Annotated in this window: 38 protein-coding genes and 2 pseudogenes (1 of these 40 running past the window's edge); 10 read left to right on the forward strand and 30 right to left on the reverse strand. The window is 44.2% G+C overall.

Features of this window, described 5'->3' with window-relative positions; all coding sequences use genetic code 11:
- Window positions 1–114: 114 nt before the first annotated feature.
- The 6 genes from CXF58_RS08365 to CXF58_RS08390 form a co-directional block, all read right to left on the reverse strand.
- Window positions 115–1,545: an adenylate/guanylate cyclase domain-containing protein gene (locus CXF58_RS08365; protein WP_068404492.1), complete on the reverse strand. Its 1,431-nt coding sequence runs from the start codon at window positions 1,543–1,545 to the stop codon at window positions 115–117.
- A gap of 451 nt (window positions 1,546–1,996) precedes the next feature.
- On the reverse strand, window positions 1,997–4,240 hold the full coding sequence (locus CXF58_RS08370; RefSeq protein ID WP_228706577.1) for a neutral/alkaline non-lysosomal ceramidase N-terminal domain-containing protein: 2,244 nt from the start codon (window positions 4,238–4,240) through the stop codon (window positions 1,997–1,999).
- Between the two features lie 363 nt (window positions 4,241–4,603).
- Complete coding sequence (locus CXF58_RS08375; RefSeq protein ID WP_068404494.1) at window positions 4,604–5,035, reverse strand: HIT domain-containing protein; 432 nt, start codon at window positions 5,033–5,035, stop codon at window positions 4,604–4,606.
- A gap of 253 nt (window positions 5,036–5,288) precedes the next feature.
- Window positions 5,289–9,008 carry a transcription-repair coupling factor gene (gene mfd, locus CXF58_RS08380; RefSeq protein ID WP_102077195.1) on the reverse strand — a complete coding sequence of 1,240 codons (3,720 nt, stop codon included), beginning with the start codon at window positions 9,006–9,008 and terminating at the stop codon, window positions 5,289–5,291.
- Window positions 9,009–9,246: 238 nt separating this feature from the next.
- Complete coding sequence (gene rraA / locus CXF58_RS08385) at window positions 9,247–9,789, reverse strand: ribonuclease E activity regulator RraA (RefSeq protein WP_082894266.1); 543 nt, start codon at window positions 9,787–9,789, stop codon at window positions 9,247–9,249.
- A gap of 75 nt (window positions 9,790–9,864) precedes the next feature.
- Window positions 9,865–10,566, reverse strand: a complete 702-nt coding sequence (locus CXF58_RS08390; protein WP_068404498.1) for an NAD-dependent epimerase/dehydratase family protein — start codon at window positions 10,564–10,566, stop codon at window positions 9,865–9,867.
- A 524-nt stretch (window positions 10,567–11,090) separates the two neighbouring features.
- Between CXF58_RS08390 and rpsT the strand changes: the two genes are divergently transcribed.
- A complete protein-coding gene (gene rpsT / locus CXF58_RS08395; RefSeq protein WP_010200097.1) occupies window positions 11,091–11,357 on the forward strand; it encodes a 30S ribosomal protein S20 in 267 nt (88 codons plus the stop codon).
- 160 nt (window positions 11,358–11,517) lie between these two features.
- Here rpsT and CXF58_RS08400 read toward each other — a convergent pair whose 3' ends face one another.
- The 20 genes and pseudogenes from CXF58_RS08400 to CXF58_RS08490 form a co-directional block, all read right to left on the reverse strand.
- Window positions 11,518–12,360: a histidine phosphatase family protein gene (locus tag CXF58_RS08400; protein ID WP_068404500.1), complete on the reverse strand. Its 843-nt coding sequence runs from the start codon at window positions 12,358–12,360 to the stop codon at window positions 11,518–11,520.
- 106 nt (window positions 12,361–12,466) lie between these two features.
- Complete coding sequence (locus CXF58_RS08405; protein ID WP_102077196.1) at window positions 12,467–13,264, reverse strand: metallophosphoesterase; 798 nt, start codon at window positions 13,262–13,264, stop codon at window positions 12,467–12,469.
- 164 nt (window positions 13,265–13,428) lie between these two features.
- Complete coding sequence (pyrF, locus tag CXF58_RS08410; protein WP_068404504.1) at window positions 13,429–14,127, reverse strand: orotidine-5'-phosphate decarboxylase; 699 nt, start codon at window positions 14,125–14,127, stop codon at window positions 13,429–13,431.
- Window positions 14,128–14,213: 86 nt separating this feature from the next.
- Window positions 14,214–14,624 carry a lipopolysaccharide assembly protein LapA domain-containing protein gene (locus CXF58_RS08415; RefSeq protein ID WP_068404506.1) on the reverse strand — a complete coding sequence of 137 codons (411 nt, stop codon included), beginning with the start codon at window positions 14,622–14,624 and terminating at the stop codon, window positions 14,214–14,216.
- Window positions 14,625–14,697: 73 nt separating this feature from the next.
- Window positions 14,698–15,003 (reverse strand): integration host factor subunit beta, encoded by a 306-nt coding sequence (locus CXF58_RS08420; RefSeq protein ID WP_068404507.1) that lies wholly within the window; start codon window positions 15,001–15,003, stop codon window positions 14,698–14,700.
- A gap of 253 nt (window positions 15,004–15,256) precedes the next feature.
- Window positions 15,257–16,945, reverse strand: a complete 1,689-nt coding sequence (rpsA, locus tag CXF58_RS08425; protein WP_068404509.1) for a 30S ribosomal protein S1 — start codon at window positions 16,943–16,945, stop codon at window positions 15,257–15,259.
- Window positions 16,946–17,180: 235 nt separating this feature from the next.
- Window positions 17,181–17,936: a (d)CMP kinase gene (gene cmk, locus CXF58_RS08430; protein ID WP_068404510.1), complete on the reverse strand. Its 756-nt coding sequence runs from the start codon at window positions 17,934–17,936 to the stop codon at window positions 17,181–17,183.
- Window positions 17,937–18,115: 179 nt separating this feature from the next.
- Window positions 18,116–18,667 (reverse strand): tRNA adenosine(34) deaminase TadA, encoded by a 552-nt coding sequence (gene tadA / locus CXF58_RS08435; RefSeq protein WP_082894267.1) that lies wholly within the window; start codon window positions 18,665–18,667, stop codon window positions 18,116–18,118.
- Window positions 18,668–19,405 carry a uracil-DNA glycosylase gene (locus CXF58_RS08440; protein WP_068404512.1) on the reverse strand — a complete coding sequence of 246 codons (738 nt, stop codon included), beginning with the start codon at window positions 19,403–19,405 and terminating at the stop codon, window positions 18,668–18,670.
- Window positions 19,406–19,540: 135 nt separating this feature from the next.
- Window positions 19,541–21,592, reverse strand: a pseudogene (locus tag CXF58_RS08445) (AAA family ATPase); the annotation flags it as partial.
- Between the two features lie 396 nt (window positions 21,593–21,988).
- A pseudogene (locus CXF58_RS14240) lies at window positions 21,989–22,114 on the reverse strand (Clp protease N-terminal domain-containing protein); the annotation flags it as partial.
- A 676-nt stretch (window positions 22,115–22,790) separates the two neighbouring features.
- A complete protein-coding gene (locus tag CXF58_RS08450; RefSeq protein ID WP_068404516.1) occupies window positions 22,791–23,198 on the reverse strand; it encodes an ATP-dependent Clp protease adaptor ClpS in 408 nt (135 codons plus the stop codon).
- 157 nt (window positions 23,199–23,355) lie between these two features.
- Entirely contained in the window at window positions 23,356–24,255 is a 900-nt protein-coding gene (locus CXF58_RS08455; RefSeq protein ID WP_068404518.1) for a hypothetical protein, read from the reverse strand.
- Window positions 24,256–24,358: 103 nt separating this feature from the next.
- The gene (gene argC / locus CXF58_RS08460) at window positions 24,359–25,426 is read right to left on the reverse strand and encodes an N-acetyl-gamma-glutamyl-phosphate reductase (protein ID WP_102077197.1); all 1,068 of its coding nucleotides are present in this window, start codon (window positions 25,424–25,426) and stop codon (window positions 24,359–24,361) included.
- Window positions 25,427–25,576: 150 nt separating this feature from the next.
- Window positions 25,577–26,713 carry a uroporphyrinogen decarboxylase gene (gene hemE, locus CXF58_RS08465; protein WP_068404521.1) on the reverse strand — a complete coding sequence of 379 codons (1,137 nt, stop codon included), beginning with the start codon at window positions 26,711–26,713 and terminating at the stop codon, window positions 25,577–25,579.
- A 209-nt stretch (window positions 26,714–26,922) separates the two neighbouring features.
- A complete protein-coding gene (gene proB, locus CXF58_RS08470) occupies window positions 26,923–28,095 on the reverse strand; it encodes a glutamate 5-kinase (protein ID WP_102077198.1) in 1,173 nt (390 codons plus the stop codon).
- 109 nt (window positions 28,096–28,204) lie between these two features.
- A complete protein-coding gene (gene cgtA, locus CXF58_RS08475) occupies window positions 28,205–29,407 on the reverse strand; it encodes an Obg family GTPase CgtA (RefSeq protein WP_068404524.1) in 1,203 nt (400 codons plus the stop codon).
- 321 nt (window positions 29,408–29,728) lie between these two features.
- A complete protein-coding gene (locus tag CXF58_RS08480) occupies window positions 29,729–31,174 on the reverse strand; it encodes a glyceraldehyde-3-phosphate dehydrogenase (RefSeq protein WP_068404526.1) in 1,446 nt (481 codons plus the stop codon).
- A gap of 378 nt (window positions 31,175–31,552) precedes the next feature.
- Window positions 31,553–32,836 (reverse strand): lipocalin family protein, encoded by a 1,284-nt coding sequence (locus tag CXF58_RS08485; RefSeq protein WP_082894268.1) that lies wholly within the window; start codon window positions 32,834–32,836, stop codon window positions 31,553–31,555.
- A gap of 561 nt (window positions 32,837–33,397) precedes the next feature.
- Window positions 33,398–34,522 carry an NUDIX domain-containing protein gene (locus CXF58_RS08490; RefSeq protein ID WP_102077199.1) on the reverse strand — a complete coding sequence of 375 codons (1,125 nt, stop codon included), beginning with the start codon at window positions 34,520–34,522 and terminating at the stop codon, window positions 33,398–33,400.
- Window positions 34,523–34,728: 206 nt separating this feature from the next.
- Here CXF58_RS08490 and hemP point away from each other — a divergent pair, with 206 nt between their 5' ends.
- Complete coding sequence (hemP, locus tag CXF58_RS08495) at window positions 34,729–34,887, forward strand: hemin uptake protein HemP (protein ID WP_227672156.1); 159 nt, start codon at window positions 34,729–34,731, stop codon at window positions 34,885–34,887.
- A 122-nt stretch (window positions 34,888–35,009) separates the two neighbouring features.
- Here the strand turns inward: hemP and CXF58_RS08500 are convergent, their stop codons facing one another.
- Together CXF58_RS08500 and CXF58_RS08505 are read right to left on the reverse strand one after the other, a co-directional pair.
- On the reverse strand, window positions 35,010–40,025 hold the full coding sequence (locus CXF58_RS08500) for a translocation/assembly module TamB domain-containing protein (protein ID WP_102077200.1): 5,016 nt from the start codon (window positions 40,023–40,025) through the stop codon (window positions 35,010–35,012).
- Window positions 40,026–40,145: 120 nt separating this feature from the next.
- A complete protein-coding gene (locus CXF58_RS08505; RefSeq protein ID WP_102077201.1) occupies window positions 40,146–43,712 on the reverse strand; it encodes an autotransporter assembly complex protein TamA in 3,567 nt (1,188 codons plus the stop codon).
- 324 nt (window positions 43,713–44,036) lie between these two features.
- Here CXF58_RS08505 and CXF58_RS08510 point away from each other — a divergent pair, with 324 nt between their 5' ends.
- The 7 genes from CXF58_RS08510 to CXF58_RS08540 all read left to right on the forward strand — a co-directional run bounded on the left by CXF58_RS08510 (window position 44,037) and on the right by CXF58_RS08540 (window position 53,883).
- Window positions 44,037–45,377 carry an MFS transporter gene (locus CXF58_RS08510; RefSeq protein ID WP_102077202.1) on the forward strand — a complete coding sequence of 447 codons (1,341 nt, stop codon included), beginning with the start codon at window positions 44,037–44,039 and terminating at the stop codon, window positions 45,375–45,377.
- A 171-nt stretch (window positions 45,378–45,548) separates the two neighbouring features.
- Window positions 45,549–46,193: a 2-polyprenyl-3-methyl-6-methoxy-1,4-benzoquinone monooxygenase gene (coq7, locus tag CXF58_RS08515; RefSeq protein WP_068404536.1), complete on the forward strand. Its 645-nt coding sequence runs from the start codon at window positions 45,549–45,551 to the stop codon at window positions 46,191–46,193.
- Between the two features lie 246 nt (window positions 46,194–46,439).
- Window positions 46,440–47,657 carry a tetratricopeptide repeat protein gene (locus CXF58_RS08520; RefSeq protein WP_102077203.1) on the forward strand — a complete coding sequence of 406 codons (1,218 nt, stop codon included), beginning with the start codon at window positions 46,440–46,442 and terminating at the stop codon, window positions 47,655–47,657.
- A 337-nt stretch (window positions 47,658–47,994) separates the two neighbouring features.
- Window positions 47,995–50,571, forward strand: a complete 2,577-nt coding sequence (locus CXF58_RS08525; RefSeq protein ID WP_102077204.1) for an esterase/lipase family protein — start codon at window positions 47,995–47,997, stop codon at window positions 50,569–50,571.
- A gap of 513 nt (window positions 50,572–51,084) precedes the next feature.
- The gene (locus CXF58_RS08530; RefSeq protein WP_102077205.1) at window positions 51,085–52,590 is read left to right on the forward strand and encodes a cytochrome ubiquinol oxidase subunit I; all 1,506 of its coding nucleotides are present in this window, start codon (window positions 51,085–51,087) and stop codon (window positions 52,588–52,590) included.
- Entirely contained in the window at window positions 52,590–53,606 is a 1,017-nt protein-coding gene (gene cydB, locus CXF58_RS08535; protein WP_102077206.1) for a cytochrome d ubiquinol oxidase subunit II, read from the forward strand. Before CXF58_RS08530 ends, cydB begins: the two co-directional genes overlap by 1 nt.
- Before the next feature lie 160 nt (window positions 53,607–53,766).
- Window positions 53,767–53,883, forward strand: a complete 117-nt coding sequence (locus tag CXF58_RS08540) for a DUF2474 domain-containing protein (RefSeq protein ID WP_102077207.1) — start codon at window positions 53,767–53,769, stop codon at window positions 53,881–53,883.
- A 98-nt stretch (window positions 53,884–53,981) separates the two neighbouring features.
- Here CXF58_RS08540 and murU read toward each other — a convergent pair whose 3' ends face one another.
- Window positions 53,982–54,710 (reverse strand): N-acetylmuramate alpha-1-phosphate uridylyltransferase MurU, encoded by a 729-nt coding sequence (gene murU, locus CXF58_RS08545; protein ID WP_102077208.1) that lies wholly within the window; start codon window positions 54,708–54,710, stop codon window positions 53,982–53,984.
- 108 nt (window positions 54,711–54,818) lie between these two features.
- Window positions 54,819–55,904 (reverse strand): aminoglycoside phosphotransferase family protein, encoded by a 1,086-nt coding sequence (locus CXF58_RS08550; RefSeq protein ID WP_225211535.1) that lies wholly within the window; start codon window positions 55,902–55,904, stop codon window positions 54,819–54,821.
- A gap of 363 nt (window positions 55,905–56,267) precedes the next feature.
- Between CXF58_RS08550 and CXF58_RS08555 the strand changes: the two genes are divergently transcribed.
- Window positions 56,268–57,671 carry the 5' end (the start) of an LPS-assembly protein LptD gene (locus CXF58_RS08555; RefSeq protein WP_102077209.1) on the forward strand. 1,662 nt of this gene lie beyond the right edge of the window, so only the first 1,404 of its 3,066 coding nucleotides appear in the window; the start codon lies at window positions 56,268–56,270; its stop codon lies beyond the right edge, outside the window.

Below are 57,671 nucleotides of genomic sequence, written 5' to 3' on the forward strand. Positions count from 1 at the left end.
ATATTAATTAGCGTTGCACTTGGTGTGTTAATCTAAGAAACTAAAAAATCCAGTTATGATAAATAACTGGATTTTTCTTTTTATAAATACTTTCAAGTCGCAATCAATCTGTACCTAATTATGACTGATATTTTCCTGCTTACTTGCTGTGACTATCTCAAGCAGCGCCGCCTGCTCTTCTTGTTCGATACGGGCAAGCGCTAGATTCAAGCGATTTCTGATATCTTGATAGTCATTATTTTGCATGTCTTTAAAGTTCAAATGCAAATTAAAACCAGGTAGCGTATGATCCACCCATTTTGACAACTGACCTTTATTTTCATCAGGGTCGAGTACTTGCCACGCGCTTACCTTATTATCAAAACCTTTGAGCTGAAAAGCACCGACATATTCACAGTCATAATCATGCGAAATATAATCATGGGTACTTTCGCTAATAAATATCTGGCCTTTACCCGCGACTGCCTCAAGCCGTGAAGCAAGGTTGGCCTCTTTCCCAATCAGCGTATAGCTCAAACGGTTGTTACTGCCAAAATTGCCGACGTGACAGTAGCCGGTGGTAATGCCGATACGGATATATAGTCCCTCGAAACCGAGCAGCCGCCATTTTTGCCGTAAAGTGCGCATTTCACGGCGCATATCTATCGCCATTGCCACACAATCGAGCGCATCTTGGCGCGGCCCTCGACTGTTCGGCTCGCCAAAAAAGCACACCATCCCATCGCCGATAAACTTATCCAACACCGCGCCGTGCTTATTGGCGATTAACGTCATACAGTGCATATAGGTATTTAGAATGTCCGCCAAATTGTCAGCGCTCAAACTATCGGACAATTCTGTAAAGCCAACAATATCTGAAAACATCATCGTCAGTTTGGCGCGTTTATTTTCGACACTAACGGGACTGTCAGATTTAACGATTGGTTCCCAAACTTGCGGCGGTACAAAGCGCGTCAGTTTATTAATGACAGAAACCATGGTATTTAAACGTCCAGCCGCTTGCCGCGCTCGCGCTTCATAATCTACATAATCACGATAAACATGGCGAAAATGGCACAGTATCACAATCATACTGGCCAATAACACCGCAGGGGTAACAAAGCTGTCGTGACAGTCCATCTCAGTACTATTTAAAGTCACACTGACGTAATAAAAGACAATGACCGTCACTACTGATGCAGCGAGAAGTTTAAGATGGTTTTCAGGGCTACTAAGAATAATCCGCAGACCGATGAGCGCTGCTAGACTGAGCGAAATCACTGCACAAAACTGTATCGAACCTATGACCGCTGAAGATAAAATAATAACAATGTTAGACGTCCAAAAACTGGCTGGCCGGCGATAGTTATAGATTAAAATCAGCAAACTCGGCAGACAAACCACGACAGCGAGCGCCATCGACGTCGGACTAAAGTTGTAATGTATTGCGAGCAATACGACCGTTAGTATTAAAACAAAAATTTCTGGATAATCAAATCGATAGGCATTGCTATTACTACCACCCTGTACAGGAATCTTTGGGCTTGTGGTTTCAAAAAATGCCATGGTCAAGGTTCGCTTAAAGGAAAACTGTCGAAGGTTTGAATAAAAATTAAAGCGGATCTTCTATTAACATATGTTTTTGTGCAGTCTTTAGATTAATAAGTACTTAGGTTAATAAGCATTCAGGTTGCTAAGCCCTTAAGTTAACAAGTAAATGCGTTAATAAGTAAATCGCTTTATCAACATTTGATAATATAAGTAGATAGGAAATCTATCTATTATACGGCTTTAATGCTGACTTACCTAGGACACTGGTAAGTAAAAGCATACCACTTGTCGCTTATTAGCCATAAAAAGCAGTGTGAAGCTCATGGTCAACGAAAACAATCCTAGTTAAAAACGACTTGAGTTAATAACCATGACAAAGACAAAAAAGCCAGATAATATCTATCTGACTTTTGCGAAGTGAAAAATAAATATAAGTCCATACTCAACGACTATTTGAATAAGGCAATTATTGCACGCTAAAACTATTAGAAACGCCTGAATAAGGCTTAATCTTATGCGTCCAACCGTTCTTCCAGTCGCCTTGATGGGTCAAGCGATAAGTGCCTGCTGGGGTGTCCTTAGCTATTCGCCAATCAATGATGGCTTTACTATACGCCGCTCCTTCGAGCTGCCACGTATAAGTGGTATCAAAATCACTGTCACTTAAATAATCGACCCATTTACCATTGTCAAGACGCTGCACTTTTAAGAAGCTGTCTTCGGTACGTAGATTGTTTTTAGGATGAGCGCCGCGGAATACTGCCGTAGCAATGTCACCCTTTTGATAGCTGGCTTTGGGCTGAGTGAGGGTTTGTCCCCAAGTTTGCTTTAAAGGCTTATCGTCGAAGACCACGCCTGGACGCTCGTTAAAGGATTTGCCTGAGCGATCAGGCGGTGTGGTTCTGTCATAGACTTCTATACCATCACGTAGCGCTGCCGCTAGTTGAGTATATTCTTGGATATAAGCAGCGGTTTGATATGGACCATACTCAGTAGACGCGCCTTCGTAATGCTGAGTAGCAAATTCTTCGCGCGTGGTCAAATAGCCGCTATAGTTATTCGCCAAACCATTAATAATAACGGTATCAACCCCCGAGTCTTGTAGTTGAGCAAGCACGGCAGCGCGCATCCGGCGTCCGACCATGGTCGTCGGCTCGGCAGGGATAGCAACGAGAGCAATATTACCGATACGCATCAGTTGCACCGGCTGCTGAGTATTAATCCAGCCCCAACTTCCCGTTGGCAATAAGACTTGTTTTTCCGCCTGACAATCATCTTGGCTAACGGTCGACACTATACCAAACGCGCCGCGCGTTAAACTGCCCAAAAATGATTGATCGACTTTATTGATATCGTCATTGATACGGAAATTTTCTCGGGTCATGCCCTCATACATACCAGGTATGTTCGAGGGGCCATTCTCCCCGCCAGCGGCAAACGAGTAACCACGAGCTGGCATACATAAGACTTTATTACCCGCGCCATTGGTGAATTTACCATCGACCTGATAGCCCTTTAAATCAATCCAGCGCGCGCGTACATCCACGGGTCCAGTAACCGGCACGCCTTGATGCCAAAGCTCAACCGCTTTATCCAGCTGCATCTGCCCATCACGTCTGACGTTTTCCCACTCGTTACTACTACCTTGAAAGCCGGGTTTTGAGTTGGCATTACCACCTATGGCTAACACATCACCCTCGTCAGCATTGGCAAAAGCTGCGACAAACGGCTTGTCTGATTCTCCGCCAAAAATCTTTTCCGCACCGCGCTGAGCAAAGCCCTTATTATCAGCACTTAGATGCATAAATTTATTACTAAAACTGGTTGGATGCAGCGCAAACCAATTAATCAGACCGACTGGTGTGCCATCGGCAGCATCAAGACGTAGCTGGGTCATGGTTTCATTGACATTACTATCAAAATCTTTGGCGTCGTTATTATTGTTATAGGCAAACTCTGAGCGATTGACTGTCGCGCCCTTTAGCTCGCCTTGCGCCAAAGATAGTGTCCCTGGCGTCAAGGTAGCGTGAGCGCGTTTAATTGAGGTGACAATACCATTGACGATAGCATTGAAGTTTTGGCTGCTATAGCCTGCTAGCGTGTCATCGGTACTGGCAATTTGATACAGCTGCTGATGTGAGTAACCGGCGTTACCCACATGGGTATGCGTGGCGGTGAGCATGACATTGTCATCGTTATATAAGTCACCATAATCCGCTTTTAGACGTTTAATGACCTCAAGTTTTACTGCGGTAAACATCGCGCCCATATCTGCTGATACATAGACGACACGTTTGCCCGCATTTTTATCCGCTTCGCCGATAATAAAAGCATGAGAGTACAAACGGTCGTTGATACCTTGTACCACCTGCCCCGCCGCATAACCAAACATGCCAGTTTCGGCAGCAGCACCAGTGATATCCGCCTTACCGCTACCTACTAAATACTGGCTTGTCGGCATCGCTCGCATAGACATGGCAGAAGCACTGTGATTAAACGTGACAGAGCTGTCCGCTGCGTCAGTAGCGTTTTCACGAATCGTTGGCCCCGAATCGGACAAGGCTGCAGCAGATTGCACGGATGCCGACTGTACTGACACAGCTTCCGTTGAATCCGTCTCACATGCCGTTAGGCTCAATACAGTGGTACAAATAGAGATGAGTAACATAGAAGGTCGTAATAACGCTGGAGAAGCAGAAGAAGTAGCCATTTGTTATCCTTAACATAGAGTAAAATCTTCAACTTAAAAATCTCAGTCTAAGATTAAATATCTCGCAACCTATGTGCGCGCTCAATCAATGATAACTATTGATAACTACCAATACACATCAATCCACTAAAATGGCTGCGAGTAGATAAGTTGGCTATATCCATTTAACCAACCCCCTCTCTAATATAACGATTAACAAACAAATGTGTAATATCTAATGGTAACAAAACCTTCCATTACCCTTAAAAACCACTTCACTATGATTTTACTTTAAGCATGCCTACTTAAATAAAATGACTCGAATAAAACGACTTAAATAAAAAGTACTAAAGTCACATTTATCAACCATTATCTAAAGCTTAACTACATTTGCCAATCGAACGGCATTTGATGATGACCACGCAGCGCCATCATCAGCGTTTGCTGCATTTGCGCCAACACTTCTTTGGTATAAGGGACAGCAGGAATACCCCATACTGGATTTGGCCATTGCATGTCGTTTTGATAGCGGACGATATGATGAAAATGTAGCTGTGGTACTTGATTACCGAGGGCGGCGACATTCATTTTATCTGCTTGGAAAGTCTTGGCAAGTTGGCTTGATAACCAGCTCGACTCACGCAAAAACTGCGTTTGGTCTGCCTCAGATAGCTCGTACAATTCTTTGATACCTGATACCCGCGGTACCAATATTAACCATGGAAACTGACAATCATTGATTAAACGACAGGTTGATAATGGGAAATCACCCACTAAAAAACTGTCGGCTGCAAGTTTATGATGAAGTTGGAACATAATGACGGTTCTCTTGTTATGACGCTCAAATAAAAGGAATTAAAATACCGAAAAGCAGAACTGAATTTACTAAACTAAAATACGCTTAAAACATTATGCTTAAAGAAACAGCAGGCTAAATATAAGATGCCGCTATTTTATCAGTTATCCAAGCGATAAAATAGCGCCGTGACCGATTGTCTTAGCGTATGGTATTTGCTGTACTTAAACGATTTCGTAAATGTGCTTGGTTTGCCGATACAAATAAACAAAGCTAAACAGCATCCGTCACCATATGTTCGCTAAAATAGCGCAATAGCTCTTGAATTGCGCTGACGCGCTGCTGCGGGGTTGCCAGCTTATCGGCATCCTGATAACGAATGCCAGAGGCACCATTCATACGATAGCGCTGCCCATTGCTCTGAATCAACTTAATAATCGCTAAGGCATCGACCGGCGTATCAGGTGCAAACTCTAATGTCATGCTATTACTATTGGCATCAATCTTATTAATCTTTAGCGGCTCAGCTTGTATACGCAGTCCGTGAATGGCGAATAACTGCTTGGTTTGATCGGGTAATATGCCAAAACGGTCAATCATTTCGGTACGGATATCGGTCAGGGCTTCTTTATCATCGGCATTACTGATGCGTTTATAAAACAACAAACGCTGATGCACATCGTGTAAATAATCCTCTGGTATCAACGCCGAACTATGCAAGTTAATCTCGCTGGTCAGCGACAATGGCGTACTCAAATCCGGCTCTTTACCAGCTTTAATCGCTTTTGTCGCCCGCTCAAGCATATCCATATATAAGCTAAAGCCAATCGCTTGCATATTACCACTTTGCTGCTTACCAAGTATCTCGCCAGCACCGCGAATCTCTAAATCCTCACTTGCCAGCATAAAGCCTGCGCCCAGTGTATTAGCGCGCTCAATCGCATGTAAGCGGCGCTTAGCATCGCCTTTAAGACCTTTGATAGAAGGCACTAGCAGATAACAATAAGCCTGGTGATGACTACGGCCAACACGACCTCGCAGCTGATGCAATTGCGCCAAGCCAAACTTATCGGCGCGCTCAATGATAATCGTATTGGCATTGGGCACATCGATACCGGTTTCGATAATGGTCGAACAGACTAGCACGTTGAACTTTTTATGATAAAACTGCTGCATCACTTGCTCAAGTTGGCGCTCTTGCATTTGCCCATGCGCAACCCCTACTCGTGCTTCAGGCACCAGTTCACGGACGGTCTCTGCCATACGCTCAATACTGGCGACATCATTGTGCAATAGATAAACCTGTCCGCCGCGTAGTAGCTCACGCAAGATGGCTTCTTTTAATAAAGCATCGGTCTTTTGCATAACAAAGGTTTTAATCGCCAGACGACGTGCAGGCGGGGTGGCAATAATCGACATATCACGCATCCCTGAGAGCGCCATATTAAGCGTTCTAGGGATTGGCGTCGCGGTCATCGACATACTATCGACGTCGGTCTGAATCGCCTTGATACGCTCTTTATGGCGTACGCCAAAACGATGCTCTTCATCGACAATCATTAAACCCAAATTAGAGAACTTCACATCAGGTTGCAGAAGTTTATGCGTACCGATAACAATATCGACCTTACCCGCTGCGAGGTCTGTTAACACCGTATCTTGATGTTTTTTACCACCAAAGCGCGACAAGGTTTCAATACGTACCGGCCAATCAGCGAAACGGTCACGGAAATTGTCTTCATGCTGACCTGCGAGCAAGGTTGTCGGCACCAATACTGCCACTTGATAGCCTGCGCTGACCGCAATGAATGCCGCACGCATAGCGACTTCTGTTTTACCAAAACCAACATCACCGCAAATAAGACGATCCATCGGCTGGTTCTGTCGCATGTCTTCCATCACCGCATGAATGGCATTGGCTTGATCAGGCGTTTCTTCAAAGGCAAATTGACTGGCAAATAGCTCATATTGCGATGGGTCGATTTTAAAATGAATACCGACTTTCGCTTCGCGCCGTGCTTGCATATTAAGCAGCTCGGCCGCCACGTCATGGATTTGCTCAAGCGCCTTTTGCTTGGCTTTATCCCATTTACCGCTACCAATTTTATGTAATGGCGCAAGTGCAGGGTCACCGCCACTATAACGGTTAATCATTTGTAAATTGGCAACCGGTACATAGATACTGGCGTCATCAGCGTACTTTAGGTGGATAAACTCTTGCTCGCCGTCACCAACATCGAGCGTAATCAGGCCATTGTAACGCCCAATACCATGCTCGATATGCACCACTGGACTGCCTTCGGTGATTTCGGTGACGCTTTTAACCAAGAACTCTTCTGATACCCCACTTTGCCGGCGACGACGCGTTTGCAGCACTTGCCGGCCAAATAATTGCGTCTCACTAATCACGACCAAGCGCTCAGGCACGTAAACGCCGCGTTCAATAGGCGCAATGGTCAATCCGACTTGCGGTAACTTATTATTATTATTCTTCGATTTGTCCGCTGCTAAAAACGCCTCAAAGCTATCGTAAGCTTTGACATCTATTTTGCCTTTAAACAGTTCAATCAAAATCTCACGCCGACCCGCCGTTTCTGCCACAATTAATACAGGTGTTGCTGTTTGCGCTTGCAACTCTAAAAACGCTAACAGTTCGCTAAGGGGTTCGGCTTTTTGATGATTGACTGGTAGTTGTGGCGGCTCTTGCGCACTTAGTGTCACTAGCCCTTGTTTTTTTGGCGTCGGCGATAGTTGCTCAGACGCTAAGGTTGCGTCATCGTTATCAATGCTGTCGATCGCAGCAACATCAGTCATGGTCGCAAGCTCATTGCGCGCACTCAGTATCACCCGCGGATAATGATTAAGATGTTCGTTTAGACTATTTGATAATAAATACAACCATTCAGGCGCGACGATAGGCTTGTCAATATCGTGACGGCGCTCTTCATAACGGCGCTGAATTTGTGACCAATAATCTGCTTGTTTTTCATTTATTAGCTCATCAGTGATAAATAACGCATCGCTTGGCAAGTAAGAAAACAAACTGCTCTCTGCCTGCCAATCTTTTAAATCAAAAAAGAGCGGTTGATAGTATTCAAGCCCACTACTGGCAATACCTGCCATGACATCTTTATGCAGCTCAGATTTGCGGCTACTGGCATTGGGAAACATAGCAGCAAAATTGGTGCGGAACGTCTCCCGCCCTTCATCAAGCGGAAACTCTTTGGCTGGTAGTATTTGAAATTGCTTAATGGGCTTTGAGATATCTGGCAGTTTATGCAGCAGCGATAGCGATTCTTTGCCCATGCTGCTATCGTTGCCGCTTATCATGGTTTTGAGGTCATCAACGGTCAATGTGCGCTGGGTCTGCGGATTAAAAAAGCGAATGGTCTCAATTTCATCATCGAATAAATCTAGGCGTAGCGGAAATGGCTGACCCATGGCAAAGATATCAATGATACTACCACGTACGGCAAATTCACCCGGCTCAAAGACGTTCTCAACCGCGCGGTAACCCGCCTTTGCCAATAGTTCACGCTGAGTATTGATATCGAATCGATCACCGACGCTCAAATCAAAATGCTGCCCTATCAACCAGCTTGGCGGTGCGACCCGATGCATCAATGCCTGTACCGAAATTAACAGTACGCCTTTGGTAGGCATATCGGTTAATAGGTTGATACGCTCGCTGACGATATCTTGATGCGGTGACAGCTCATCATAGGTCAGCGTTTCCCAATCAGGGAACACATAAGCATCGACGCCGCAGAATGCCAACTCCGTCTCTATCTGGTTAAGCTGATTTTGGTCACGCGTCACCACAACCTTTAGACGATCGGCCACATTCCATAGCGGCGTTTGTACCAGACTTGCGAGCCACAAGCTACTGACTGCTCCATGCACAGGCGCCAGCCAGCGCCGCTCGGCATTCTGGATAGGAAATAACTGCTGGTTAATAGGGTCAAAGGCGTCGGTCAAAGCAGTGATAGACATAAAGAATAGGGTCAACGTTAAGAGTCAGAAAGCTATTATACGAATATTTGCTCAATTACCAAAATTTATGCCGTAACGGTTTGTCACTTAGCCTTGTTATGAAAAAACCAAAAACTAAACAATTGATCAAACGCATATTCATCTATAACGACAAGCTACTTAAATACAAAAACCTCAACGATTAAGCTGAGGTCTCGGAGTTATAACCATTAAGCTACTGTTAAAGTATAAGCTGTTTTTAAATTAATGGTTTTTCGCTCGCGATAATGCCGTTATTGTCGGCATAAACAAACATACCTGAGTTTAACGTTAAATCACCAAAGCGGATTTCAATATCGGTTTGACCTTCATCGCGGCGATTTGATTTGCGCGGGATGCAACCAAGCGCCATGACACCTATATCCATTTGCGCCATATCATCTACATCACGCACGCAGCCATATACCACCACCCCTGCCCAGCCATTATCAATCGCTGATTGCGCAATCATATCGCCGAGCAACGCGCAGCGCATTGAACCGCCACCGTCAACGACCAAGACTTTGCCATTGCCGTCTTTATCTTTGCCATCGCTGTTCAATAAAGATTTTACGCGGCTATTATCTTCAAAGCATTTTACCGTCACGATTTCACCGCAAAACCTGTCTTTACCGCCAAAGCTATAAAATGATTTGCCTTCAATATTGGGCAAACATACCTGCGACTCAGGATTGGCATCTAATAAATCACAAGTGACAAAGTTGTCTTTATTCATCGTGGTTGTTTCTGCTGTGTCTGACATCGTGACGCTCCTTGTTAAGTTAAATAGTTGAATTATCTATCATGAAATCTGAGTTTTTATTAATTTATGTTTAGGCTATTTTTTGACTTTGGTCATTGCTAGTAGCTGTTTATTTTCGATAATTTCCGTGTCTGTAATGGTAGGCTCACTACGATATTTATTACGCTGATACACCTCATGCGCACTCATCGCCATCGCACTGGCAACGCGCTTGGCAGAAATAGGATGCAAGGATAATGACTCGGGGACGATTGGCGAGATCAGTTTAAAGGCTTTTTGACCAAAGCTTTCAAGCGGACGGCCTTTATGCTTGCCAAGTAATAGTGATGGTCGAAAAATCACCAACTGGGTAAAACCTAGCGCCATAATAGACTGCTCTGTTTCCGCTTTGACCCGATTGTATAAAAAACGGCTGTCGATATCGGCATTCATTGAGGACAATAAAAAGAAGTTTTCCACGCCTTTCGCACGGCACAATGTGGCAAAATTGACATTATAGTCGTGGTCAACTTTTCGAAACGCTTCATCACTACCTGCTTGTTTTTTGGTGGTACCAAGGCAGCTAAAGGCATCGGTCTTACTATCTGCGCCGACACTGGCAAATATTTCAGCCAAGTTATCAAAATCATTGACCTGATAAAAGCGCATGCTGGCATTGATGTAGCGAGGCGGCCGCCGTGCAATCACAATCAACGTGTCATAAAGCTCACTAAGCTGCTTAACAAGATGCTGTCCGACCAGTCCTGTTGCGCCAATTACAATTGCTTTTCGCTGCATAGCCTATCCATTTATATCATGTTGGGGTGTTTATAATGCTAAAAATGATGTCTTATAGAAATTGTTTGCTTTGGTATCATACCTAAATTAACAACTCGCTAGCGCTATTCTACACAATTTATTGTAAGAGATTTTATCAACGGTAAGGTTTATGGGAATCATTCAGAATTTTAAGTCTAACTTTTGTTATATAATTCACTTGTTAGCGCGATAAACCCTTTAATTAAACCTTTAAGATCGGCTAACATAACTTCTTTTAGCATTAATCATCAAATATATTGTTCTAAGCGCAATAATTTGCTAAGATAACCGGCTTTACACGTCAACGCTGTTTAATTATTCCAAACAGTTCTGGCGCGAGCGATGCTCTATTACTATTAGGTGCTTTAATAACAGATAAGTGCCCTCATAATAGACATCGACATCATGTTTGGCGAGAGGCTGCTCGTCACCGATGATTGTTAAACCCATTATTATTGCAATCAACATTCATATTTTTATCTGTCTTTATCAAGGAGATACGCGTGGCTAATACTGCACAAGCTCGTAAACGCGCCCGTCAAAACACCAAACGTCGTCAGAACTCTGCGTCACAACGCTCTATGGTTCGTACTTATCTAAAACGTGTTGATGCGGCTATCGCTGCTAAAGATTATGACGCGGCTACCGAAGCTTACAAAAAAGCGGTACCGGTTCTTGATCGTATGGCTGACAAAGGTATTATTCATAAGAATAAAGCTGCTCGTCGTAAGAGCCGCCTAAACAAAACTATCAAAGGCCTACAAGCTTAAGATTGGTTGCGTTTAGACCGCATCGCACTTGATGGTGTGATGACCAAAACCTTGCTACTGGTTTTCATACTGGGGCAAGGTTTTTTTATGCCTATTTAAAAGGTAACCGTTACTATTTAAAAAACATTATAAGGCTAATTAAATACTTCAAAAATAAAGCCTATGTCCATTTTACTTCTGGTGGCAATAGTAATTTGCTTGGATGAAAACCAGCGGCACGGTAGCCCTGTAATAAATCGCTGATTGGACGAATATATACTTGCCCGCGCCAAACGAAATAGGCATTGGCTTGCTCAAAAGGCTTATCATCAAACCACAAAAACACCCCTTCCATCATCTTTGGCCAATCATTCCAATCAATCTCAACCACGTCTAGCATCACTGCCAAAAACGCTGATAGTAACGTATCATGACTGACGGCGAGCATTAAATGCCCATGTTGCGGCTGGTTTTGATAAAAAAGCGATAAAAGATCAAGTCCGCCTTGATAAGCATTTTTCGTGCCTTCAAGATTGCCTTGTAAGAAGCGATTGATAAAGTTTAGCACACCAATTTCTTTAAAAATCGGGTTGGCAATCTCAGGTTCGGTCACCAGACTGCCAGGTTCAACCAGTAGCGATTGATGGGCAATATCACGTCGTAGTCCCGCACCCTCTTGCATCAGCTGCGCGGTATCAATACAGCGACCAATCGGACTTGAGATACTATCAACATCGAGCGAATACGGCAAATGTTCTGCTAGCCAGCGCCCCCAAGACTTTGCCAACACGCGACCTTTTGGCGTTAGCGGCAATTGATAACTGGCAAAACCATTACCATCAGAGCGCTCGCGCAGAGAATGTCTGGTAAATAAAATCAGTCTTTTATCTACCGGCAACAAACCGACCGAAGACATCATACTGTCAGGTAAGTGAGAAGGTGCAGGTGCGTTCGGCCTGAGGTTCGTAGGCTTTTCAGCCGGTGTCGATCGTCCCGATGGGGTATTATTAGGCAATTTACTCATGATAGTAAGCGTAGCAGATTTATTGATGAGAATGAACAAAATATAAGGTCAGTTGCACTATAGCTTATTCCGCTACATATCGATATAAGCGCTTGGTTAACAGGATTTAGCCAATATCCACCACTTTGTTCCAGATGAACGCCAATTCGGTACTGCTCACCTCATTAGGATAAGCACGCGGATTGACTATCACCCGCGTTTTATTAATTTGATAATCAAAGGCTTCATGGGTATGGCCATGTACCCATAGCACAGGTGCCCAGTCCTCATGCATCCAGCTCGATAAATCACTAACAAAGGCGGCATTACTCGGCAAGTTGGCAAATTTCTCAGACACAGATAATGGGCTAATACTATGATGACTCATGACCACCGTTTTTTTACCCAATGCTTGCGCCGTTATCAGCGCTTGCTGTAGCCATTGACGATGTGCAGTATGGATTTGTATCGATACTTCAGGAGAGAACAGCTCGCCACCCGCATAAATTTGCTTATAATCGCGCATAAAACGCCTAGCCGCTGCCATCGTATCGGCATCGGCTTGATATTGATAGTCCGTCCATAACGTACAACCTAGAATCCTTACCTCACCGATGTCAATATACTGACACTGTAAAAAGCGCACGCCCTGCTCTAATTCACTATCATAATTATCCCAAGTGGCAAGCTTTTTATCGAAATGCAGCACATCTTCGCCGAAGTATTCATGATTGCCCGCGATGGTAATCAAAGGTACTTGCAAATGCGCTGCCTGCTCTTGTAGCCATGGCATACCATCATCGCTATTGGCAGTATCTCCCGCTACCAATACCACGTCTGCGTCCGTTTTAGGGATGCGCCCTAGTGGATACGACTGCCGCGCATAACTATCAATATGTAAGTCACTTAAAATCTGTAATTTCATAGGTTTTACTATTATCCAATCAAACTATTTGCAAAAGTCAGCTTTTTCCTCAGCTTACGATTAGCGTGAATTTAACCAGTGTAGCAGCTTTTCGTTAACGAGCAAAAAGTAAAAAAGACAGCGGATTAGGCTGTCTTTTTTTATTATACGGTCGATCTATAGCGCTAAAGACTGTTCAATATCAATTGTAATTTAGCCAAAGGATCAACAGCTTGGGTGATTGAGCGACCAATCACCAAGTAATCAGAACCATCTGCTAACGCTTGCTTCGGTGTACAGATACGTTTTTGATCATCAGCATTGTCGTCTGGCAAGCGAATACCAGGAGTAATCAATTTAAAATCTTCACCACATAATGCTTTAAGTGTTTTTGCTTCTTGTGCTGAGCATACTACCCCATCAAGACCTGCTTGCTTGGTCAATTGTGCCAAACGGCTCACTTGGGCATCTAGGCCGTCGGTGATACCTGTTTGCGTCAGTGCCTGATTGTCCATAGAAGTCAGCACGGTTACGGCGATTAGCAGGGTTTCAAAATTACCGTTCAACAAGCGCTGCTTGGCTAATGACATGGCCTCAAGGCCCGCACTTGCATGCACGTTGACCATCCATACGCCAAGCTCGGCTGCTGCAAGTACCGCTTGTGCCGTGGTATTAGGAATATCGTGAAATTTCAAGTCCAAAAACACGTCAAAATCACGCTGATGTAGCGCTTTAACAATTTCAGGACCACAGCGGGTAAACAGCTCTTTGCCTACTTTTAAGCGACATAACGCTGGGTCTAATTGGTCAGCTAGTGCTAAAGAGGCATCTTTAGTCATATTATCCAGTGCAACGACGACTGGAGAATGGATGGTGTTATTCATAGTTGTGCCACGTTCTATCAGTTTATTAAATGATTATTATTAAATTATTATATAAACGTCTCAATATAAGAATGCTTAGTTAGCACTCAATGCTCACGCTTTTGCTTGGTTAAAGTAGCACCATCGTCTACATCGATAACGCTGCCGTCTTGTACATTGGTCGCTGTCGCGCCGTAAACCGCTTCTTGTACTGATGGTGCGTTTGCCTGACGGTCAATGACGATATTGGCCTGCGTCACCTGCTCTTGCAGATTGGCATTTAGCTTTTGTAGCCGTGAGATTTCCCACTTATTTTGTAGCACACGGAAGATAAGCAGCGCGAGTAGCATGCCAATCACAATGCCTAGTATCAAGCACAGAATCAGTAATAAGCCCAAATTCATCGTTGGTGCTTGGGAGAAAAGTAGATTCACCCCAACTTCGGTATTATTGGCCAATACCAAACCGAGCGAATAAGCGAAGCTTAAAAACAGTAATACCAGCAGTAAAATACGCATCAGAGATATCCTTTTATGTTGAATCGTATGAACCGTTTAACAAAGAACGCGACATTCTGACGGCTCTGCTTACCTAACCGTTTGCTACCTTGGCATTGACAGCTTCACGTAGCGCTTTGCCCGGCTTAAAGTGTGGAATGGCTTTTGCAGGTACGGGTACGCTTTCGCCTGTTTTAGGATTGCGCCCCATACGGGCACGGCGATGATGAAGACAAAAACTACCAAAGCCACGCACCTCTACTCGGCCGTCATTGGCTAAGGTATCGGTCATCAAATTTAATATTTCGCGTACTGCATCATCGACGACAGTGTCTGTCATGTTGTCACAATTCGCACTCAGATTACTAATAAATTCGGACTTGTTAATTGCTTGCTGCATTATCACATGGACCTTATTGATTAATGGATAAGATGATATGAAGTAAATGAACCGTTTAGGTCTGTTTAATTTAACTTTCACATCTCGTTACTCAATGTTGCAAATGATAGCGGATATTGGCATAAATAGGAATAAGAGTTTCCTTTTTTACCATAAAACCTTACTAACTTGCCCCATACTCAAATTTAATCACAAAAAAAAGCGACCGGAGTCGCTTTCTTTTTATAGTATAACTATATCAACAAACTACCGCTTACTGCATTTGTTCTTTGATCAAGTCACCAATGGTTTTTGGCTGTGCATCAGAACCGGCAGCAGCAGTCGTACCAGTGCTTCCCAATTCTTTAATCGCTTGACGCTCTTCAGCTTCGTCTTTGGCTTTGATTGACAAGTTGATGTTACGAGTTTTGCGATCAACACTGATGATTTTCGCTTCAACATCATCACCAACAGATAGATGCTTGGTTGCATCTTCAACGCGATCACGTTGAATCTCAGAAGCACGTAAATAAGCTTCTACTTCGTCAGCAAGTTCGATAGTCGCACCTTTCGCGTCTACTTCTTTTACTTTACCATTAACGATAGCACCGCGGTCATTGTTGACTAGGTATTCGTTGAATGGATCAGAGCTTAATTGTTTGATGCCTAAGCTGATACGGTTGGCTTCTGAATCTACAGACAATACCATTGCTTCAACGGTGTCGCCTTTGTTGTAGTTACGGATAGCTTCTTCGCCAGTTTCGTTCCAAGAGATATCAGATAGATGAACAAGACCATCGATACCACCGTCTAGACCAATAAAGATACCGAAATCAGTGATAGATTTAATCGTACCAGTGATTTTATCACCGCGCTCATGTTTCTTATCAAACTCATCCCATGGGTTAGCAAGAGTTTGTTTGATACCTAAGCTGATACGACGACGTTCTTCATCGATATCAAGGATCATCACTTCAACTTCGTCACCCACTTGCACAACTTTTGATGGGTGGATGTTTTTGTTGGTGTGATCCATCTCTGATACGTGGACTAGACCTTCAATGCCTTCAGAGATTTCAGCAAAACAACCATAGTCAGTCAAGTTGGTTACGCGAGCTTTAACAACGCTACCCACTGGGTATGTGCCGCCAACGTTATCCCAAGGATCTGTACCAAGTTGTTTTAGACCTAAGCTTACGCGATTGCGCTCACGATCAAACTTCAATACTTTAACTTTTAGATCTTGACCAACTTCAACCACCTCAGATGGATGCTTGATACGGCGCCACGCCATGTCAGTGATGTGTAGTAGACCATCAATACCACCAAGATCAACGAATGCACCGTAATCAGTTAGGTTCTTAACGATACCTTCGATCTCGATACCTTCTTCAAGCTTGTTCAATAGCTCTTCACGCTCAGCTGAGTTTTCAGCTTCCATAACAGCGCGGCGACTTACCACGACGTTGTTACGTTTTTGATCAAGTTTGATAACTTTAAATTCTAGCTCTTTGCCTTCTAGATGCGTGGTATCACGAATCGGACGGACGTCTACCAATGAACCTGGTAGGAACGCGCGAACTGAACCGATATCAACGGTAAAGCCGCCTTTTACTTTGCTAGAAATAATACCTTTAACGATCTCATCGTTATCAGAGATTTTCTCAAGGAAATTCCAAGTCTCAACGCGTTTGGCTTTTTCGCGTGACAGTAAGGTTTGACCCATACCGTTATCAACCGCTTCAACCACGACGTCGACTGTGTCGCCAACTTCAACTTCAAGTTCGCCTTCTTCGCTTAAAAACTCTTCACGAGCGACGATACCTTCAGATTTAAGACCAGTATCTACTGTGATCCAATCGCTATCGATGGCTACAACAGTACCAGTAATAACCGAGCCACGCTCGATATCAAGACCTGTTTCTTCGATGCTCGCTTCAAATAGTTCAGCAAATGATTCCATTATGTCTACCTTTGTATAGCCGTATCCTGTCCAGCACAGTACGGATCAAATGTATGACTGTATAAAACGAGAATACTGGTTTTATATCTTATGCAGTCATATAAAAAAACGGTTGTTGCTAATAAGCGATTTTTTAGCGAACTCACTAGCAACGACTGTCTTACTTATATTTATACAATTTTATACTAAAACGGAAGCCATAGGAAACCTTTTAGTACTTAAAATGTTGTTTTTATTAACGATTAAAACAAACACCCTTATCTTGACAATGTTTTTTTACCAACTCATAAACCGCGTCAGCGTCTAGGTTTGAGCTATCTAAAACCAGTGCATCTTCAGCCGGTTTTGACGGTGCCGTTGCTCGGTTTTCATCACGCTCATCTCGCGCTTTAATCGTTGCCAGAATCGCGTCAAAGTCGGCCGCCTGCCCAGCTTTTAATAGCTGTGCCACGCGGCGCTCTGCACGAGCGGTAGCGCTTGCGGTCAGATAGACCTTTACATCGGCATCGGGGAAAACTACCGTGCCCATGTCGCGACCATCCGCAACCAATCCTGATTGGGTTGCCATATCTTGCTGCAATTTAAGCAATGCTTGGCGCACCTTTGGATAAACTGCAACTTGTGAAGCATAACCGCCAACGGTTTCATTGCGTACTTGCTCACCAATCTTAGCGCCATTGACAATAATATCCACGCGCCCTGAATCGCTATTAGGCTCAAAAACGATCTGTAAGCTTTGGGTCAATTCTAATAACGCAGTCTCATCAATCGCTTGGTTGGCATCTGCTGTAATCAGACCTGCTTCAAACGCTTTTAAACCAACGATGCGATATAACGCCCCTGAATCAAGCAGCTGATAGCCCAAAGTTTGCGCTAAGCGCCACGTAACCGTGCCTTTACCTGCCCCACTTGGACCATCAATACAGATAACCGGATAGCGCAATGACGGCGTCTCACTATTGTCATTAGTATTAGGTATAAAAGCAGACATAACACTCACTTAATCGTCGGCAGAGCTGACATCGTGGTAAACAAAGAATTTCCCTGCGCTATCAAACGCTTGCACGGTAATAGACAGATTCGTAAGCAAATAGGGCGATAGTATAGCAAACATAACTCCCTATCACTAGCAGTGAGACTAATATCTTGTTAATCATTTGAACGGTTTTTTTATCTTTTTTTTCGTTTGGACGCTTGCCGACGTTCACGAAAAAAAGCCTTTAGCATTTGACTGCTATGCTCACGGCACAGACCTTTATACACTTGAATACGATGATTATAAAAAGACTCGGCAGCCAAGTTCATTTGACTACCAACCATACCAGCCCTCGGCTCGCTTGCTGCATAGATAAGTCTATCGACGCGAGCATGAATCAGCGCGCCAATACACATAGTACACGGCTCTAAAGTCACATATAACGTTGTCTGAAGCGGCAAGCGATAGTTGTTTAAACGCGTGCAGGCATCCCTTAACGCGATAATCTCTGCATGCGCGGTTGCGTCATGGCGTCCAATCGGCTCATTAAAACCTTGACCTATAATCTGCTGATTGTGTACCAGTATTGCTCCTACGGGCACTTCTTCACGTGCAGCGCCTTGCTTAGCAAGATTAAGCGCTTGTTGCATCCAGTTGATATCTTCGACTGCCCAAAGTTCATCTGTAGCAAGTTGGTAGTTAATTGCCTGAAATGGCTGCAAGCTTATATTCTGTATATTTTTCATTTACTGTGGCAATTGCCAGTCAATCGGTTTTTGGCCATGTTGTATTAGATAATCATTGGTCTTAGAAAACGGCTTAGAACCAAAAAACCCGCCGCGGTTGGCAGCCAACGGCGATGGATGTACAGCGGTCAGAATCAAATGTTTATCGGTATTGATATATTTGCCTTTTTTCTGCGCTTTACTGCCCCACAATATAAATACCGTATGCTCTGTTTGTTCATTGACCACGTCAATCACGGCGTCGGTAAACTGCTCCCAACCTTTATTTTGATGGCTGTTTGGCGTGCCTTCTTGTACCGTAAGCGAGCTGTTTAATAACAACACGCCTTGCTGCGCCCAATAAGTCAGATCGCCATGTTTTGAAGGAGCGATTCCGATGTCACTCGCCATCTCTTTTAGCACATTATTTAAAGACGGCGGTTTTGGTATGGCTTTTGGTACTGAAAACGATAAACCCATCGCTTGCCCTGGACCATGATAAGGGTCTTGACCCAGTATCACCACCTTCACCTGTGATAATGGCGTTAGATTTAACGCATTAAACATTAAGGGCGCTGGCGGATAAATACTATCATCTGATTGATAAGCTTCTTTTAAAAAAGCGCGCAAGTTATCCATATTATCAGAGGTCAATTCTTCTGCTAAGGCTTGTTTCCAGTCGTCCGGTAAGCGCACATTGTCCAAAATCGCTTGTTTTTGGGCCTCGGTTTTCGTAGATTTTTCATCAAACAATTCCATGATAGGTCCTTTTTTATTTTTTATAGGAGGATAAGAAATACGATTATTCAATAAATTATAGCAATAAAAAAACGGCTACCATTGTAACCGTTTTTATAACACCGTAACCGTTTTTATTATATCAATAGCAAAAACTTAGCTAGCTAGTGACTCAGAATCTGGATGCGGCTCATGGGTTTCAACGACCGTTAAGATAATACGACTGTCGGCTGAACCTTTATCCGAAGATTTACCGCTAGTTTTATCAAGCTTAACCGTATCACCGTCTTGCTCATTGGCTTCTTTTGGTTCTAAGCTTAGATGGACTACCCCACCGTTTACCAAGTCGCCAAACAAAATCATACTCGCGAGTGGCTTTTTGATCTCGTCTTGAATAAGGCGCTGCATAGGACGCGCACCCATGAGGCGATCATAGCCTTTCTCCGCCAAGTAATCACGGACTTCATCGTCAATCTCGAGCGTCACTTGCTTGTCATCGAGCTGTACTTGTAGCTCAACCAAGAACTTATCGACCACAGAGACGACGACCGACGTATCTAACGCGTTGAACTGAATAATCGCATCCAAACGGTTACGGAATTCAGGGGTAAAGACGCGTTTGAGTGCTTCGGTATTGTCGCGGCTGTGATCTTGCTGAGTAAAGCCCATCGAAGAGCGGCTGATACTTTCAGCGCCGACGTTAGTGGTCATAATGACGATCACTTGCTTAAAGATAGCCACGCGGCCGTTGTTATCAGTCAACGTACCGTGGTCCATCACTTGTAATAACAAGTTAAAGACATCAGGGTGTGCTTTTTCGATTTCATCAAGTAACAACACGCAATGTGGATGCTGATTGATTTTTTCAGTCAGCAAACCGCCTTGGTCATAACCAACATAACCGGGAGGCGCACCAATCAAACGTGACGCCGTATGCGCTTCCATGTACTCTGACATATCAAAGCGGACCAGCTCTACACCTAACAAATTAGCCAGTTGACGTGATACTTCTGTTTTACCAACCCCGGTTGGACCAGCAAACATAAATGAGCCAATTGGTTTGTCTGGTGCTTTTAGACCGGCACGCGACAGTTTAATGGCATCTGCCAAGGTTTCAATCGCTTCATCTTGACCAAATACTAAGTGTTTAAGATCACGATCTAAATGCTCAAGAATGCTCTTATCATCACTTGATACGGATTTGGGCGGAATACGCGCAAGCTTAGCAATGATGGCTTCGATATCAGCAACATCGATTTTTATCGGTGCGCGTTTGCCTTTAGATTTTTCAGACCCGCTCGCACGATCATTGGCTTTTGCCGTATCTGCTTCCTCTTGCATTTCATTGGAAGTGCTTGTTGTATCAAAGCTGTCATCGTCAGCATCACCCCCAAGACCTTCTTCATCGGCATCGATTTGCGCATCAAAGTCTTGTTCTAAATTGGCAATAAAGCTTTCTTCAGCGTCAATATCGTCTAGATCCGCGACGATACCTAAACGCTTATAAGCACCGGCTTCATCAATAACATCGATGGCTTTATCGGGTAAAAAGCGCTCGTGAATGTGTTTCGCCGATAATTGCACAGCAGTTACCAAGGCTTCGTCGGTATATTCGACGTTATGAAACTCTTCATAACGCGGTTTCAACCCACGTAAAATATCGATACTGTCATCGACACTTGGCTCTTTAACATCAATTTTTTGAAAACGACGTGACAAGGCATGGTCTTTTTCAAACACCTGACGATATTCAGTAAAGGTTGTTGAACCAATACAGCGCAGCTCACCATTGGCAAGCGCTGGTTTGATTAAGTTTGAGACGTCCATATTGCTACTCATTGACGAGCCTGCGCCAATAATCATATGAATCTCATCGATAAACAAAATCGCATTGGGTTTTTTCTTTAACGCATCAAGTAGTGATTTCATCCGTTTTTCAAAATCGCCGCGGTACTTAGTACCAGCGATTAATGAGCCAATATCTAGACTATAAATCACGCAGCCATTTAAAGGTTTTGGTGCTTTATCATTGATAATCAGCCACGCCAACCCTTCAGCAATAGAGGTTTTACCAACGCCTGGCTCACCGACCAATAGTGGGTTATTTTTACGGCGACGGCATAATACTTGAGCGGCGCGCTCAATCTCAGGACCACGACCGATTAGTGGGTCAGTTTTACCTTCAGCAGCGCGCTGGTTTAAGTTGGTTGCAAATTCAACCAAAGGATCTTTACTGGTTTTTTCTGACGCACTACGGCGCTCACCAGTCATTGAAGCACGTGGCTCAGATGGCTCGTCTTTGTCTTGACCATGTGATAAATACTGGGTCAGCTCAAGGCGGCTGATGCCCTGCTTTTTAAGCAAATAAACGGCATAAGTATCATGCTCTGAAAACATCGATACCAAAATATCAGAACCTTCAACTAAACGCCCGCCACCAATAGACTGCACGTGGAAAATAGCACGCTGCAAAATGCGGTCAAAGCTCTGGGTGGGTTGTGGTGATTGTTCAGAATCTGCGTCCACGGTTGGCGTATGCTTATTGATATAAGCTTCTAGCTCACTACGCAACGTTGAGACATTGGCATTGCAAGCAGTCAACGTATTGGCAGCATTGGTATTTTCCAATAACGCCAATAGGAGATGTTCAACAGTGAGATACTCATGCGATTTTTGGCGCGCAAGTGTCATTGCTAAACGCAAAGAAACTTCAAGATGACGACTTAACATAAGGACTTCCTACGGTTGTACCTATCTTATTATTGATAGCTTTATGAATGAGTTAGTAACTAAATCAGGGCGATAGATGGATTGTTCAAGGGCAATGTTGAGTTTATTAACAGACATTACTGAATGATGTCTTCCATGGCTTGAATACTATTTGCGTCTTACCTTTATCTCAACATGATACTTAACCATAGTCAATCTTTTAACGCTGACTAAAATGTATCGAAGTGTCCACTAGACCTTTATTGCGCAGTATTTATTGTGCAGTATTAAAGCGACAAATAGGCAAAAAACACTTCGAGCGTAAGTTTTCGAAAGTAACGGTTGAATTTAACAGAGATAAAAGGTGCTAAAACGATATGAAAAAATGTGGGGTTTAATACGATTAAGTGTACAAGGGTATACTTTAATATATGGGTGATATGAAAAAAAAATCAAGCAGAAAATGCAAAGCTAGGAAGATTAATAAAAGAGAATTAAAGGAGTGACAATAAATTTAAAAAGGCAGGAATCAAGTAGACAAATAGATTAGAGCAAACCATTGGCTAATACATCAGGTTTGCTCTACGGCAGAGTTCTTATAATAAATAAAAAGGTAAGAAATAAAAAGGTAAGAAATAGAGAAGTGAGTAAAATCAACCGAAATTAGAGAAAACTTAAGACAAAATAGGCTAAAAAATTATTCACCCTGATGCGGCTCGATTTGAGTCAATAAAGGATAACCTTCACGGTGCGCCAAGCTATTGACTTTTTTGGCTTTGGTTTCAGCGATGTCTTTTGGATAAATGCCTGCAATACCCTTGCTGCTATTGTGAATGGTCAGCATAATTTCAACTGCTGTATCCATACTATGACGAAACTCTGATTGCAGCACATAGACGACAAACTCCATCGGCGTGTAGTTATCGTTATACATGACCACTGCATACATCGGCGGTTTTGCTACTTCTGGCTCAGCGACCAATACATCGGCTTGCGGTGAAGTTTCGCCCTCGGTATCACCATCTTGCGCTAGACGCAGCGGCGTATTTGGGAAATGCCAATCGGCAACGGTTGGCGTTGAATGTAATATCGGTTGTTTTATCATAATTAGCGTACAAATTAATAGCGATGCTGTAACAGCATAAAGAGGATTAAAAAGAGTAGCAGACCTGTCTAGCTATCACTTAGCATATGACAAGAAAGTATTAATACATTAAAAATCTAAAATTCAATAAAATAAAGTTCAATAAAATATCAAAAACTTAAGGTTCAATGGGGCTTTCATCAACTTCTGGCAAATCTAAAAGTGACAACGGCATGCTATCAACCTTATCACCAAGCTTCCAGTCGTATAATTGCTCCAATTCTTGTCCGCCTGCGCTTAAGCTTAATTTCACTTGCAAAGGTTTAAAGCCTGTTGGCATCATAAAGCGGCCGCGGATTCGCGTTATGCCATCGATAGTATAACTTGCCGGCTCAAGCGGCACTTCTACAAAGTTATTATCATTCAACAAGGTTAAAGTAGGTTTTAAGCGCTTAGCTTTGCCGTCGCTGGCAAGCATTGCCACATCAAAGCCGTACTCAAAAGCGTTTTCAGGCAAAGGTTTGATTTTCGCCCCAAGTATTTGTAAAGGCATACCGCCATTTTCACTAACAAGCTCAGCATATATCTCATTAAGTTGGGCTAATTGTTTATTTTCAACCGTCAATTCCTGTTGATTTTCACGTAGCTCTTTTAAATTTGCCAAACTTATTTCTAACTCTTGCTTAGCGGTTGCCGCTTCATTAGTGGCAATTTTGCTGCTAAGGCGTAAATCTTTCAGCTCTTGCGTGGCTTCTTTACTGGTAATCACCGCTTGCTGAGTTTCTGCCTGCATCGAATAATAGCCGCGCTGATAGCCAAGTTTATGACCAAATGCGAGTCCAACTCCAGCGGTCACCAATACCGTCACTACGAATAATGCCAATACTAAGGTAGAAGCGCCTCGTTGCTTATTACTAATAAGCGAGTTGCTAATAATAGGGCTATTTATCAGCGCATGACTCTGTTGGTAATGAGAATAAGAGAGATGCGCATCGTGCCCCATATCATAGGAAACAGAGTCTTGGCACGATACTCGTGCAGGCTGTTGGCAAAGGCGTGGTGCACTCTTCAAACGCATTTAGACGATATCTCTTAACAGTAAAGGCAGGTTATTATAGCGGAATTTATAATCAATACCTAGCACCATAAATATGAGGGATTTGTTAATAGCTAGACATCTGTTAAGGAACGATAGGGGCAAAGTCTAAGCCCATCGATTCATCGAAACCAAACATCACATTCATATTTTGTACGGCCTGTCCAGCAGCACCTTTCACCAAATTGTCTTGCACGACAATCACCGTCAGCTCAGCACGCGCATTGTCTTGGTGAATACCAATACGCAAACGATTACTGGCTCGCACGCTGCGTGTATCAGGATAAAGCCCCTTTGGCATCACATCGACAAACGGCTCTGCCGCATAGCTTGTCTCAAATACTTGCTGCCAATCGATAGCAGTGCCTGCTTCGGTAAGCTCTAAATGAATAGAGCTCAGCATGCCGCGTATCATTGGTACCAGATGCGGTAAAAAACGGATACGATGGTCAAACTGGCTCTCTAACAATTGAGCAACGCCCTGCTCAATCTCTGGTAAATGCCGATGACCTTCAACGCTATAAGCTTTGAAATTATCGGTGGTTTCCGCATAGTTAAGCGCAAGCTTCGCTTGCCGACCCGCGCCCGAAACGCCAGATTTTGCATCGATAACGATACGTGACTCAACCAGCCTTTCGGCTTGCTGATTTTGCGCATCGATAATAGGTTTTAAGCCCAAAATAGCGGTGGTTGGATAGCAGCCAGGGTTACCGACAACTAACGCATTGGCCAATTTTTCTCGATTGATTTCAGGTAAGCCATAAACGGCGGTCTTTAACAATTCAGGACAGGCATGCGCTTGCTGATACCAATGCTCAAAATCTGCTAATGACTGCAAGCGAAAATCGGCGGCCAAATCAATGACCTTTACACCCGCTGCCGTTAATGCCTCTGCTTGCTTCATTGCCACGCCATGTGGGGTCGCAAAGAATACCACATCGCATTTTTGCAAGGTCGCTAGCGTCTCATCACCTAAATCGCTAAAAACTATATCGGAGATACCGCGTAAGCTTGGGAATATCTCATCAGCGCGGGTGCCAGCTTCGCTACGTGAGGTTAGCAAATCAATAGACACTTCAGGATGGGCAGATAATAAGCGAATCAGCTCAATACCTGTATAGCCTGTGCCGCCGACAATCGCTGCTGAAATCATAAGATATTCCTTTTTCTTTTAATGCGTAAATATTTAGATAGAGATAAGCTCTACATCAAAGTTAAACCTTGTTGCTTCTAAATATAAGCGCTATTACTAGCGCTTTTAAACGTTCATTTTTTAATAATTAACGATATTAAATTTTATAACTTAAATTTTATAATCATGTACCGCATCGATAAAGACTTTGGCATTATCAGGATTGACCCACTGGGTAATACCGTGACCTAAGTTTGCCACATAGCCGGTTTTTTCGCCACTGGCGTAAGCGCTATCGAGCATCGCGTTGACTTCAGCACGGATAGTTGCAGGCGAGCCGTACAAGGTTGCGGGGTCTAAATTACCCTGAATGGCTTTGCTACTTTGTAGTTTTTTATGTTGCTTGGTCAATTGGCGCTGACTTTCTGTCAATACTTGACGGGCGCGATCAATAGGCATTGTCCAGTCTAAACCTAGCGCATCGGCCTCACTATCCGCTTGCACATCGAGCCACAATCCACCGCCTTTGGTAAATAGTACGACTGGGATTTCTGGATGACGTACCTTTAGCTCAGCGACAATACGCTTATTATAGGCATGCGAGAAATTCACAAACTGACGATGACCAAGCGCCCCGCCCCAGCTATCAAATATCTGCAAAATTTGTGCGCCAGCAACCACTTGCGCATCCAAATAATCAATCACTGACGTTGCCAATTTATCTAATAATTGATGTAAAAACTCCGGATTGCTATATAAGAAACCCTTGGTATAGCGATAATCTTTTGAGCTGCCGCCTTCAATCATATAAGTCGCTAGCGTCCAAGGGCTACCCGAAAAGCCGAATAACGGCACTTGTCCGTTTAGTGCTTTACGAATGCTCGTCACCGCGCGCATGACATAATCAAGCGAGTCATTCATATCGAGTACCGGCAATCTGTCTAAATCCGCTTGCGTACGAATCGGATGCTTAAACTTCGGACCCTCGCCCGTTTCAAAATACAGTCCTAGCCCCATGGCATCAGGAATGGTCAAAATATCACTAAATAAAATTGCGGCGTCCAAGTCATAACGGCGCAGCGGCTGCAAAGTGACTTCGGTCGCACGCGCCGTATCTTTACATAGGCTCATAAAATCACCGGCTTCGGCACGGGTGGCTTTATATTCTGGTAAATAACGGCCGGCTTGGCGCATCATCCATACGGGCGTGGTATCTATGGGCTCAAAGCGGAGTGCTCGTAGCAATCTATCGTTTTTTAAAGGCGCAAAGTTCTGCTCAAGCGCATGGTTACTGTCTGAAGCACTCATGTACAACTCTCCAAAACAGCCCTATATTCAATAAAATAAATAACAGGGCAAGATAAAATAAGTGAAAGAAAAGATTAATAAACGCTTATAACGCATAGATAGCAGCATTTAATCCTAAAAAGCTTCATAATGATTTGATATCAGCTTCTTTATATTAAATACCATTTACTATTAAGCTTTGAGAACACCTACCGATTAAAGGGGTATAACTACACGGTTAACGCTAAATTGTCGCGATGTACCATGACCACACGCTCTTCCTTGTTACCAAGGATTCTATCAAACTGCTCTGTACGCTCGCGAGCCACGCGGCAAGCGTCACGCGATGAGAAGTTCACTTGACCAACAGCGATACGCTCGCCCGTGTCTTGATTGACAATCTCTACCACATCACCTTCATCAAAATCACCGCGAACCTCGACGACGCCAACTGGCAATAAGCTCTTGTGATGTTCGACAACCGCTTTTGCAGCCCCAGCGTCTACAATGAGCGTGCCTGACATGCGCAAATGCGCCGCTAGCCACTGTTTACGAGCAATGATTTTATCGGCATCATTAGTAGTCAATAACGTACCGACCGCTTCGCCAGAAACCACACGCGTAATCACATCGTCGATAGCGCCACTGACAATAACCGTTGGACAGCCGCCCATGGCAGCTAAGCGTCCAGCACGGATTTTAGTCAGCATACCACCGCGACCAAGTTTACCGCCATCGCCAGCGATATCAAATAAGTAATCGGCCATCGCGCGCTCTTGACGAATCATTTTGGCATTCGGATTGTTACGCGGATTATCAGTAAAAACGCCTTCTTGATCGGTCAAAATAATGTATAAATCGGCATTGACCATCGCCGCCGCCATCGCGCCTAAGGTGTCATTATCGCCGAATTTAATCTCATCAATGGTAATGGTATCGTTTTCATTGATTACGGGCAGCACACGCCATTCTAATAACTGCGTCAATGCTCCCGTGGTATTTAAATAGCGACTACGATTAGACAAATCATCATGAGTTAATAATAGCTGCGAGCTTTGAATACCATGCTGAATCAATGCTGACCACCAGGTTTCAATCAAGCCCATCTGTCCGATGGACGCACAAGCTTGTAGCGCCGCCAGTTTCCTTGGGCGCTCGTCCAGATTCATCCGCACCACGCCTTCAGCAACCGCACCTGACGACACTAGCAATACTTCCACACCTTGCTTATGCAGTTTGGCAATCTGCTTTGCCCATTCGTAAATGGCAGTTCGATCAAGCCCTCGTCCATTATTGGTTAATAGCGATGAGCCAATCTTGACAATAACGCGCCGAATATCAAAGTTGCGAGCTTGCTTAACAAACCTTGCTTCTCCTGTCGTGTTCTCTATGTCAACTGCCATATAAACTCCTGTTGCTAGGGTAAATGAATTACGTGAATAATATTAGAACTGTACGCACACCTATTTAAAAAACGAAACATTAACTTTTGCCAATTTAACCTTAGATATATTAAGGAACGTATACCACTTCGACGCCATCGTCGAAATCGTCATCGTCGTCTAAATTGGTACCTTCACGCGCTGCTTTACGAGCCGCACGATAGGCTTCACGCTGCGCTTCGGTATTCAAACGAACTTCTGCTTCTAAGCGCTCAAAACGCTCTTTTTGGGCTTCAGCAAAAATCGGATCTTCGAGTTCACGCTCACGCTCGCGCTCGATCTCATTCATCAAATGGTACTTAATCGCATCAACGCCTTCGCCGGTCAAGGTTGCGGTACGAAATACCATACCTGTCCAACCAAGCTCAGCCACAATATGGGTACAAAGCTCGTTTAAGTCTTCTTCGGCAACCTGATCAATTTTATTTAGCACCAAAATCTGTGGCAAATTGGCCAATTCAGGTGAAAAACGCTCAAGCTCATTTAAAATCACGCGCGCGTTTTCTACTGGGTCGCTGCCATCGATCGGTTTTACATCAACCAAGTGTAACAGACGGCGTGTACGAGCGACATGCTTTAAAAAACGAATGCCAAGTCCTGCGCCTTCTGACGCGCCTTCGATTAAACCCGGAATATCTGCCATCACAAATGAGCGGTGACGACCGATATCAACCACGCCTAAGTTTGGCACTAAGGTGGTAAAGGGATAATCGGCAACCTTAGGTTTGGCGGCAGATACCTGACGGATAAAGGTTGATTTACCCGCGTTAGGTAAACCAATCAGACCAACGTCAGCGACTACTTTTAGCTCAAACTTCAGCACCTTTAATTCGCCTTCAAAACCTGAAGTGGCTTTGCGCGGTGCTTGGTTGGTCGAGCTTTTAAAATGGGTATTACCCAGACCGCCGTCGCCGCCTTTGGCAATCAGTAGCGTTTGACCAATTTCAATCAAATCGCCTAATACTTCGTCGGTTTCGGTATCAACCACGGTCGTACCAATTGGAACTGGCAAATAAATATCGTCAGAGCCCTTACCTGAACAGTTCTTACTATGACCGTTTTCACCGCGCATGGCGTCATAACGACGGGTATAACGGTAGTCAACTAAGGTGTTGGTATTGTCATCGGCAATGACATAGACATCGCCGCCCTTACCGCCATCACCACCGTCAGGGCCACCACGTGGGACATACTTTTCTCGGCGAAAACTGGCGATTCCGTTACCACCGTCACCTGCTTTTACCGTTACGACGGCTTCATCAATAAATCGCATCTTTCGTTCCTTTATTTACCATCTCGTTTATCAACTTACAGTCAGCGACTGTATTTTAGATGGTAGCTATATGTTTGGTAGTTATGAATAACTTAAAAAAATATAAAATCTTCTTTAAAACGGCATTTACTAAAATGTCATACCACGCTTAGCATTTAGCATGACAACAACACCCGATAACCATTCGGACTATCGGGTGTTTGAATACTGCCGTTAATAATTTACACCGATTTATCTAGGATAAAACTTACTTTCGTCCCGCTATTTTGCCTTAGCATTTTATCTAAATACAAACGGCTAAGATAGCAGCTGTGCAAATTTTTACGCTGGAATTTGCGCATAGCTGATGCCAGCCATTTGCGTGGCCAAACGTAACACCTGCGTGCTATAGCCAACTTCGTTATCGTACCAAATATAAACGATAGCATGATTGTCTGTCAAAATCGTCGCTTGCGCATCGACGATACCGACATGCGTATCACCAACAAAATCAGTTGATACCGCTTCGGTAGAATCTGTATAAGCAATCTGAGTTTGCCACTGACTGCTATTAGACACTTTACGCATGAACTCATTTAACGCCTCGGCACTGGCTGGCGCCGTTTTAAGGTTTAAGTTCAAAATCGCTAAGCTGACGTTTGGCGTTGGTACACGAATCGCATTACCCGTCAATTTACCGCTAAGCTCTGGTAGGGCTTTACCGACCGCTTTTGCCGCGCCAGTACTGGTGATAACCATATTCAATACCGCGCTGCGGCCACGGCGATCAGCTTTATGATAATTATCAATTAAGTTTTGATCGTTGGTGAACGAGTGAATAGTTTCTACGTGACCGTTTTCGATACCGTATTCATCATTTAAGACTTTGAGCGTTGGGGTAATCGCGTTGGTGGTACAGCTCGCTGCACTGACGATAGTGTCATCGCCGACCGTATCGTTATTGACGCCATAAACGACGTTTTTAATATCACCACCAGCTGGTGCTGTTAATAATACTTTTTTCACACCAGTCGATTGTAAATGCTTGCCAAGACCGTCTTCATCTTTCCAAATACCAGTATTATCGATGACCAATGCATCGTTGATACCATAAGCCGTATAGTCAATCTCGCTTGGGTCTTTGGCATAAATAACTTGTACAAAGCGGCCATTGATAATCAAACCATTGTTTTCATCATCGACAACGACGCCACCAGCGAAGCTACCATGGATTGAATCACGCTCAAGCAATGAAGCACGCTTAGCCAGATCGCCCGCTGCTGCTGGACGCACCACAATGGCTTTTAGCTGTAAGCCTTTAGCGCTTGACGCTTGTGACAATAAAAGACGCGTTAAGATACGACCAATACGGCCAAAACCGTATAGCACCACATCCGTTGCGCCATTGCTTGCAGCGTTATTGTTGTTAACAGACTCTAATGCCGCTTGTAAATCACTGTCATTAGCAATCAATTGACCAACATCGATACGCGCCGCTTGGATGTCTTTATTCTCTGCAAGCGTTTTAACCATCGCTAAAGTATCCGCGACAGCGATAGGTTTAGCACCTTTATCACGCAGCGCGACTTTTTGATGCAATGCCAGTATTTGACCCACAGAGGTTGTATCTAGCGTATCACCAAACAATGTCACTTGCACATCTTGCTCATTATAAAGCTTATTTAATAAGCCCATAAGCTCGATGGCTTGTTGCTCTTGTTGGTTATAATTGCTCAAATGGTCTTGATGTAATTGGCGTAAGGTATCAGCGTTGCTCACGAGAAACATCCTTTTGGTCAGTAATTAGGTAGCAGAAAAGTAGGAAGAAATATAAATAGATAGGTCATCATTGTTTAAATAACGATATTAAAACGGTCATGCTCGACTTTGGCGGTAGTGATTGGCAATAGTAACTATCACTAACTAGCGTTACAGTCTTTATCGTAACCGTCTTTAGATAAGGTAGATTCTAGCCTAAAACGCCCTATTTTGCTAGTGATAACCGAATTTGACGTACTTATCGCGTTTTTCATAGCTTTATAAGTTACTGCATAAAAATAAAGGCAGCTTGCGCTGCTGCTCTATTATCAATTAACGATAAATCAAACAAAAATATGATAATTATAAAATACTTATATGGTTATGCCATGTATGGTTATGAAAAACTTAAGGAACCAACTTTACCGTCTGATTGGTCTGCAGGGTAAGTTTAAATTCTTTTAAATCGTAGCCCTGCTTTTGGGCAATTTGGCGATATTTTGCATAGGTCTCTTGGCTAACATTCGGCGAACGAGCCAGTAACCACAGATAATCTTTATCTGGCGTGCCAACCAATGCCGTTTTGTAATCTGCATCACGAGCAAGTACCCAATAATCGGCGCGGCCAACAGGCAACCAGCGAATCCACGACGGTAAAAAAGTAACCTTTAATTTACTACCCGAAGCATCAGCAGGTTTAGCTAAGCCTTCTGCGGTAATGGCTGAACCATCTTGCGCTTTACATTGATTAAACACCTTAATGCCTGAACCGTCAGTTTTTTCAATATAAGTCGCCGTCACATCACTGGCACAGTTGCGCTGGAAATACATCGGTAAACGACCTATCTCATACCAAGTGCCGGCATATTTTTTGAGATCAACGCTATCAACTGTGGTTGGTACGCTAGCAGATTTATGGATAATTGCATTTGGCTTAATGGATAACGTCTCTGTGACGGTTTTAGCCGTTGTTGCGTTCGCTGTCACCCCAGCTTTAGCCGCGGTATTGACAGGCGGTGTTGCCGCATAGGCTGAGAACGCAGCCAATGGGATAATAATTGCTAGAGCAATACCTGTATGCTTGATAAGTCCATTCATAAATATACGCTCTGGTATTGTTGGTAAACCCATATCTTCATTGCCGTCGTCTGTATCAACAGTTTCAGCAGTAATAGACTTATTGGATTTAGTATTACCATTTAAGCTTTTCGCTGAGATGTCTACAGCAGCATCAATATTGATATCGGTAGTATTGATATCAGTAGTTTTTTGCACTTTCTTATAAGCAGGCGCTTTTTTGTATCCGCCGCCATTTTGAAAACTATTGCTTTGCAAATCTTGAGTGCTTTTAAAACTTGTATTATGGTTATTTTGATCGTGATTGCTGCTATCAATCAATACAGACTTTGCGGCTTTAGGCGCGTTTTGTCCACTCTTTTTATAGACAAATTCATTATCTGTTGCTGATGCCTTTAGGGTGACATCGCCTACTGGCATATCGTTCGCGCTATCATTGTGATAGCTAGCATCATTGCTGGCATCACTCGATTGTGACGTATTATCTGTCTTGCGATAACCTTTTTTTAAATAGTTTTTATCAAGATAATGCTGACTTGATTTAGTCTGCTGTGATTGAGAACCAGCTGCCTGCGAATCAGGCCATGCTGACTTAGGTAACTTATTGGTTTTCATAGGAGTACCATTTATTAATAGTGTTAGTTAAAATTTTTCATTTATCAAATTTTATAGCGATTAACTCAGTATAAATAATGCTCAACAATTACTTTAAATACAAAAGACAGATGAGTGAAAATTAAATACTGGATTACTTATATTTACTATACCTTTCAGTGGCGCTGTGATGAATAAAATCACGATAGATAAGAAGTGGGTGGATAGCAATTGGTTAAATAGCAAGTGATTGGATAAAAAGTTGCTAGATGAATTGCCCTTAACAAACTGATTCTGCGCCCTTTGGTAATTTGCAGGTTTATAGTAATGGCAAAGGGCTAAGCAAAACAGTGTAGCAATGTAGGAAAACGCAACGGTTTGTAAGTAATTCTGTATTTACGCCATACAAGCAATACATGGTTACCTTGTGTAAAAATAGATTTAAAATCAGTGGTTTGCCCCCATTAAACCTCACTCTTGTATGGCCTTACATTTGCTTTCAGTTTTTGATTTACCTTTCATATTTTGGTTAATTATTGGCCTAAAATATACTCTCAAATACTATAAAGACCATGTTAAAAATTACCGTAAAAACTGACTAATGCCAGCAACAGCAATGCCGCCATACTGCTCTGCTTGAGCCCTCATTGCTGGCGATAAACCACCTAAGCCAATCACTGGTATATCGGCTAATTCTGCTAATATCGACCACGCTTGCCAGCCAAGTGGCTCGACATCAGGATGGGTTTGGGTTGCTAAAACTGGCGATAGAAAAATACCGATAACGGGTGATAATTGTTGCTCTAAACGTCTATGCGCCAACTTATTAGCGGCAGCGACACTTTCGACGTCATGACAACTTACAATCAGTGGATAGTTTAATAAACCGTCGTGAATTGCATTTTTGCTTTGGTGAACATCGTTATTAATATCGCTTAAGCCGCGTATAAGCTGCGTCTGGGTTAACTGCTTTGCGACGATTTGATGGTTTATAGCTTGCTTATGTGCTTGGTCGCTTTCAAATTCAGCTGGTACAATCGCCTGTATATCTGCACGCAAGCGTAATAACTGCGCTATATTATTATCTGCATCCATGGCTTTTGGACGGACATAAACCCAAGCATCATGCGCCAAATGCGCTGCATGAAACTGTAGCCAAGTTGCTGCTGGATCAGCCGCGTCGTTAAAGTGTGCCAATGGATAAGTAATTGCTATCTGTTGTGGTAAGCGCAACCATGCAAGAATGGTTTTATTAGCGGCTGGCAGTTGATAATCTCCTGCCAATAACTTCGATTTATCCACCCAAGTTAATGCTTGACCCTCCAATCCCTGCTGGCAATGTCTATGCTGTTCATACTGCTGCGCACTTAGTGCTACCTTGTAAACCTGCAAACATACCTGCTTATCACCATAGTCATGATGCAGCCGACCGAGTTTCACCGCAGTATTATTTGCGATATCAATGCCCGTCTCTTCAGCCACTTCGCGTATCAGCGCTTGCTGAGCGGTTTCATTAGCATCTATCTTGCCGCCTACAAACTCATAACGATTACCTTGATGCTGCGATGCATTTCTGAAGCCGAGCAAATACTGATGCTGATAATAAATGACCGCCACCGCAACATTGACGATTTTTAGTGGTTTATGGGCCCTTGCCTCATTTTTAGCGAACGAATTTTTGCTTGAATTCTCTAAATAACTGCTCATTCTATTGCCCTTTATAATGGTACGACTGTTTTGATTTATAGCTTTTGTAAATGCTGCTTTATATAAGTTTACATAATAACTGTGATTTATTTTATCAAATAGCTTGCAAAAGCTTTCAATGTAAATGATAATTATTATCGTTAATGACTTACTTTACCCCACTGCCTTATTTTTAATTATTTTATCAAAAGGAATTTACTATGAGCATGGTCATCTCTCGTTATTTAAACTGCCGCGAAAACCGTTTGCCTACGCTACAGTCGCAGCACCTATTTGCGCTAACCAAAGAAGTGCGTATCGAGCACGAAGGCGAAGAATATCGCTTACGCTTAACGCGCAATAACCGCTTAATTTTAACCAAATAAATCAACTGCTCACCGCATAAAAAAACGCCTTTTAATAAAGGCGTTTTTTATTGCATTAAATGAACTACTAACAAGCGACTTAAAAATCGACAGTATAGTAAGGCTATTAAAAGCTTAAGTGCTTAGAACTGCCAACTATAAACCACATCGACCGCGTTTTCCGCCGCTGAAGTTGCTTCGACATAAATGCGGCGCGTTAGCTGATAACGGATAGATAGGCTATTTTGTGCATTAAACACTCCGACTCCGTAGCGAATATACAAATCAGGGGTTACATAACCGGTGACGTTGACGTTGGTGTCATCACTGCTGCCTGACGCATCAACGGTTAAGCTTTGGAAGCCAAACGCTTGGCCTATCTGGTTGGTCAGATTGCGCGTGCCACTCAGCCCAAAGCTTAGTCCCGCCGCCGCAAGGTTATTGGTCACCTGCGATTTAAAGCCTTGCTCACTGATTTGCGTCGCGCTCTTATTATTAATACGACCCGTTATCAAGGCATTCATCGCTTGCTGCTGGGTTAAGCCAGCATTGTTAAAGACGATAATATTTGGATTTTCTGTATTGCCTTTAACGCGTACGCCGACGGTCTTACCGCTGATGGTTTTCACCGCCTCAATGCTCAGATTTGGTTTCATCACATCGCCATTAAAACGCACTTGACCGTAATTCAGCTCTAAGCTCTGACCAAAAATATTGACATTGGTACGACGAGAAACCTGCACGACGCCTTTGGCGCGCATAACGCCTGTGCCATTTTGGGTGACATTAATCGCCCCTGCTAACGGAATCACCGCACCAAAGCCGCGGAAATTGATGTCATCGCCCAAGTCAATACCGATGTCGGCATTGATTGACCAAGGTTTTGAAATCGCTAAAACCTCATCAATATTACCAATCAAACGGCGATCAAGCACCACCGCATCTTCGGTTTGGGTAATGATATCTTCACTAGCTTCTGGTGGACGAATGGTCGCTGACGGCACACTGACCGCGCCAGTAATATTGACATAACGGTCACCTGGACGCACAATAATGTCGATATCAGGGTTAATCTCAGCCAACAATAATGGCGGCTGGGTCAATACCAAACGCTCGCCAATGATGCTGAGCTTAGCTTGCAGTTTTTGTTGCCAATTTACCGTACCAGTCAGCTTGCCCGTACCGGTACCACTATTAAAAGTGCCGTCGATATTCGCCTGCGTACCACGAATTTTGGCATCGACATTGACTTTTCTTAAGTTGATAGGTAAATCAAGTATCGCAATACGGCCATCTGCCAATTTCACATCGCCATAAAACTGTGGTTTATCGAGCGTCCCACCCAAACCACCTGCCATAGTGATATTACCTTCGAGCACGCGCATACCGGGGAAGAAAGGCTTAAACACTGCCAAATTCAGCTCATTGAGCACCAGCGCACCCGAGATAGGTTTCGGTGTTTTATAAGGGTCAACGATAACCTCAGCATAGCCACGCGCACCGCGACCAGTATTGATGTCCGTGCGCAGTTTGATGCCTTCAGGGACCGACAAAGCAATGACCGACACGCGCTTATAAGGCAAGGTAACCGGCTGACTATCGCCATCTTGCATCAAGCCGATTTTGCCGTTGTCAGAATACAGCGTGGTATTGATCGTCGGCGGACGACCACGTTGCCAACCGACGATAGCTTTACCATTAATTTTCGCTTGCCAATCGATATCTTTGGGTAAAAAGACCGAGAATAGTGAAGTATCCAAGTTTTGTACCGCTACATTGACTTGACCTGCCGCTGGTGAAGCAATGAGATTCTCACGTAAACACAGCTTGCCCGTTTGGTCGGTCGCCTGCCAACAGTGGGCGGCAAGCTGCACTTTTAAGTCGGTAGAATTATTACCCTGCTTTTTGGGTAAATTGACAATCAACTGCGCAGGTTGTAGTTGGTTTAACGTCGCATATTTTGATTTGATACGCCCTTTACCAATCACCCCTGACCAGCTGAGCTTATCGCGATTAAAGCCACCCTTAAGTCGAGCGCCGATAGCAAGTTCATCATTTGCCACTTCAAGAATGACCACATGCGCCTGCTCAGTGCCATTAAAAGTGGCATTGACCTTTTTAAAGCTCTGACCTGCCGCATCCAAACCTTCGGCGCTAATAATAAGCTGGCTTGGGCTATTGGCCAAATTGACCAGCTTACCGCGGATACGACCTTGACGCAAAATAAAGCCCGGTAGCGCTAGTCGCTCACCAACCAAGTCGATATAAATCGTGGGCAGCGCCTGTCCTTCCGGCTGCGACAAGGTTGCGCCTCCCGTCACTTTACCAGCAAGCTTATCTGATAGCTGGTCAAGACTGGTGATATTAATCTTAGCTTGTAGCTGCTTAGCATTGCCATTAGCAGTAAGATAATTGTCGCCCCAACGTAGCACCAAATTATTGGCATTTAAGCTATCGATTAGCGCATTAACTTGCTGATACTGTGCCTGTGCATCCTGTGCTTGTAAGCGTTTAAAATAACTGCCCAAGTCTTTTGGTAGGCGCAGCTTCGCCGCCAGACTACCTTTGGCACTGAGCGGCTGGCCTTTTAGCACGCCACTTAGGTTAACTTGTTTGATATTAACGATTTGCTGATTGTCACCCCAGCGCCCATCGGTATCAATAGTGCCAGTGATGGTACTTGGGATATCTTTAAAGAAATAACCCAAGTTAAAGCGATTCATCACCGCCTTAACATCCCAAGCGATACCTTTACGCACATCGACCGTACCATTGGCATCGATACTACCTGCGGCGCCGACATGGCGGAAACGCTTGATACGAATCAGCTGTGCGTCACCACTGGCGTCAATGCTAAGTTTACCGGCTGGCAGTTGCTCAGCATCTAATACACCATCAAATTTCACCGCAAAGTTTTTCAGCTTACCCTTTGCGTTAGCATTAGCTTGGTTCTTTGGCGGCGTTTGCCACACACCGCTGGTTTTTAAATCACCAGTGATAATGGCGGCATTATTGGGTAAAAAATAGCCAAGGTTAAATTTGTCAAAGTGGCCATCGACTGTCCAGCCAATGTTTTGACGTAAGTCAATGACACCGTTCGCTTTTACTGCGCCGGCTTCACCGTTATAGTTGAGTTTACGAATACGAATCAGCTTTGGCGTACCAGCAGCATCAATCGATAAGCTGCCCTTTGGTACGTCAGCGGTATCAATGTGACCATCAAAACGAGCATCAAAAACAGACAGCTCGCCGCCGATAATATCAACGCTAGCATCACCGCTGCCCGTGATACCAATAGCGCGGCTATCTTGGCTGGCATCGAGGTTTGCTTTTAAATCGGTATTAGTAAAGCTAATAATATGGCGCTGACCTTTGACACGGTTTTTACTGATATTGAGCATGCGCCCGCGCGCATTGATATGCCCTGTTAAGCGCTCAAGCGGTAAGTCACTACGATATTTTTTGGGTAATAAGCCATTGGTACGCGCATCAATTTGCCACGTTAGCGGGCGTTTTTTACTGGCCAGTTGAATCTGCCCTGTACCAGATAGGTCGCCTACTATACCTTTGTAATTAAGACGGTTGATATTAATCACGTCGCCGGCTTTACGCACGCGCACATCGTAGTTGCCTTTAGGGGCGACATTTAACTCATTAATTACCGCTTTGCCATCGACCGATAAATTCGAGCCGCGGATAATAACATTGGCTTGTCCGCTTGGACTGTCGACATTACCGATATTAGGCAAATTGCGGCGTACCAAATTTTGCCACTTGGCGTCGATATACCAAGGCGTGACTTGCTTAGCATTGGCGCTGCGACCACGAGCAGGCGTTTTGCCGCGCACGATGTTGGCATTGAGATGCTCGCCATCGCGCTGACGCAAATCTGCATCCATCTCTAGATTGCCATTTTTATTTTTATGCTGATAATGTACCGATAAGCGACCATTGAGCTTTTGCGGCGCATAGGGTTTAAAGTCGGCATATTCATCTGGAATCGCCTGACGAATATCAAAATTACTGCCCGTGGCGCGGACTACCGCATCAAAACTCTCTTTCCAGTCCAAAATACCTTGCAATGTCAAATTGCCTGCTGGTACTTGCGCATCCAAACGATCAACGCGCAGCTGACTGTTGGCGATAATACCGCGACCTTGATAGTGACCCGATGGGATATCTTTGGCGGTCAGCTCGGTATTGATACGCAGACGTATCTCCGAGATGACGCCCGACGCGGTCGCCATGCCGCTTTTTAGGTGGATATTTTGGCTATCGGCATAAGGAATTAAAATATCGTCCCATTTAAGTTTCGCTTGAAACGGCGAACCTTCATCTAGGCCCTGCACCACAAAATCACCGCTGACATCGCTGTCGTTATAACGGCTACGGACTTTACCAACGGTACGTTTTAGCGTACCGGTTGCGGTGATATTTAACGGGTCGATATAGGCTTTTTCTAACGCACTTACCTCGACAATTCCGCTCAAATCTAAAGGATAGTCGCCTTGTAAATCTGCCTGACCTTTTAAAGCGCTGACTTTTACAATATCCGCATACTGCAATTTGCCGCGCCCGACGTTCACCACGCTACCAACCCAAGTCAAATCTCGCGCTTCGATATCATGCACGACGATAGGGTCTTTGGTGACTTGTTTATAAATAATGGTTTTTATTTTTGCTTGATCAAAGCGCAAATTGACTGGCAAGCTAAGCGTTCGATAATCAAACGGCTCGCCCGTAGGTGGCTTATTATTGATAATCTCAATGGTTTGAATGTCGGCATCACGCAGATGCACTTCTTTGGCAAATACTGCGCGCCAGCCTATTTTGACATAAGCTTTATCGACCAATATCTCAAGGTCTTCGGTGGCGTTGATATCGATATCGCTGACCCAAATACCATCGCGCAGATTACCCCGACCGTATTTAAACTTAACTCCCGTTTCAGCACTGATTTTTTCTAAAATGAACTTTGTGCCCGACTCAGTACCGACCGCATATAAAAATATGGCGAACATAATCGCCAGTACAATCAAAATAAGAACCGTTAATTTGAGCAAAAAAGACAGGGGAAACCAACGTCTAACAGCGCGGGCATCGCGCTGTGCTGGATCTTCATCCGAGGGCTTATTTGGCGGGGTATTTTTGGTCAACATGACACTCAGCTATGTTAAAGAAGGTTTACCAGCAAGCGCTAGAATGAAAAATAAGGCGGTTTTTGCGTTTTTATCAAGACTGCTATAAGCACTCGTGTTAGGCATACTTATAGCAGCCATTTATAAAGGCGACCCGATAAACAGATGCAGTCTAACAGGGATGCTATCTTCCGTCACGCCAGCAGCAACATCGACACGTACCACACCGACCGGCGATGCCCAGCGGATACCGACGCCGACGCCAACTTTGGTATCGGTTTCAAAATCTTTGTCATAGGCATTACCGACATCGGTAAAGACTGCGCCGCGGAAACCTGGTCTAAACTCATAGTTATATTCCGCACTGCCGACTGCCAGGATTTGTCCGCCGGTGAGATAGCCTTTCTCAATCGGTGATAGGCTTTCGTAATCATAACCGCGAATACTTTGATCGCCGCCAGCAAAGAAGCGCAGTTTATAAGGCACTTCGTAAAAATCATCCGCCCAGATATAACCGGTATTTAAACTGCCTAGCACTTGGTGTTTATCGTCAGCTCCGAAGCTATAAAGACCGCTCACACCCGCGCGTAAAATTGCCATATCAGTATCACTTAGCAGACTTTCTGAACCTGCTTCAAGCGCATAATACTGACGGAACCCGCGGGTAGGATTGGCAGCATTATCGACGTCTGTTTTGCTCATACCATAACCAAATAACAAAGCGTGCTGCGTCGGTTTCGAGGAAGTAAAGCGCACTGGCAGATTGTCTAATTCTTCCTCATCGACGCCAGTTTCTAACTCATCTAAACGGTAGCGCAGAGAGTAGCTACGATCCCAGCCATTTTCACGGCGGATATTACGTGCCAATGCTGCTTTTAAGGTTCGGGTAGATAAGTCAAAATTACCTTCGCCTTGATCGATAACCTCTTCTTCGTAGGTCAAACGGGCATCCAACTTATCGTTTAGCGGATGCTTCCATGGTCGACTGCCATACACGGCGACATTTTTGGTAATGCGCGAAACTTCGGTTTCTGCCCCTGCTTGATAGCCTTTACGATTGATCAAATTATAATCTATCTTGGCAGTGGCGCGCACCCCAGTATCAGTACCATAACCGAGACCGACTTGGGCATCACGTGGTTTGTTCGCCGAAACAAAGACGTACAGCGGCACTTTTTTGCTTTCTAACACGTCCTGCGGGGTTTTGCGTCCAGCAAGCGTTGGCGGGACGAAGTTTTCATCGGCAAGGATATTTTCTTCATCAGGGAATATTTTTTGTGCGACATTACTGATAGAGTCGCTGATTCTACCCAAAATACTAGTGGCTTTTTGGTCTTTTTCATCCAAGACGCGATCATCCGGCAGACGGCTTAAACGTTCAGCTTTTTGTCTAATGGCTTGCAGTTTACTCAAGGTTTCTTCATCGGCTTCAAACTCGATGGCAGCGATATCGGCTGGATTGACCGTCTCACCGCTGGTGGCGTAACGCTCAGCGTCATTTTCGGCTTTGACTGCCTCATCTTGCTCGATATTATTGCTATTGAAGTCGTCATCGGTAGTCTCAGTACTACTGCTATTAGGGGTATTATCAAAGGCTAAAGTACTGCTTTCTGTACGCTCGTCTGGCGGCAAAATCGTCTCGACGTTAACAGTATTAAAATAGCGGGTCGCCGATAAATCGTTACTAAACTTGGTTACGGCCGGACGATAAAATGGCTCGCCTTCTTCAAAGCCGACCAGCTGCTTTAATAACGACAACTCAACCGGTAGCTTTTCAGGATCGCGGGTCAGCGTACCCGACTCTTGATCATAAGTAAAAAACACCACCTCATCAAACTTGTAACGATCACCCGTATTGTAAACCAGCGACACATCGGCGGTATTGTCAGGCAAGATAATATCGACCGATTTATTGAGCCAATATTGATCAAAATAACCGTAGGTATCACTGAGGGACTCAAGCGCCGCCTTACTGTCTTTATAAACGCGGTGATTAAAAATATCGCCCTCTTGTGGCGGTAGGTCTTTTTCTAACTTGGCAAACTCTTCTTGCTCGCTGCCCTCGCCGCGAATGTCAACAATGCGGCTATCCACGCGTACCGGCTCACCTAACTTTTCAATAATGACATCAATGGTATCTGTGTTTGGCTGACGCAAACGTAGGGTCACATCATAGTAGCCGACGGCTTTGGCAGCATCTAAGGCGCTTTGTCGTAGACGCGGCAACGCAGCAGTGAAATCAACCACAGACTGCACAGTGGTATCATCAATAGCGGCTTTGATATTCTTAAAGGGCTGAATATCATCGTCAGCTTTGGTTAATGTTGGCCTCGTGTTTCTCGTGCTGTTTTGAGCGTTGTTTTTGCTATTATCGTTTAAATTATCTGCTGCGGCTTGTTGCAAATAAATGGTCGTCTCAACATGCGGTAGGGTGACGACGCCACCATTAAAAAAGCGATTATAAAGGCGCTTAACAATATTGCCTTTTTTGTTACGTGCTATCGGTTTGGGTTTCGCCGCTTGTTCGATACTTTCTTTTACCGCATTGACATCGTTTTCATAGTTAGGCAAATAATCATCAGGATTGATGCTGTCCGACTGGGCATTTTCTATCCCACTATTCATGTCCACACTGGTCGCGCTATCGCCAGTGCTACTACCAACCGAATCGCTGACGTCAATAGGACGCGACATCACATCATCTGTCTCTGCCTGCTTAGCTGCGGCCTCATTTCTGCCTAAGGTTTCAAGATTGCTCGGTGCTGGTAAATTGGTAGCATCTAAACTCACATCGAGCCCAATTGGCGGCGTGCTATCGTCTAACCTTGCAACAGGCGCATCAAATGCGCCATCTAAAGCTTGAAAGTCATTGTCGTCATAACGCATACCATCGATATTATTAACGGCATTACTTTGAGTGATATTGCCGATATCTTGAGCGTTTTGCTTATCCATCGCCGCCAGCTCGCGATCAATCTCGTCAGGCGTCATCATCTGATAGCCTTGTTGCTGCACGCTATTAACTTGCTGTTCTAAGTTTTCATTGCTGTCAAATGCTTGGTTGTTACCTAGACTATCTATGCCATTACCGATAGCACTAGCAAAGTCATTAATACTATCGATATCATTATTTGATAACTGGGACTTATCCGTATTATTTGCTTGCGCGGTGGCGTTTTTGTTAGGATTTTTAATACCTAAGTTCTGCTCGCTATAATCATCCAATACCGATTGATCGATAATACCTTCTTCAACGGCTTTTTTTAGACGTAAGGCGTCCAAAGCAATATCAAGCTGGCTATCTTCATAGGCATCTTTAGAAAGTGCTCGTTTAGACGAGGACTGAGCCGAAGAATTGGAAGGCGGTTTTGGCGTTGGTGGCTGCGATTGTCGTTGCGGCTGTGCAGTGGTCGCATCATTGCCGCTATTTTTGTTAAGTTGGCTGCTGCTTGCATTATTGGCCGTATTATTATTTGAATCAGTGGCGGCAAGAGCACTAGGCGCGATAGCAATACTGACCCCAAAGCCAACCAAACTGGTAGTCAATGCCCGAAATAGCGCCGTACGCGTAAAATAAAGACGAGGGTTATCCATAGGATTTATATGAGTAGGATGAGCAGTTTTAGCCGAACACAGCGGCGCATTTGACGCAGCAGCAGGCGGTATCCCCGATGAGTGGCGCGCTAGAGTTGAAGGCTGATGTTTCATATTTATTTCCTATCACCTCACGCGGCACAAGTGACGGTCGATGGCAATCGCCTCGTCTTACCGGTGAATAAACGTAGAACAGTTCGCTGACATTAAAGGTTTGGACGGCTAAAATTTACAAATCATAACTTAGTTAATTCTCAAATCATAGCACTGTGCGCATGTATTTTTACCAAAGCCTTGCTATTATACGGCGTAACATCGATAAAACCTATGCTATATTTCGATAAGTTTTTGATAGTATTGATAATTGTTTATCTGCCAATCACTGCGTAAAAGTTTGTTTTCTCCTTTATTAGCCGCGACCCATCTGTAGGAATCTTCATGGCCAATCAGTTTCAACTCTTTAAACATCGCCGGTTTAATGCCATGTTTTTTACCCAATTTTTGGGTGCTTTTAATGACAATATCTTTAAGCAAGCACTGATACTGGTGCTGACCTATACTGCTGCCAGCCAATTGGACATGGAAGTCAGTATTTTAAATAACTTGGCGGCGATGTTGTTTATTTTGCCGTACTTTTTATTTTCGGCATTGGCAGGGCAAATTGCTGATAAGTTTGAAAAATCAAAACTGACGCGCTTAATTAAATTGCTTGAGATAGGCATTATGATTATCGCTGCTGTCGGCTTTGTCTTTGAATGGTACGCGCTGTTATTTGTGGCGCTGTTTTTGATGGGCACGCAATCGACGTTTTTTGGGCCGATTAAGTATGCGTACTTGCCACAAGCGATGAGGGAAAATGAGCTGGTCGGTGCCAATGGTCTGTTTCAAATGGGCACCTCGCTTGCCATTTTGCTTGGTATGATTATCGCTGGGGTATTGACCCAAATTACCCAGCCGCTATTTTGGATAAGTGTGACGGTGCTTTTTGTTGCGGCGATAGGCTATTTTGCCGCCCGTTTTATTCCCACCATGCCAGCGATGCAGCCTGATTTGAAGATTAATTGGAATATCTTTACCACCAGTATGGCGACGGTGCGTTATTTATACTCGTTGCCTTTTTTATTCTTTGTCATTCTTGGTAATAGCTGGTTTTGGTTTTATGGCGCGACGTTTTTGACCCAAACGCCAGAATTTAGCAAAGTCATTTTGCATGGCGATGAGTCCGTGGTGATTTTTTTGTTGACGCTATTTTCAGTTGGGGTGTCGATTGGCTCACTACTGTGCAAATCCTTGACCAAAAACCAAGTCAGCTTGCGCTTACTGCCCTTTGGCATTGCAGGTTTGAGCATTTTTGCCATTGATTTATATTTTTCTTTGTCAGGGCTCAAACTCAGTGTCAGCTCGGCTACCTTATTTGGTATCAGTGATTTATGGGGTATGAGCGGTAGCTGGCGCGTATTTGCCGACTTATTCTTTTTGGGCTTTAGCGGCGGTTTATATATCGTGCCTTTATATGCCTCTATGCAGGCTTATGCGCCAAAAAGCCATCGCGCGCGTATCGTCGGTGCCAATAATATCTTTAATGCCATTTTTATGGTGTGTTCGGCGATTTTCTCGATTGTGGTATTAAATGCGCTGGGTCTAAATTTGCCGCAACTGTTTTTAGTCACCGGTATATTAAATATTATTTTTGGTATATTTTTATATTTCAAGCTTAATAAACATGTCAAACACGCCGTTATCCAAACCCATGATGACGAGCAGAATCGATACGACTAGCGCCAAACGCAATATGAATCGGCAAGCCAATAATTTCGCTGCCGAGATTGTCTATTGTTTGTTATAGTGGTTCGATAAGTGTTATCTGATAGGCTTAGTGGCCTATTAAATAGCTTAAACCTATTCATCATAAGTTCTATTTATAATTCATACAGCCATCAGGAGTGAATCATGGCGCAGCGTTCCTTATCAAAAATTGACCAGCTATTACTTGGCGTAGATAAAGCATTGCGAGCGGTTGTACCGCATTCAAATCCTAGCACTCGCCCGCTGCCTGTTAGCAGTGATGAGATTCCTGAGCTAAGTATCAACGAAGCCCGTCATGTCGCAGGCTTGATGCGTATCAATCATACGGGCGAGGTCTGCGCCCAAGGGCTGTATCACGGGCAAGCGTTTGCCGCAAAAAACGATGACGTCAAGCAAGCCATGCAACAGTCGGCTGAAGAAGAAGTCGATCACTTGGTGTGGTGCGAGGTACGATTAGATGAGCTTGGTAGCCATCCTAGTATTTTTACGCCTTTATGGTACGGCATGTCATTTGGGCTTGGCGCGGTAGCAGGGGCGATTTCTAACGAGTTTAGCTTGGGCTTTGTTGCCGAAACCGAAGCGCAAGTTAGTGAGCATTTGCAAGACCATATCGGTCAATTGCCACCGCAAGATCGACGCTCAAGAGAAATACTGGCGCAAATGGATATTGAAGAATTACATCACCGCGAGTTGGCGCTGGCCAATGGCGGCGCGGCATTGTCGCCACTGGTGCGCCACACGATGCGCTGGATGGCCAATCGCATGAAAGCCACTGCTTATCATTTATAAGCGTTTATCATCTATAATACGCAGGCGCTACTAATCTGCATCCTTTTTTAGTGGCTACAGACGGCATTATTCTGTGCTTTTAACAATCCTACTACTGTTAGCAGTCAGATTAATTTGCTAGGGTATGAAAAATTTGTACGATTTTACGGAATGCCAAAACCTAACGATCAATCAATGGATGAATAGATAACAAGTCAGTAACTACAATAACTGATAAACGACAACGATTAAAAGGTAATTATTTTTATGAAACCCATCAGCCAAACCCCTATTTCTAATAAAGCGCCCCACTCTAGTAAAGCGCCTAGGCTTGCGACCCTAACGGCACTCGCTGCCGCTTGTACCATGCTGCTATCAGCGCCGGCAAATGCAGCTGAAGAAGCGAATACCGCCGCAGCGTCCGCTACGAGCAGCACAGCAGTACCTAGCGCTATCGATTCTAGTAAACGTATCATTCGCCTAGCCAAGCCAAATGCAACGATCAGCACGGCGCAAGCTGACGCTCAAGCCAATGTTGGAGTTGAGACTGGCGCTCAAAATAACGTTCAGCAGAGTACCGCTCAACCAACTAACGTCGCGCAATCAGCTAATAATCAAGCCCCTAATACGCAGCAAAGCAATGTCCAGCAGGCTATTGCCCAACCAAACCGTGCGCCTTTAAACACTGCGCAAAATGCTGCCCAACCACCAGCCGTACCAACACCAGACACGTCCGAGTTGACCGGTACGACGCGCGTTTATGAGCGCGGTCCTATCACTGCAACAGGGATTGATTTACGCAGTGGTCAGCTGCCAAACATCCCAGCCCCGCAAGTGAGTATTTCAGATATCAGCTTTGTCCCTACCGTGCTCATACCGCAGCAGCAAGGACTTGGCACCGATAAACTGGACGTCAGCTTACTCGATGACTTTATCAAAGAAGTCTCACCAAATGCGCGCCATTATCCACCAAACTTCCCGAACCGCACCCAGCGCCACAACGCCCGCGAAAAAATCAAAGTCTTGACTGAATGGATTGAGCCGTATGCCAAAGCGCCAAATGCCTCGTACGATGTCTTAGTTCGCGCCGCCAAACTCAATGGCATGGGACGCAACTTAGATTTAGGCTCAGAATACACGGTACGTGGCGGACAATATATTGATCGCGCCATCAAACTTAAACCTAATAGCGGCGAGGCCAACTTTATCTATGGCATGATGCTCTCAGAAGGTGGCGGTTTTAAAGAAGGTCAAAAATACCTTGATCAAGCAGTCGATCTTGGTTATACCGAAGCTGAGCAGAGTCTTGCGCAATCTGACTTGTTAAGTGATCGCCGTGATAAGGCACTAGAGCGTTTACGCCGCTTGGCGCAACAAAACCCTGACAACGCTATTATTCGTCAACAAATCAAGCTCATCGAAGATGGTAAATTTTATATTTGGGATATCCCTGCCCCAGATATTAATATTAAACCAAGCACTTAATTCTTTGTGATGGGAACGTAAAGTATTAGCTATTTGGTAAAATGGTAGCTAACACTGATTTCTAAAGAGCTGTAAAAAAGCGCGCTGCAATTATGATTAATAATGTGAGCGCGCTTTTTTGTGCTTAATTTAGAAATATCTAAGTGGGCTTTGTTAAGCATAGCCCATCCATATTTTCGATAGTATTTCATGCTATATGAATATAAGATAGCTGACTATAAGACAACAACTACAATAGTCGAACAGCTCGACTTACGTTACACTCATGCTGCTATATAAATGTGACATTTATCACTTATTTATGATGCGTTGCTGATACTTATTATTGGAATGACCTATGATATTTGCTGACCCTGCCAACGATACGCCGTCGCTAGAACATAAGCATGAGTGTAAGCATAAAAACAAGACGCCTTTTGCTCTACTCGCAGTGGTCGCCGCCTTGGCAATATTGCCTGCCTGTAGCACCGTCTCCGTCAATAAACAGCCCTCAGCAAAGACCATCGCTGCCCAGCGCGGCAATATTGTTACCGATAACAAATTGAGTAGCGATACCGCTTCAGTTTTATTATCAGCAGGGCTAAATGAGCAAGCGTGTATGCAGCAGTTTAACCTCTGCCTAACGCAGCTTACCGACAGCATGCTAAATGAACATTATCGCCCAGCTTTGGCAGTTTTTGCTGAATTACACTACGCCAAAGCGCGCCAGCTTGGCGAATCTAAAGACTGCCGCAATGCCCTCGCCCGCCCGCCAATTGACCCTTATTATGCCAACGCGCCTTTAAGCGATATTGATGCCAAGGCGCAGCAAAAAAGAACCGATAGCTGCTTGATTGGCTATCAAGAACGTTTATTTGATGCCATTAAAACCAGTTATACGTACTTATTTTATGACAGCTTAGAGCATGATTTTGAAGGTGCGGATAAAGAAACCAGACGCTCACACGCGCAAAGTCGCATTCCAAGTGAGATGGATATCCAAACCCAAGACATCTATAACGCCGCTAGTAACGATGTGATTACCCAGCTCTATCAAACGGCTGATGGTGGCGGTAAAATGATGGGTAATACCAAGGTAGAATACTTACCGACGTCCGCAAGTACTGCCACTAGCAGCGAGCAAGCAGTAATTGCCAATCTTACGGCCGTCAAGGGGCGACCAACCGACCAAATCAAAGTCATGAAGATGCACATAGACAACTACAATCTTAATGTCTATTTGCCCAATGAAAATAACTACCTCAAAAATGCCAACCAACAAACCGCTGCCCTAACCGATTTGGTCTCGACCTATGAGCTACGCCTCTCTGGACTAAACTCTATTAGTAAGCGCCCAGGTCTGGGTATCAGCTTGGTGGCCTCATTAGACGACCGCTATACCACTACCATTCGTCAATTATTAATCTCGTCGTTAGCAGATAGGACAGGCAGACTGCATCAAGAAAGCCCTCGCCGAACAGCCCACGATATAAATGAAAGCTCGAGAGAGCGCTCAAAGGATAGCTTGGACAGTGATGATGCCAGTACGCGGATTTATCCGACTGGACATTTACTGATGACCGGGCTGATTAAGCCGACGGGCAATAGCGTGCTTGATACCCTGAGCAGCAAACAGCTTGATATTCATTTATACAATCCTTACCGCAGCGAGAGCGCCAATATCTTAGGTGACGATTATCCACTGGCGGCAAACTTTTCAGCAGGTTACGGCTTATGGTTGGCAGAAAACCAGCTCGATGGCGTCGGTTATCTAAACCTGATTTCCCGTAAAAAAGAAACCAGTTTACCCAAGCTCTTTATGCTCGAACCTTATGATGCTGATAAGCGCGTCATCATCATGCTGCACGGTTTGGCCTCAAGCCCAGCGACATGGGTCAACTTAACCAACGATATTTTTAATGACGACAAACTGCGCAATAACTATCAAGTTTGGCAGATTTTTTATCCAACCAACTTGCCTATTTTGGAAAATCGTTATCAAATTCAAAAGCTCATCAATACCGCTTATGAGAAAACCGACCCGATAGGGGAAAATATTGCCAGTAAAAACAGCGTCATTATCAGTCATAGTATGGGCGGTATCATTGCGCGTATGATGTTGTCTGACGAAAATTTGCTCGATGATTTGGACCGACTTGACGACCAAAATGCGCTGTCGATGAATGAGAAACGTCAAATACGTGAGGCGATCAAGCAGTCTGCGGGCAAAGAGCAGCTAAAAGAGCGTTTTGAGCTTAAAACTTTACCACAAGTAGATACGGCAGTATTTTTATCGTCGCCGTTTCGCGGTACCGATTATGCCGACCGCTGGTTCACGCGCGCGCTACGCCGCATCGTGTATCTGCCCGTTGGTTTGGTAAAAACGGTGACCGATAACTTAGCAGCCTTGGCCATCCAAGGCGATTTGGCCCAGAACCCGCTCGGCGCGCTATATTTACAAAACGGCGCCAGTCAATTGAGTGACAAATCGTCTTTTATTCAATTAACCAAAGATATCCGTATCAACGACCGTATCACCTATCATTCAATCATCGCCAATAACGATGCCGATATCACCCGAGGTTTGGCAGAAATGCAGCCTGCTGGAGCAAAGCTCGACTTGTCCGAAGAGATAACAGAAAATGACCATGCAGAGGACGTTATCGACGTTGATGACAGCAATGCGCTGTTAACGGATAGTGATGAGTTACCAGGTCAACCCCTGGTCGCCGCCGTGACAGTCGATGGCGAGATTGGGCAAGCACTCACCGAGCAGCTGTCAGATGGTATCGTGCCCTACACCAGCGCTCACCTCGATGGTGCAGCGTCAGAGACGGTTATTAACGGCGGTCATAGCATCCAAGAAAACCCGCAAACCATTTTGACCTTACGCCGTATTTTGCATCAACAATTACAGCAGCAAGATACAAACTAAATTTCACCTATATAAAAAGCTTTGAATTCTTATTATTAAAATTTGTTTTTTTATATTGCTGTTTGGTATCTATTGATAACAATAGTTAAACAATGACTATTATTTCAAAGATTATTGGCTAATATTGTAAGTGGTTTATGAACGCATAGGTGTGTGATAGCACACTTGTGCAACTTGCGTGTGCGTAAGGTGAAGCGCATAATACTAAAATGTTTAATATGAATAAAACGATCGTTTGATGAATATTTAATAGTTTATAAGGATATAAATTATTTACTTTGGCTAAATAGTCAGCCCTAAAATTTTTTAGTCTTACCATACGGTAATGAATAAAACATAAGGGTAATGAACGCTATTTTAGTTAAATTTTTATCTTAATTACATTTGCCGCTAACTAATACTTAGCGATTGCCCGTAATAATAAGCGCCCTGAATGATGGACGGTTACGGACAGTTACTTGCGCGTATCATGGAAGCCAACGCTATTCAGCTAACAGATAAGGGTAACCGTTTATGTTCGCTACATTTATGATTGATCAAATGGATGCGTTGATGCTCGCGCGCATTCAGTTTGCCTTCGTTATTTCCTGGCATATTATCTTCCCCGCTTTTTCTATCGGTCTTGCCAGCTGGTTGACCGTGCTTGAATTTCGCTGGCTAAGAACTGGCGAGCCTATTTATGTTGAAGTATACAAACATTGGGTTAAGATTTTCGCTGTGGTATTTGGACTGGGTGTGGTATCGGGTGTGGTCATGTCCTATCAGTTCGGAACCAACTGGGCCGTGTTCTCCGACAGAGCTGGTAATATCTTAGGCCCATTATTGGCGTTTGAAGTCTTAACGGCGTTTTTCTTAGAAGCGTCCTTCTTAGGGATTATGCTCTTTGGTTGGGGACGGGTGAGCAAACGCATGCATTTTGCCTCTACCGCCATTGTTGCCATCGGTACGATGATTTCAGGATTTTGGATTTTGGCCGCCAACAGCTTTATGCAAACGCCGCAAGGTTTTATGCTGGGCGCTGATGGTCTGTTATACCCCACCAACTGGATTGAAATTATCTTTAATCCTTCGTTTCCTTATCGCTATGCCCATATGATGACGGCAGCCTTTTTAACCACCGCCTTTGTGGTTGGCGGTATTGGCGCTTATTATTTACAGTCCAAAAAGCACGTTGAGCATCGGCAGCATGGTCGAGTCATGCTCGGCATGGCGATGATTATGGCGATATTTGTGGCGCCAGCGCAGGTTCTCATCGGTGATGAGCATGGCTTAAACACTCTTGAGCATCAGCCAGCTAAAGTCGCGGCGATGGAAGGGATTTGGGAAGATGAGCGCGGTGCGGCATTGCGGCTATTTGCCATACCGGACCAAAAGAACCAAACCAATAACTATGAGCTTAGCATTCCTTATGTCTCCGGTTTGATTCTCACCCATTCACTAGATGGTGAGGTCAAAGGTCTTAAAAATTGGGCACCAGAAGATCAGCCGCCCGTTATGATTGTATTTTGGGCATTTCGTATCATGGTTGGTATTGGTATGTTAATGGTGCTCATCGGTTTATTTAGTCTTTATAAGTACTTTAAAAAGCAGCAGTTCGATCCTGAGAGTAAGCTCTTCCACCGTGCGTGGATGATGATGACGCCGCTTGGCTTTATAGCGTTACTTGCCGGCTGGTTTGTGACCGAAACAGGTCGTCAACCTTATACGATATATGGGGTTATTCGTACTGCTGAGAGTATGTCACCTATCGCAGCGCAGCAAGTGGCGACAACCTTGATTGGCTTTATTGTGCTATATGCCTTTGTGTTTGGCGCGGGCAGCTTTTATATTTTGCGCCTCATCGCACAAGGACCCAAACCGTACGAGGACCCTTCGGATGATCATTTCTATGATCACTCTGTCACCGAAGCCCAAGGTCGCACGCTAAGCGGTGATAAACGCGCTGCTGATAAAACCAAAGGGCCTGAAGAAGGTTTGGATAAACCTGCTGACGACGTCGATGATGGAGGGTTACGCTAATGTTTAACTATGGTGATGTATTAGATTTACCCTTAATCTGGGGTGGCTTGATTGCGCTATCAGTCTTTATCTACGTCTTACTAGATGGTTTTGATTTGGGCTGCGGCATCTTATTTCCGTTTGCAGGCTCTGATAAAAACCGTAGCCGCATGATGAACTCTATCGCGCCTTTTTGGGATGGTAACGAGACTTGGCTGGTACTGGGCGGCGGTGGTTTATTCGCAGCTTTCCCTGTCGCTTACGGCATCATTATGAGCGGTCTTTATCTGCCGGTTATCTTTATGCTGTTTGGCTTAATTATGCGCGGCGTGGCGTTTGAGTTCCGTTTTAAAGCCACCGCCCATCGCTACGTTTGGGACGGTTTCTTTTTTATCGGTTCTGTCGTTGCGACGTTTGCCCAAGGTATTATGCTTGGGGCGCTAGTCCAAGGCTTAGAGGCCAGCAATCGCCTGTATACAGGCGGCCCTTTTGATTGGTTCTCGCCTTTCTCTATCATGTGCGGTTTTGCGCTATTGATTGGTTATGCGCTACTGGGTTCTACATGGCTGATTATCAAAACCGAACATACGCTGCAAGTCTGGGCACGCAAAGTATCAGGTTGGCTGCTCACCGCCTTAATCATCGCAATGATTGCGGTGACGATATTTATGTATTTTTCAGATATCGAAGCGCTTGAAGGCTGGTTTAGTTTACCAGGGCTGTTGTATCTAGCGCCGATGCCAATTATCGTCTTGCTCTTATTCTTCTTTATGCGTAAAGATTTAACTACTGAGCGCGAGTATCGTCCATTTTTATTGACCGTTGCATTATTTTTGATGGGTTATATCGGCGTTTGTATGGCAATATTCCCGTATATCGTACCTTATCAAATGACCATTTATGAGGCGGCAGCGGCTGATACTTCGCTCTCCTTTATGCTCATCGGTGCCGGTATTATGTTACCTATTATCTTAAGCTACACGGCTTTCGCGTATTATACTTTTAAAGGTAAAACCGACCACGAGCACATGTATTAAATAAGCAGCGGCTATTATCTATCTAGTAGGGATAGTAGCCGCGCTTAGCTTAATCCGCTCATGAATATGTGATGACTGATTATTAGAAAATGGCTTAGATTAGAAAGGTAGTTTGAAGTTAGAAAATAGCTTGGAGTTAAAAGGCAGTTTGGAGATAGTGATGAAAAAACTCAGTAAAAAACAATCGCAATGGGCTTGGTTTATAGGCTTATACTTGGCGGGTTTTTTGGTTGTTTTTACCATTGCCCAATTAATAAAATTGGCAATGGGTGTATAAAATCTCTTTATCAAAACCTAGCGCCATAAAAAAGCAGCGCTGAATAGTAAATATTCAGCGCTGCTTTTTTGTTTTAACTTTCACTGTCGTAAAACCGTTTATGCACCGCGATGATTATCGACACTGTGATTTTCTATATAGTCATTAATTTGTGTTAAGCGCTCGGGCGTACCGACGTCTATCCAATTGTCTTTAATCACCTCAGCGGTAATTTGGAACTTTAGCATTGCTTGTTTTAACAAGGGAGCAAGGGCTGCCGGTTGTCCTGTTACCAGCCCATCTACCAGTCTTGGTGAGATGACACTGATACCTGCAAAGGTATATTTGTCTGCATCAGCAATCGGCTGCTCGCTTGCCAGTCCATTATTGATAGCAAAGTCGCCGCCATTATTATGCTCAGGATTATCAATCAATAATAAGTGCGCTCGTTGGTCAGCGCCTAACGGGTAATCTCGCAACGGCGCAAAATCATAGGTCGTCCAAATATCAGAGTTGACTAAGATAAAAGGCTCATCGCGCAGCTTATGGTTTTGCAGCGCGTTAAAAATCCCACCAGCAGTCTCAAGCGGCTCATCGCCCTCAATCGACCAATGCAGCGTCACGCCATACTCTGCGCCATCACCCAACGTCTGCATCAGCTTGTCTGCAAGCCATGAAGCATTGATAGTGATATCAGTAATGCCAGCGGCTTGTAGCGCCTTGATATGCCAGACAATAAGCGGCTGCCCGCCTACTTCCACCAAAGGCTTTGGCGTCTCGAGTGTGAGCGGACGCAGGCGCGTACCTTTGCCAGCCGCCAAAATCATCGCTTGCGTTATTACCGACATACACGCTCCTTGTTGTTGGCTGTATGATTGCCTATTATTCATTATCGACTGTTTTAAACAAAGTAAAAGCGATGAATACTGTCATCGCTTTTATTTTGCTCATGCTGTTTAAATATACTGTTGTACAAATTTATGTTGATAAGCAGGCAAGATAGACTCTCGCAGCCATTCATTAAAAGGAGTAACCGCTTGCTGCATATCGGAATTACCGTGTTCTGCCAGCCATTCTAGCTCAAAAATCAGGTCACGCATGACTTTTGGAATATCGGCCAAATAGCGGCTTTTGCCATCACGCTCAAACAGGCGGATAAAAATACCCAGCACTTTTAAATGCCGTTGTACGCCCATGACATTGACATCATTTTCAAACTGCGCTGCATTATCAGCCGTTACCAGCCCTGCCTGTTTTTGCAATTGCCAGCAGTCCTGTATCCAGCTTGATACCTGAGTCTCTGGCCATTCTACATAAGCATCGCGTACCAATGATACCAAATCATAGCTATACGCGCCTATCACCGCATCTTGAAAATCAATCACGCCCAAGCGCGTATGATCTGCTTGGTCTTGCATAAGGTTGCGACTGTGATAATCACGATGGACGATGACCTGCGGCTGCACCAAAATCTCAGCGATTAAAGCCGATTTAAGATTTTCCCAAAGCGTTTGCTCAAGCTCTATACCAATATAAGGAATAAACCACTCGCTAAACAAATTCATCTCACGGTTTAGTAGGGCAGTATCATAATCTGGTAATTGATGATCCGTCTTTGCGGTCGCCACTGGCACCACTTGTAAGGCAACCAAAGTGCGCAGCGCTAATTGATAGTAATCATTCACCTGAGCGGCTGGCGCATCGACCAGCAGATGAGCAAATTCTACCGTACCAAAATCTTGCAATATCAAAAAGCCTTTTGCCACGTCTTGAGCGACGAGCGTCGGAACATTGATTGCTGGCGCCATCAGTTTTGCGACATTAATAAACTGCTGCAACGCGTCTTGTTCGTCAGCCGAATCCATGACAATATAGCGCTCAGTTTCGACAGCATCATTATCAAGTAACTGGATACGGTGATATTGGCGCGCGCTGGCATCACCCGGCAGACTATCAAGAATAAATTTTTGGTTGGCAAACACGTCTTGCAACCATTGCTCTAACTGCTGCTGGCGCGTAGCGGTTACGTTAGGTACTGTCATGGTTTTATCCGTCATAAAAAGTATCGCAAATTAAATATCAGTCATAAATAAGTGATATGTAGGGCAAATAGTTGTTAAAATAATGAGCGTGCGCCTAAACAGTGCAGCCGCTTTAAGCAGACAAACTCTACTGGCTATGTAGCCGTAAAAAGGTCTGTATCATCCGCTATCGTATAAATTTTGGTAAATAGTGTAGCTGATTTGGTTTTTTTTGACTATGATTAGTCGTCATTATATGTAAAACGTTCCGATTTTCGAGATTATCGTCTTAATGATAGGTTTATTCGCCTTTAAATAACGTTAAAATATAGCCTGTCATTTAACGATCGCAATCCAATAGGCTCTACAATCATAGGTGTGCCCTTGTTATATTCTCCGCTTTACCAAAGCATCCGTTTGATTTTATTTGGCGCCTTGGGCTTAACCAGCTTGACGGTCAGTGCGGCTCTTAATCCTGTCGATAACAATGTTGATGCACAGACGACTGAGCCACTAATCACTGAAAATAGTAGTGACGCCACCTTGTATACCCTCTCTACTGAAAAGGGCAATCAAACCCAAAGTGGCACTGCTGATGCTAATAATAAAGCGTTAAACAGTCAATTAACAACTGCGCCTGTTTTCAACAATGATGACGTATTTACCAGTGACAACGTAAATATCACGGCAATTAATGACAGCAGTGACAGGATTGATGTTAATAATAATGCCGTCAACAACGCTACTAAAACAAACAATACCACTGCGCCCGTTAATAACAGCAGCACAGCCAAATCCAATAAGCGCAGCATTGATGTCAATGACGAAAGTATTCAAGACAGCCTGATACGTTTAGCAGAATTTTATGAATTAACGCCTGATACAGATCCCGCTACGTTACATAATAATAGCAATGATGACGTAGCAGATAGCAATAACAGCGATATTCAAAACTCTTTTGCCGCGCAAACCATTGAACCTGTAGGCAACGACTTAAAACTGCTACCAAATAGCGTCGATAGCGCCCAGCGCTGTGAAGGTCAATGGGTTTATCCTAAAAAAAATCCTAATTACCAACGTGCGATCAATGAAACGGGCGCACCTAACGGCCAGCCAGCGCCCAACTTAAACGGCATTCCTAATAATCAAGCGCCACTGTTTGCAGAGTCGGATTATGGCTATTACGACAATGTCGACTACGCCGAGCTTTCTGGTAATGTCATCGTTGACCAAGGAACGCAGCATATCGAAGCGGAAAAAATCGTACTCGATTTGAACAACAATGTCGCAGCCGCACAGGGTAAAGTGATGTTTACCGACCAAGCGACTGGACAAAACAAAAACGCTGCTGGCTTGGCCGAAGCTAACCGTTTTCAAAACAGCAACGGACAAAATATCAATGGTCAAAACGCTAAGTCTAGCCTCACTGAAAAAGCCTCCACTGGCGGTCTTATCGGTGTCGCCGACAGCTTAAACTACAATACCGAAACTGGACAATCAACAGCTAAGGACGTGGCTTTTGCTAGCGTAGAGCTGCAAGCACACGGCTATGCCAAGCGCTTAAACCGCCCTAACGAGACGCAGTATGAGCTTGATGAGGTGATGTTTAGCACCTGCCCGCCGACCAACCGTAAATGGCAGTTTGATGCTAAAAGCATCGATTTAGATACCGAAACAGGCCGCGGCGAAGCTTACAACACAACGTTTAAAATTGCTGATGTACCGGTATTTTATTTACCCTATTTTAATTTCCCTATAGACAATAGACGCAGCAGCGGCTTTTTATTA

The organism is Psychrobacter sp. Sarcosine-02u-2, assembly GCF_002836335.1.
In the GTDB taxonomy this organism is placed as follows: Bacteria; Pseudomonadota; Gammaproteobacteria; order Pseudomonadales; family Moraxellaceae; genus Psychrobacter; species Psychrobacter faecalis.

Bases quoted from the DNA above. Each gene is read 5' to 3' on its own strand.
- CXF58_RS08365 (WP_068404492.1), bottom strand. From the start codon at position 1,545: ATGGCATTTTTTGAAACCACAAGCCCAAAGATTCCTGTACAGGGTGGT.
- CXF58_RS08370 (WP_228706577.1), bottom strand. From the start codon at position 4,240: ATGGCTACTTCTTCTGCTTCTCCAGCGTTATTACGACCTTCTATGTTA.
- CXF58_RS08375 (WP_068404494.1), bottom strand. From the start codon at position 5,035: ATGTTCCAACTTCATCATAAACTTGCAGCCGACAGTTTTTTAGTGGGT.
- mfd (WP_102077195.1), bottom strand. From the start codon at position 9,008: ATGTCTATCACTGCTTTGACCGACGCCTTTGACCCTATTAACCAGCAG.
- rraA (WP_082894266.1), bottom strand. From the start codon at position 9,789: ATGTCAGACACAGCAGAAACAACCACGATGAATAAAGACAACTTTGTC.
- CXF58_RS08390 (WP_068404498.1), bottom strand. From the start codon at position 10,566: ATGCAGCGAAAAGCAATTGTAATTGGCGCAACAGGACTGGTCGGACAG.
- CXF58_RS08400 (WP_068404500.1), bottom strand. From the start codon at position 12,360: ATGAGTAAATTGCCTAATAATACCCCATCGGGACGATCGACACCGGCT.
- CXF58_RS08405 (WP_102077196.1), bottom strand. From the start codon at position 13,264: ATGAAATTACAGATTTTAAGTGACTTACATATTGATAGTTATGCGCGG.
- pyrF (WP_068404504.1), bottom strand. From the start codon at position 14,127: ATGAATAACACCATCCATTCTCCAGTCGTCGTTGCACTGGATAATATG.
- CXF58_RS08415 (WP_068404506.1), bottom strand. From the start codon at position 14,624: ATGCGTATTTTACTGCTGGTATTACTGTTTTTAAGCTTCGCTTATTCG.
- CXF58_RS08420 (WP_068404507.1), bottom strand. From the start codon at position 15,003: ATGCAGCAAGCAATTAACAAGTCCGAATTTATTAGTAATCTGAGTGCG.
- rpsA (WP_068404509.1), bottom strand. From the start codon at position 16,945: ATGGAATCATTTGCTGAACTATTTGAAGCGAGCATCGAAGAAACAGGT.
- cmk (WP_068404510.1), bottom strand. From the start codon at position 17,936: ATGTCTGCTTTTATACCTAATACTAATGACAATAGTGAGACGCCGTCA.
- tadA (WP_082894267.1), bottom strand. From the start codon at position 18,667: ATGAAAAATATACAGAATATAAGCTTGCAGCCATTTCAGGCAATTAAC.
- CXF58_RS08440 (WP_068404512.1), bottom strand. From the start codon at position 19,405: ATGGAATTGTTTGATGAAAAATCTACGAAAACCGAGGCCCAAAAACAA.
- CXF58_RS08450 (WP_068404516.1), bottom strand. From the start codon at position 23,198: ATGATAAAACAACCGATATTACATTCAACGCCAACCGTTGCCGATTGG.
- CXF58_RS08455 (WP_068404518.1), bottom strand. From the start codon at position 24,255: ATGCGTTTGAAGAGTGCACCACGCCTTTGCCAACAGCCTGCACGAGTA.
- argC (WP_102077197.1), bottom strand. From the start codon at position 25,426: ATGATTTCAGCAGCGATTGTCGGCGGCACAGGCTATACAGGTATTGAG.
- hemE (WP_068404521.1), bottom strand. From the start codon at position 26,713: ATGAGTGCTTCAGACAGTAACCATGCGCTTGAGCAGAACTTTGCGCCT.
- proB (WP_102077198.1), bottom strand. From the start codon at position 28,095: ATGGCAGTTGACATAGAGAACACGACAGGAGAAGCAAGGTTTGTTAAG.
- cgtA (WP_068404524.1), bottom strand. From the start codon at position 29,407: ATGCGATTTATTGATGAAGCCGTCGTAACGGTAAAAGCAGGTGACGGT.
- CXF58_RS08480 (WP_068404526.1), bottom strand. From the start codon at position 31,174: ATGTTTCTCGTGAGCAACGCTGATACCTTACGCCAATTACATCAAGAC.
- CXF58_RS08485 (WP_082894268.1), bottom strand. From the start codon at position 32,836: ATGAAAACCAATAAGTTACCTAAGTCAGCATGGCCTGATTCGCAGGCA.
- CXF58_RS08490 (WP_102077199.1), bottom strand. From the start codon at position 34,522: ATGAGCAGTTATTTAGAGAATTCAAGCAAAAATTCGTTCGCTAAAAAT.
- hemP (WP_227672156.1), top strand. From the start codon at position 34,729: ATGGTCATCTCTCGTTATTTAAACTGCCGCGAAAACCGTTTGCCTACG.
- CXF58_RS08500 (WP_102077200.1), bottom strand. From the start codon at position 40,025: ATGTTGACCAAAAATACCCCGCCAAATAAGCCCTCGGATGAAGATCCA.
- CXF58_RS08505 (WP_102077201.1), bottom strand. From the start codon at position 43,712: ATGAAACATCAGCCTTCAACTCTAGCGCGCCACTCATCGGGGATACCG.
- CXF58_RS08510 (WP_102077202.1), top strand. From the start codon at position 44,037: ATGGCCAATCAGTTTCAACTCTTTAAACATCGCCGGTTTAATGCCATG.
- coq7 (WP_068404536.1), top strand. From the start codon at position 45,549: ATGGCGCAGCGTTCCTTATCAAAAATTGACCAGCTATTACTTGGCGTA.
- CXF58_RS08520 (WP_102077203.1), top strand. From the start codon at position 46,440: ATGAAACCCATCAGCCAAACCCCTATTTCTAATAAAGCGCCCCACTCT.
- CXF58_RS08525 (WP_102077204.1), top strand. From the start codon at position 47,995: ATGATATTTGCTGACCCTGCCAACGATACGCCGTCGCTAGAACATAAG.
- CXF58_RS08530 (WP_102077205.1), top strand. From the start codon at position 51,085: ATGTTCGCTACATTTATGATTGATCAAATGGATGCGTTGATGCTCGCG.
- cydB (WP_102077206.1), top strand. From the start codon at position 52,590: ATGTTTAACTATGGTGATGTATTAGATTTACCCTTAATCTGGGGTGGC.
- CXF58_RS08540 (WP_102077207.1), top strand. From the start codon at position 53,767: ATGAAAAAACTCAGTAAAAAACAATCGCAATGGGCTTGGTTTATAGGC.
- murU (WP_102077208.1), bottom strand. From the start codon at position 54,710: ATGTCGGTAATAACGCAAGCGATGATTTTGGCGGCTGGCAAAGGTACG.
- CXF58_RS08550 (WP_225211535.1), bottom strand. From the start codon at position 55,904: ATGACAGTACCTAACGTAACCGCTACGCGCCAGCAGCAGTTAGAGCAA.